Source organism: Terribacillus saccharophilus, from assembly GCF_002272745.1.
Classification (GTDB): domain Bacteria; phylum Bacillota; class Bacilli; order Bacillales; family Amphibacillaceae; genus Terribacillus; species Terribacillus saccharophilus_B.
Genome location: NZ_NPBD01000001.1, coordinates 286940 through 344610 on the forward strand (window position 1 = coordinate 286940; position 57671 = coordinate 344610).

Here is a 57671-nt window from a genome sequence, read left to right on the forward strand (position 1 = left end):
TGTATGGAAAGAAGCAGACGACCTTGTATGTGAAATAGCCGATGATGGCGATGGGATGGATACGTGTACAGATCTGCCCAATACGAACCGCAATCGACAACTGTTTTCCGGTATAGGAGTTAAAAATGTGCATGAACGAATTCAGCTTCTTTATGGGACAGATTATGGTGTGTCCATCACGAGTGAGACAGGTCAGGGTACGAAAGTGAGCTTAAGACTGCCTGCAGTAAAAGAAGATGAAAGAGATGTAATTTAATTCCATAGCTGACAGTCTACACTGTCGACTTTAGGGAGCAGTATAGGAATGAATTAAGAGAGAAAATACAAATAACGAAAAATAATCCTAATACACCATAATGAAAGCGTTATCAATATAGAAATTAAATCCTAGTATGACTCAATAAATTCCTAACAGAAGATAGCGGACGCATGCTAAGATTTAATCAGAAAGACAGCGCTTACAAAAAAGAGGGGGTAAACATGATGAAGAAGTTTTTAGCACTTTTATTTGTTAGTTTGCTCGTTCTGTCTGCGTGTTCTTCGGGTTCCGGCTCGGAAGCAGATGCAGATACGAACGATATCAAAGTTTGGGCATGGGATCCAAACTTCAATATAAAAGCAGCGGAGCTTGCGAAAACAGCTTATCAAGAAGAAAACAGTGAGCTGAATATTGAAATCATCGAGTATGCACAGGATGATATCATCCAAAAACTGAACACAAGTCTCAGCTCCGGAACAACGAAAGGTCTTCCAAACGTCGTTCTAATCGAGGACTATCGTGCACAAAGCTTCTTGCAGTCCTATCCAGATATGTTTTACGCGGTTGACGATGCAATCTCAATTGATGACTTTGCAAAGTACAAACAGCCACCAACTAGCTTTGAAGGCAAACAGTATGGAGTTCCTTTCGATTCTGGTGTAGCTGGTTTGTATGTACGAACTGACTACTTAGAAGAAGCAGGCTACAGCATCGATGATCTAAAGGATGCTGATTGGGAGAAAGTGATTGAAATTGGTACAGCAGTGAAGGATGCTACAGGCAAGCAAATGATCACGCAGGATCCAAAAGATCTAGGTCTATTGCGTATGATGATCCAGACAAGTGGTGCGTGGTATTTGGAGGAAGATGGTGTAACTCCGAATATAGCTAATAATGATGCGCTGAAAGAAGCATTCCGTCTGTATAAGGAAATGATTGATGTAGACTTGGTGAAACCGCATGCAGACTGGAGCCAGTACATTGCCACAATCAATAATGGAGATATTTCCATGCTGCCAAGCGGTAACTGGATCACACCATCCGTTAAAGCGGAAGCATCCCAATCAGGTAAATGGGCAGTAGCACCGTTTCCTAAGCTTCCTGGCATGGAATCAGTGAATGCATCAAACTTGGGCGGTAGCTCCTGGTATGTACTGAACATCCCTGGTAAAGAAAAAGCAGCTGAATTCTTAGGCCAGACATTCGGTGCCGACGGTGATTTCCATCAGCAGTTCGTTGAAGAAGTAGGCGGTGTCGGAACCTATCAGCCTGCAGCAGAAGGCGAAGCTTACCAAGCAGAAGATGAATTCTTTGGCGGTCAGAAGATAATGTCTGATTTCGCAGCTTGGACAGAAGAAATTCCACAGGTCAATTACGGTCTTCATACGTATGTGATCGAGGATATCCTTGCGAATGAAATCCAGAAATATTTGCAGGGCGAAGATTTAGATACGGTTATGGAAAACGCACAATCGCTGGCAGAACAGCAAGCGAAGTAAACCAAGTGCCCTGGGATGCCGCGAACACACGCTGCCTCCCGGGGCTTCTTTCGAAAGGAGCCCAAATTTATGAACATACCTGAAAAACTCGGACCGGAAAAACTTGCAAAAAAACCAGCACCACGTCCAGCTCGTTCTCTCCGACTAAAAAATACATTGATCGGCTGGTCATTCGTTGCCGTAGCCTCACTGCTAATTGGAATCTTCTATTTCTTCCCGATGGTGCAGGCATTGATAATGTCGTTCCAATCTGGCACTGGCGTGAATCTGTCATTCGTCGGATTCGAGAACTATATCCGTCTATTCCAGGACCCTGTGTTTCTGACAACGGTAAAGAATACGGTCATCTATTTGATCATCCAAGTACCAGTCATGATTCTACTGGCATTATTCCTATCAGTTGTGCTGAACAATAAGACACTGAAATGGAAAGGTTTTTTCCGTACTGCCATTTTCTTACCGTGTGTGACATCTCTTGTTGCCTACTCAGTTGTGTTCAAGTACTTATTTGCACCAGATGGCATCGTGAATATGACGCTGATGAAAATCAATCTTGTCTCTGAGCCTGTCCAGTGGCTGACAGATCCGTTTTGGGCGAAAATCACTATCATTCTGGCAATCACATGGAGATGGACTGGCTACAATATGATCTTTTATCTATCTGCTCTTCAAAACGTGGATCAATCCATTTATGAAGCAGCAAAAATTGATGGAGCTTCCGCTATTCAGCAGTTCTTCAAAATAACGATTCCGATGCTAAAGCCAATCATTTTATTTACATCCATCACATCGACTATCGGAACACTGCAATTGTTCGATGAGGTCATGAACATAACAGCCGGCGGACCAGGGAATTCGACTATGACCATTTCTCAATATATCTATAACTTGTCCTTTAAATATACGCCTGACTTTGGTTACGCTGCTACTGTATCCTATGCCATCGTAATCCTGATCGTTATATTCTCGATCATCCAATTCAAAGCGGGAGGCGAAAAGAAATGAAATCATCCAACAAAGTAATCGGTTATCTGTTCCTTAGCATCTGTGCAATCATTTCTATCTTCCCGTTTTACTGGATGGTTGTCAGCATGACAAACACATCTTCTGACGTAACAAGGGGGAAATTGCTGCCGGGTGGACATTTTATTGAGAACCTTAAGAACCTGCTCCAAACAGTTGATTTGGTACCCGCATTAACGAACTCTGCCATTATTGCAGTTTCTACAACAGTCCTTAGTTTGCTGATAGCATCTTTGGCCGGGTATGGATTTGAGATTTACCGCAGCAAGGCGAAAGATATCGTATTCAATATCTTGCTGCTGTCCATGATGATTCCATTTGCTGCCTTGATGGTGCCTTTGTTCCGTATGTTCGGTAGCTTTACACCGATACTGCCGTTTATCGGAATTGATACTCTATCGGCTGTTGTCCTGCCGACTATCACCACGGCATTTCTGATTTTCTTCTTCCGTCAAAGTACAAAGATGTTTCCAAAGGAAATTTTGGAAGCAGGTCGGATTGATGGTTTGAAGGAGCTTGGCATCTTTTTCCGAATATATGTACCGACGATGAAGACAACATATGCAGCTGCAGCCATTATTACATTCATGGCCAGCTGGAATAACTATCTCTGGCCGTTAGTTGTCTTACAATCGCCTGAAAACCAAACGATACCATTGCTCATTTCGAATCTTGGTTCCAGCTACTCACCGGATTACGGCATGATCATGATGGCGATCGTGATTGCTACATTGCCGACAGCGATCATATTCTTCTTTATGCAGAAACATTTCGTTGCAGGAATGATGGGTTCAGTGAAGTAACTAACAGATAAAAAGGGAGGAAGAGAAAATGACAATCAATACGAACGTAACTCCAAGCTTGGATTGGCTTTCGGATACGAGTGTGTTTGCGGTGAATCGTGTGCCGGCTCATTCCGATCATGTGTATTTTGAAACATTGGAACAGGCCAAGGCGAAGAAGGATATGACTTGGCGGCAGAGTTTGAATGGTAAGTGGAAGTTCCATTACGCTCAGAATCCTAGTGCTCGACCTGCGGATTTCTACAATGCAGCATACGACTGCAGCCGCTGGGATTCCATAACTGTCCCAGCCCATATGCAGCTTGAGGGGTACGGGACGCCGCAATATGTGAACACAATGTATCCATGGGATGGTATTCATGATATCCGGCCACCTCAAGTACCGATGGAGGATAATGCTGTCGGCAGCTATGTGAGACATTTTACCGTACCGAAGCATATGGAGAACATGCCACTGTATATCTCGTTCCAAGGTGTGGAGTCTGCATTCTACGTTTGGCTGAATGGTCAATTTGTCGGCTATAGCGAGGATAGTTTTACACCGGCTGCGTTCGACCTGACAGCTTATCTCCAGCCTGGTGAGAACAAATTGGCAGTAGAAGTGTACCAGCGCAGCACAGGCAGCTGGCTAGAAGACCAGGATTTCTGGCGCTTCTCTGGTATTTTCCGTGATGTCTATCTCTATACAACACCAGAGCTTCACGTTTTTGATCTGTCTGTGCAAGCGAGGTTGGATGATTCGTATTCGAAAGGTTCTTTGAAAGCAGCGATGCTATTCCAAGAGACGATCCCAGCGGGTGCGAAGATAACAGGAAATCTATATGACAAACATGGCAGCTTGGTGCAGGAAGCAGAAGGATTGTTCCAAGACCAGACGGCTGTCGTTGCGTTTAATGTTGAAACACCGCAACTATGGAGTGCGGAAGATCCAAATTTATATTCTCTTTACCTGCAAGTTTTCAATGAGGAAGGACAGCTTGTCGAAGTCATTCCGCAGACCGTCGGCTTCCGCCGTTTCGAGATGATTGACAAAGTAATGTGCTTGAACGGTAAGCGCGTTGTTTTCAAAGGTGTCAATCGACATGAATTCAATGCACGATCAGGAAGGGTCGTTACCGAAGAGGATATGCTGTGGGATATCAAAACGATGAAGCAGCACAATATCAATGCTGTTCGGACTTCTCATTATCCAAACCAGACTAGATGGTATGAGTTATGTGATGAGTATGGTCTATACGTTATTGATGAAATGAACTTGGAATCGCACGGTTCCTGGCAGAAGCTTGGACAGGTGGAGCCTTCCTGGAACGTTCCAGGCAATTTGCCTGAGTGGCAGGATATCGTAATGGACCGTGCTGTATCCATGCTGGAACGGGATAAAAATCATCCGTCAATTCTGATCTGGTCCTGCGGTAACGAATCATATGCTGGTGAAGTCATCGTCAATGTGGCGAACTACTTCAGAGAAAAGGACCCGAGCAGACTAGTCCATTATGAGGGCGTGTTCCACGCGCGAGAGTACGATGAAGCAAGCGACATGGAAAGCCGGATGTATGCCAAAGTGGAAGACATTATAGAGTATCTGGAAAACAATCCGGAGAAACCATTTATCAGCTGTGAATATTCTCATGCTATGAACAACTCGTTAGGCGGGATGTACAAATATACTGATTTGGAAAATGTCTATCCGATGTACCAAGGCGGCTTTATCTGGGATTACATGGATCAGGCAATATTGAAAAAGAATCGCTACGGACAGGAATTCCTTGCTTATGGCGGTGACTTCCATGACCGACCGTCAGATTATATTTTCTGTACAAATGGCATCGTCTTTGCCGACCGTAAACTTTCTCCAAAAATGCAGGAAGTGAAATATCTATATCAGAATATCAAGCTGGATATAGATGATAGGAAAATAGTGGTGCGCAATGAAAATCTCTTTGCTGATACAAGTGCTTATGAATTAGTCGTAACAGTACGAAGAGAAGGTGAAAACTGTTACGAACAAAGCGTCGAACAAGGTGTTCCAGCTGGTCAACAAGCAGAATACAAGATAGATATTCCAGCAAGTGTTATAGCAGAGCCTGGGACATATACAATCGATGCCAGCATGAGACTGAGTGAAGCAGCATTATGGGCAGATGCAGGGTACGAGATTGCATTCGGGCAATATATTTGGGAAAGTAAAACAGAAACCCCTAAAGCTACCGGTAAACTCCGCGTCGTCGAAGGTGATGTGAACATCGGCGTACATGGTGATGATTTCAACGTTCAATTCTCTAAAGCTGCTGGCAGTTTGACGTCGCTTCGTTATGACGGAGAGGAACTGATTGAGACACCGCCTCATCCGACATTCTGGCGTGCAAGCACGGATAATGATAATGGGTATCAGCAGGGTTATACAGCTGGGGTCTGGCTCGCAGCCAGTGTAGCGAGGAAGTGTACGGATGTAGCTTTAGATATCGGGACAGAGCAAGTGGATGTGACATTCACCTATACTTTTTCAATAGCAGAAAAGCTGCAAGTACAGACTATCTATTCTGTGTTCCAGGATGGTGCTATCCGTGTGAAAGCAGTGTACCAAGGGGCAGAAGGTCTACCAGATCTGCCGACATTTGCCCTCACTTTCCGTACGTCTGCAGCATATAGCAATCTGGACTGGTTTGCCCAGGGTCCGGAAGAGAACTATGCAGATAGAAATCACGGAGCAAGGCTCAGCCGCTTTCAGAATACTGTTCAATCGAATGGTACTGCATATGTCCGACCACAGGAATCGGGAACAAGGACGGGAGTTCGCTGGCTGAAGCTTACGAATGAAAAAGGCAGCGGCATAGAGCTGGATGCTGTTGATATGCCGATAACATGCAATGCATCTCCGCATACCGCTTTGGAAATCGAGCAAGCAAACCATGCTTATGAATTGCCGCCAGTACACTATACTGTGCTGACTATTTCTGGAAAACAGATGGGCGTAGGTGGCGATGATAGCTGGGGAGCGCCGGTACATCCGGAGCATACACTAACTTCTGATGGAGATCACAGCTTCACTTTTACCATCAAAAGAGCATAAAGAAAACCCCCTCTGCTCAGGCAGAGGGGGTTTTGGTATTATGCAAAGCTCGCTTCTTCATATTGCAGCAATGTTTTCGTCATAACTGGTGCTTGATCTTTGTCTTGTTTTTCTTTGCGCATAGCACGGTGCTCTGCGACATGTGATTCACGAGAAATCCATGCTACGAAATCAGCTTTTTTATCCCACTTCGTAACGATAGCATAAGCGACTGTATCACTTTTTTTTGTATCTTTATTCCAGCATTCAGCTGAATGTAAGCCAGCTACATCAGTCAGCTCCTCCATCGTATGCTTTACTTTATTTATAATTTTATCTTGGGCGTCGACTGCACCTTCGAAAATAACTTGATTGACAAACATAGGAATGCCTCCTCATTAAAACTTGTTCTCCTTTAAAGCTACCAGAAAGCAGAGTGACAGTCAATGAGAATGATTATCAGTAATCGGGAGGGGATCTGTCTGCATGGAATCGACTTTATATAGAAGCTGAAGCATTGGGTCAAAAAGCTGACTGAGGTATCAACCGTATTGCCTAATGAAATGAAAAAGGGCTGTCGAATTATCTCGACAGCCCACATTATCAATATACTTTATCGCCATTGAAGATGCTATTTTTTACAACAACATAATCAACGTTACGAATTGCTTCTAATTTCGTACCGCCAGCATAAGAGATGGAAGACTGAAGATCCTGTTCCATTTCTGTCAAAGTATCCTGAAGAGATCCTTTGTGCTCAACGAACATTTTCTTGCCTTCGACGTTACGTTTTTCACCTTTTTGGAACTCAGATGCAGAACCGAAATATTCTTTGAAAAGCTTCCCGTCTTTTTCTACCGTCTCACCAGGTGATTCCTCATGACCAGCGAACAAGGAACCGATCATGACCATAGACGCTCCAAAGCGTACTGATTTGGCAATGTCACCGTTAGTCCGGATACCACCATCAGCGATGATTGGTTTGCTTGCTGCTTTCGCACACCAGCGTAATGCTGCCAGCTGCCAGCCACCAGTTCCAAAACCTGTTTTGATTTTTGTAATACAAACTTTACCTGGTCCGATTCCTACTTTTGTTGCGTCCGCACCAGCGTTCTCAAGCTCTCGAACGGCTTCGGGTGTACCGACGTTTCCAGCAATAACAAAGCTCTCAGGCAAATGCTTCTTGATATGTTGAATCATACGGATAACAGCATTGGAATGACCGTGTGCGATATCAATAGTAATAAATTCAGGTATCAAAGCTTTGCTTGCAAGTCCTTCAACGAAACCATATTCTTCTTCTTTAACGCCAACACTAATGGAGGCAATCAGATTCTGTTCCTGCATTTTTATGATGAATGCTTCTCTTGTCTCAGGTTCAAAGCGATGCATCACATAGAAGTAATTATTTTCAGCCAAATAAGTGGCAATATTTTCGTCAATGATCGTCTGCATATTTGCCGGTACGACTGGCAGACGGAATGTATGGTTTCCAAGTGTAGCAGTCGTATCACATTCTGAACGGCTGTCTACTACGCATTTTGCGGGAATTAATTGAATATCTTCGTAATCAAATACATTTTCCATGTTTATACCCCTCTAAAGACGAATTATTTTTGGTAGTTACTTTTATTTCGTTCGCCCTTTGGTACTATACAATAATTCAGAAAACAAAGCAAAGGTTTTTATTCAAAAAATAAAAATATAAATAATTGGGGTAGAATAAGAGGGGAGGGATAATAAAGTGAAATTACGAATGAAAATGATATATCGTACTCCCAAAGGAACGGAAGCGGAATTCTTATCGGATTATCTGCCACCGGGAGCCACGCTTTTGCTGATGGAAGATATGCAGCAGAGCGGAAGAGTGCCTCAGATAGAACTTTTAGATCAATATGAGACAGAATGGACTATAAAAGAATTACGTAGCTATATGAAAGAACTGGAAACAGAGCCGCATAATGTCCGCATGTATGTGGATGGCGGTTTTGATAAGGAAACGGGTAGAGGTGGCCTTGGCTGTGTTATTCATTACGAACAAAATCAAAAGAAGTACCGTTTGCGTCGCAATCAAGAGATGGAACAACTTATCTCAAATAACGAAGCAGAATATGCAGCACTGCATTTTGCTATAGGCGTTTTGTCGGAACTCGGAGTGAAAGCCCAGGAAATCGAGATATACACAGATTCCCGCACCGTCGTCAATCAAATGTCGGATGAGTGGCCTATTTATGAAAAAGAACTGAAATATTGGGCAGACAAAGTGGATGATGTAGTGAAGGAAATTGGTTTAACGGTGCAATATGCCCATGTGGATAGAAAGCAAAACAAGGAAGCGGATCAGCTCGCAAGCCAGGCTTTGAAAAGTATTCAAATAGACAGCACAATACAAAAATAACCGCCCAAGCAAAAGCTTGAGCGGTCATTTTTATTTGGAAGTCTGTTGATCAAGAGCTTCAATCAAACTAGTCTTGGTTGAACCAGATGCTGCTTCCACTAATGTCTGGAAACGTTCTGTCAGCAATTCTTTGTTTTTATACTCCTGAGGATGGTTCTGATTGTAATAGAAACGGAAGATAGCTTCCTCAGAGAAATGCTGTTTTCCGATCTTAATCATAAATCCTACAGGAAGCTTATCATAAGCATATGCTGCTTTTGTCTCGACTAGCGGCGTTTCCGCTACAGCTGTTTCGTTTTCAGTTGCCAGCTGTTGAATTGCCTGCTTGATGAATTTCTTACGAGCGCGCTTCTTCTTAGAACGCATGTTCATCTCAGCAAGAACTTTATCCAGACTTTCGGTTTTCGTAAGTACTGTCACGACTAAAAACTCCTCTATTATTGTCTGCAACCTCTATCATATGATATTTTCGCAGATTTTAGAAGTCTAGCAGTAGAATTGCTAACATTCTGACAAGTTATCAATAATAGTAAGTGTCGGAATACGTTGGATCTGTGTCTGGAATAAGGGATACACCAATGATCATGAAAATGATGAAGAAAATGAAATAAATGATGATAACTGCGGCCATTACGATGAATGTGGCAATGGCAAAGTTCCTTCTTGGATTGGCACGATCAGCTGCCCAGATGATCAGCATGATGATGTTGACAATCGGAATACCTGTCAATACTAATGTCCATACCCATTGCATAATTCTCATTTGACCATTGCTTTGATGGTCTCTTTGTTGTGGTTCCATAAAAAAATCGCTCCTGACTAAGGTAAAATAATGACAGAAATAACTATAATGGATAGTTTCTGTTAATTCAACCAGTGTCAGTAAGTACTTAAAAGCTGGTTTAGAGCCGTTTTAAGGACTTTTCTCCTGATTTGCTGCTCGCTCCAGCCTTTGTTTCGTTTCCAGCATTTCTTGTCGTGACATCGGATCAAAAAGTCCTTCCGCAAGGGCTCTATCAATATATTGGATAGCTTTGTCCAATTGGGAATCCATTTTGTCCACACTCCTTCTCCATAGGTTTTCTCTACTACCTTGTTTTGTTAACACTTCCAGTATAATGGCACATAATTACATCCTTTATACTAGGTAAATTGCTGCCTGTTTTTCCGGAACAATTATCTTTCTATAGGTTGTCCGCCAACTCCTCTTTCGATATGCTTAATTTATTGAAAGGGTGAGGTGAAATGCATGCTATATGACATCATCATTCTCGGAGCTGGATCAATGGGAATGAGTGCAGGGTATCATCTGGCAAAGGAGAGCCAGAAAGTATTAATGCTGGATAGCTATCATCCTCCTCATGTCCATGGGAGCCACCATGGGGAAACGAGGATTATTCGTCATGCATATGGCGAAGGCGAGGCTTATGTGCCATTTGCTCTCCGTGCTAGAGAATTATGGAAGGATTTAGAGCAGAAGCTCGAAAAGGACATTTTTATTGAAACAGGAGTATTGAACTGCGGTCCAGAATCGAGTCCATTTATACAAAATGTTCTTAAGAGCGGGAAAAGATATGATCTTCACGTGGAAGAACTTAGTTCAGATTTAATGAAAAAACGTTGGTCAGGTTTGACTTTACCTGCTGATTATATTGGGGCTTATGAAAAAGATGCTGGTTATTTGCGAACGGATCCAATCTTGAACGGGTACGCAGAGCTTGCTACTGCATATGGAGCCGTTCTTGCAGGAGGCCAGCGAGTGGAAGAGGTACAAATAAAAGAAGGCAATATTGAAGTGAAGACTAATAATGAAATACATAGAGGAAAGAAGCTGATTGTTACAGCAGGAGCATGGGGAGGAGATTTATTGTCGCAGCTCGGGCTGCAGCTGCCGATTACAGTAACACGGAAGACATTCGCTTGGCTGCATGCCGATGCTCCTTTTAATGAAGACAAATTCCCTTGTTTTAGCTTTGATACGGACATGGGGACTTATTATGGATTTCCTAATATAAACGGGACTGGATTGAAAATTGGACGCCATGACACCGGCTTAGCGATACATCCAGATCAGAAGGGAGCCTCCTTCCATGACGGCGACGTAGAAGAGCTGCTAAGCTTCTTATCTCGATTTATGGGCGGCGGAACATTTCGCCTGAGTGAAGGAAAAACATGTATGTACAGCATGACTCCCGACGAAGATTTTATCATTGATTATCATCCGGATCATCCAGAAGTTATGTTCGCACTGGGTTTTTCCGGTCATGGATTCAAATTCGCTAGTGCAGTAGGTGAAGTTCTGAGTGAGATGGCAATGGAGAAAGAACTAACGGTGGATATGGGGCCTTTCCGTTTAAGTAGATTCGTATAGATGTGGGATAGAAAGAGTTATTCTTACTATTAGAGCGTCACATTTTGTTAAAGAATGGACATAAATCAAAGCAAGGTTTCTTTATAGCATGTTATAATAAAGGAATATATTTTATTATTTGTAAGGAGATGCTGTATCATGCCACCAAGCGTGCGTTTGATTCTGATCTTGGCGGTGGCCTTGCTTACTGTTGGTCTCTTGTTATATGGGGCTGTAAAGAGTAAGCAGATGAGGGTGCCTTTCTTGATTTTGGGGTTATTATTAGCATTCATTTATATCGTGTCATTTATCGTATTATTTGTTTTATGACAGAGCATGCACAATTATCGTGCATGCTTTTTATTTTCTACAGGAAATCGTACCATTCATTTCTATTAGCGGTGAATTTGAAATATTATTGTAATGTTTTGTCACACTTTCGTATAGTATACTATTTCCGGAGCTTACTTTATTTTCTAATTCATGACAGATTAATAATACTAGAGCGATGAAAAACCAATAAATAGATTCACAGGGGGAACAGATTTGAGAAAAAAATGGTTGCATATCGGTTTGGCTGCAGTGATCGGAACTGCTGCACTAGTCTTGCCGGTATCTAGTAATGTTGCTTATGCCTATGAAGATTTAGATGAACAAAGAGATGAAGTCGAACGGAAAAAATCGGAGAATGAAGAGCAGCAATCAGAAAAGACAGAGAAGCAGGATGACCTGCAAGCTGCTGCTGAGAAACTCCGCACTGAGTTAGAGAAAATCGATGGCAAAATCGGTGAAACAAATACAAAGCTAGCAGATACAGAGTCAGAGATTTCCAGTTTGGAAACAGATATCGATACATTAAAAAAAGAAATTGCTGACCTGGAGGTTCGGATTGAAGAGCGTCACGGTTTGCTGAAGGATCGGATGCATTCTTTGCAGAAAAGCGGCGGTCAGGTGAAATACTTGGATGTTATTATGGAATCCAAGAGTTTTTCAGATTTCCTTAACCGTGTTGATGCAGTAGGCACTATCATGGGAGCCGATCAGGACTTAATGGAAGCCCAGCAACAGGATCTGGAAGATGTTGAATCTAAGAAATCAGAACGTCAAACAAAGCTTGTTCGTGTTGAGAAACAGGCGGATGTATTAGAAGAGACAAAGCAAACCTTGACGGACCAACAGGAAGAGAAGGACAAGCTTATTGCAGATGTAATGAAAGAATACGATCTGACTTCTGAGGAGCTTGTAAGTCTTAGTGAGGAATCTGCATTGCTGGCTGCCCAGGAAGATGCTATTGCTGCAGAGGTTGCTTACCGTGATAAGCAGAAAGCAGAGGAAGAAGCACGTAAGGAAGAAGAGCGCCAACGTGCTGAGCAAGCGAAACAGGAAGAAGCTGCTAGAGTAGCAGCGGCTGAGCAAGAAGCAGCTGCCAAAGCGGAAGAAGAAAAAGCTTCTGCATCTGCTGCTAGCAAGCCGACAGTAAAACAAGAGCCAAAGCAGCAAACAGCTGAAGCGGAGTCAACGTCTTCTAAGTCTGCATCAGCTCCGCCGAAACAGCAGGCAAATCCTGCACCAAAACAGAAGCAGCAAACAACCAAAGCTCCTGCGTCCAGTGGTGATTTCATCACTCCAGCACCAGGAAGCATTACTTCTGGTTTTGGACCAAGATGGGGTACATTCCATTACGGAATCGATATTGCTAAACGCGGATCGAATGTGCCGATTTGGGCAGCAGCTTCTGGTACGGTGTCACAAGCCTACTATTCTTCGAGCTACGGAAATGTAATCTTTGTGAGCCATTCTATTGATGGGAAAACATACACGACGGTATATGCTCACTTGACGTCTATGCAAGTAAGTGCTGGTCAGCGTGTGTCCCAAGGACAGCAGATCGGAACAATGGGGAATACAGGCATGTCTCAAGGACAGCATCTACACTTCGAGTTGCACACAGGTCCATGGAACGGCAGTAAATCAAATGCAGTGAACCCAATACCATATTTGAACTAAAAGAAACTCCAACACTCTTAACGGGTGTTGGAGTTTCTTTTTATTTCGTGTAAAGTGAGAGGAATAAATGGAAAAAGGAGGATCTTGATGCACGAAGCAGCACTTAATAGTTTAGTAGATATGCTTGCAAATGAAAAGGAAGTTAAAGCAGTATTTGTGAAGGGATCTTTTGGGAGAGGAGAACAAGATCCATACTCTGATATAGACCTATATTGTCTCGTAGAAGAGCATGACTTGGATAACTTCCTGGCAAAAAGATTGGCTTTGCTTTCCAAATACAAAAATATTCTTTATAGCGAAGAGCTATTTATTATCGCGCCACAGGTAATTATTGTTTATAATGACTTCCTTCATGTGGATTTGTTTACCGTAACGGAAAAGACGTTCAAACAAAGTGACCATTTTAGAGTTCTTTATGATCCAGATCAATTGCTGGATCAATTCAAAGGAATGCAAAAGCTTACGATGTCAGATGAAGAATACGGAAACCAGATAGTAGATCTGACATGGTTCCTATTCCAGTATCGAAAAGCTGCTCTGAGAGGAAATGGTGCATGGGCAGCAGCTATGCTTCAGCAAGTTACTGATCCGCTGTCCAGGATGCTTTTGCATCATTATGCACCTGATCGTGCACAACTTGGTCTTAAACGAGCAGAGCAACTGCTGCCTTTCCCTATATTCAGTGAGTTTAAAATAATCCTGGAAAATGTCACTCCAGCAGGTCATCAGAAAGCGGCTGGAGCTATCCTTCAGCTGATCGCAAAAGAACAATCCTTTATAAAAAATCATTTAAAAGGAACTGAAAAGAAGATAATTGATCCTCTTTTTCAAAAGTTAGTTGCAGAAGGATTTAGTGTAAATACATAAAAGAAAAAGCCATATCCACTAGGATATGGCTTTTAATCTATACTAGCTTGAACCACCGACCACCGGACATCGCTATTTGTCTGTGAATTAAGCTTCTGCATCAGATCCGTTGCTTCCGTTTCACTAAGGAACAGCATTTCTGAAGTTGAACTGGAATGTTTTAGGTAGGTTTTCGTTCCGTTCGCTTCTCGGACAATTCTGTAGAGCATCGAACCACTTCCTAACCTAGTATATTTATGTTTCTAAATTTCTAAATATATTGTCTCATAGGAAATAGCGAATGTATATGAATTAAATCGAATATACCGTTAAAATTTTGTGGCAATTTAGTATAATCTGTATTTTATTAACTGACATCTAACGAAAATTAGGTAAAAAGTAGTTACTTTAAGAACTCATTAAATGGAAGGCGCATTTCTATATTCGAAAATTACATTTTTAAACCAAACCTCAATTTGTTTATGGATTGTAAATTATTTACATTTAGCGGAGCGATGTAATTGATAAACGTTGTTCTGATAGAGAGCAAGCCTTTCATAACATTTTTCTATCTTTTACAACAATTAAACATATCTTCACAATACTTTAAACACTAGCTTCACAATCAGCTTGTACAGTTAACAATATAGGAACAAATGAAAGGAGTAATGCTGTGAAAGATATTTATTTTTCGTTAATGCTTTCCTGGAATGAACCTTTGAAAAAGATAATGCATGGTTCAGCTGACAGCTATTCGGTTGGCTATAGGGAAGTAAAGGAGGGTGTCACATGAAAATAATGGTTACCAATGACGATGGTATTTTCTCTCCTGGTGTAGAGGCAATGGTCGAGACACTGCAGCATTTTGGTGAAGTGTATGTTGTCTGTCCGGATCAGGAGTTCAACGCTGTCAGTCAATCTATTACCTTGCGTCAGCCGGTTCGAGTCAAAGAGATGTACCATTTTCCAGGGGTTGCTGGAGCATGGAGCCTGAACGGGACACCAGCTGATTGTGTGAAGCTTGGTGTGGAAGTGCTGCTGACAGAAAAACCGGATTTCCTTTTTTCGGGAATTAATATAGGTCCTAATTTAGGGCGCGACATATATTATTCAGGTACGATGGCAGCGGCGATAGAAGCTTCCCTCTATGATATACCGTCCGCTTCTGTCAGCTTGAACAGTAGTTCGCCGCGCCATGTAAACTATTCTAAGGTCAAGACACTATTTTATCAGGTTGCCGAAGTACTGCTTCAGCATAGATCGAAGTCCGTCGGCTTACTGAATGTGAACCTGCCAAATATCGATAAGCGGGAATACAAAGGGATACAAGTCATCCCGATGGACATGAGTGTATCGCGGTATCGCTTCGTTGGTCTGCATGATCCACATGGGGAAGTATATTATTGGCTTAAGGATCAACTGCTAGAGCTGGCGGATGTCCATCCGGCAAGCGATTATCTTTTGCTGAAAGAAGGATACATAACCGTCTCACCGATTGAATTGCGTACGCACTATAAACGAAAACAAGAGCAAGTAGAACGCTGGTTCAAATCTATGGAGACAAATACATCAGAGTAAAGGGAGAGATTGGGATGAAAAGAAAATGGATGGCAGGTATCGTAGGTACTGCATTGTTTGCACTTACAGCATGCGGACAAGAGGACACTGAAACCAGTGCAAGTGCTTCAGACGGAGAAATCGCCGGTACGCTCAGCTTCTATACATCCCAGCCGGATGCTGATGCTCAGAAATTGGTAGAAGGCTTTGAAAAGCGCTACCCGGAAGTGGAATTGGAAACCTACCGTTCTGGTACTGAAGAAGTAATATCCAAGCTGAATGCGGAGAAAATGGCGGGAGATGTGCAAGCAGACGTCCTGCTCGTGGCGGACAGTGTGACATTTGAGGATCTGAAAGAACAGGATATGCTGCAGGCCTATGAGTCAGGAGAATTGGATGCCGTCCCGGATGAATTCGAAGATACAGATCATTATTATACAGGTACGAAAATCATGGCGACAGGAATCGTTGCCAATACCGATTCAGGTGATGTACCGACTAGCTGGAGTACATTGACAGAAGCTGATGCAAAGGCTCAGACAGTCATGCCTAGTCCGCTGTACTCTGGTGCTGCAGCATATAATCTTGGTGTATTGACCAGACAGGATGATTTTGGCTGGGAATTCTATGAAAAGCTCAAGAATCAGGAAACCGCAGTCGTAAAAGGTAATGGTGATGTACTGAAATCTGTTGCTTCAGGTGACAAGCAGTATGGTGTAATTGTCGACTATCTTGCTGCTAGGGCAAAAGCGGATGGGTCTCCAGTTGAGCTCGTTTATCCAGAAGAAGGTGTTCCAGTCATCACTGAGCCGATAGGAATCACGAAAGATACCGATAATACTGCAGCAGCAGAAGCATTCGTAGATTATGTTTTATCTGAAGAAGGGCAAAAGCTTGCAACAGAGCTTGGATATACTCCAATCCGGGATGGGATAGATGCGCCAGAAGGGCTGAAAACTTACGACGAAATGAAGGTTTTACAGGCCGATACAGAAGCATTGTATACATCTCGTAATAAAGACAAACAGCAATTCGAGGACCTGTTCGGTAAATAAGCAAAAGGAGGGCAACCCATGCAACTAATCATGAAATCAAGGCAGCTGGATAAAGGCAGGCATTCCGCCCTCCGCAAGCTTCCTATTTTAGTCGGGATACTAATCCTTTTCTTCTTTTTCCTATTGCCGATTGTCAGGCTGATTTTAATGAGTTTCACCTCTGGAGAGAGCGTCTCTTTCGGCGCTTATTCAGAGGTGCTCAAGGAGTCTGTTACGTGGAAAACACTTTGGAATACAATTTATATTGTCCTCGGCAGTACTGTCTTGTCCATGATTATTGGCATAACGATGGCTGCCATTATGGCATACACGGATGTTCGGGGTAAGGCTGTAATGCAGCTGTTCATTTATTTGCCTTTTATCATCCCATCGTATATTACGACACTCGCTTGGGTGCAGTTTTTCAGCAGTTCAGGGCCGCTTGGGGGGTTGCCTGATTGGCTCATCCCTAATTTATATAGTATCGGCGGTATTATATTCGTACTCGGTATTTCGCATTACCCGCTTGTCTATTTAATGACAGTCCAAGTCTTCCGCAGGATTCCTCGGGATGCAGAACTTGCTGCTTTTGTTTCAGGAGCATCACGGTTCACCTGCTGGAGAAAAGTGATTATACCGTTGGCGTTGCCGGGTATATGCAGCGGGGCTCTGCTTGCGTTCTTATCCAATCTGGATAATTTCGGTGTGCCAGCTTTTCTAGGGATACCGGCAAATATCCGTGTACTGAGTACATACATTTATGAACAAGTCATTGGATATGGGCCGAGTGCCTTCAGTCGGGCAGCAGTTCTTTCTGTGTTGCTTGGTATTGTTGCTGTAGCCGCTACGCTGATACAAGTATGGCTTTTAAGAAGAAGCAAAGTTACAGAAACGACTGTCGCAGATAATGAGCCGCGCATCCAGCTGCCATCAAGCCAGCGGAGAATACTGCAGACAGTTCTTTGGATTTTCCTGTTTGGTACAAGTCTTGTGCCTTTCTTGGCAATGGGTACAGTCAGTCTCGTTCAGGCATATGGCATCGATTTGACTTGGGAGAATTTGTCCCTTGGAAATTATCGATATATTATATTTGAGGATGAAAAAGTGATTCGATCCTTAGGCAACAGCCTATTACTAGGGCTCATCACTGCGATAGTTTGTCTTGTGTTCGGAACTATATTTGCTTACTACCGTTCTCACAAGCAAGGAATATTTCCGAAAGTATTGGAAGCGATTATTACAATGCCTTATGCACTTCCAGGAACAGTACTGGCTCTTTGCATCATTTTGATGTGGATGCAGCCATTACCTGGCTGGTATCCAGGTATATATGGCACACCAGCTATTCTTTTAATTGCTTATATCACGCGGTTCTTTGTTCTGCAATTCCGGGGCAGTTATACTGCATTCTCGCAGTTGGACGTTCGGATGGAGGAGGCTGCACGGACGAATGGTGCTAATCTTTTTACAAGATGGAGACAAATTCTGCTGCCGCTTATTCTGCCGGGAGTCCTAAGTGGTGCGTTACTTGTTTTCCTAACTTCACTGACAGAGCTGACTGTGTCCAGTATGCTTTGGTCCAGCGGTGCTGAGACAGTCGGTGTAATCATTTTCAGTTTCGAACAAGCTGGTTATAGCACGTACTCGACAGCTTTCTCATCACTGATCGTCCTGGCAATTCTTCTCGGAGGCATTGCATATCTCATTGTGCAGCGGAAATGGAGACAAAGGGGGAGAAAAGCATGATCACATTGCAGGGATTGGAAAAACATTATGAGAAAACTGCTGCATTGAGTCAGGTAGATTTGACGATTCAAAAAGGGGAATTCCTTGCTATTCTTGGTCCGTCTGGCTGCGGAAAAACAACATTGCTGCGTTTGATGGCTGGTTTCATGAAACCTACGGCTGGAACAATACGATTTGGTGATACGGAAGTAGCCAATTCTAAACATAGCAGCAAGCCGGAAAATCGAAATATAGGCATGGTCTTTCAATCTTTCGCCCTTTGGCCTCACATGACGGTAGAGGAACATATCCGCTTTGCATTGAAAAATCATCGTTTTTCACAGAAACGAACGGCTGAAGAACAAGCAGCAAGAGTAACAGAGGTATTGCAGCTTGTCGGAATGGAAGCTTTTCGAGAGAGATATCCTGCAGCACTATCAGGCGGACAGCAGCAGCGTGTAGCATTAGCTAGGGCAATAGCTCCGGAACCGGATATTCTGCTCATGGATGAACCTCTAAGTGCTTTAGATGCAGAGTTGCGTATCAGTATGCGAAAGGAAATCAAACAGATACACAAGAAGCTTGGTGCTACTATCATTTATGTCACACATGATCAAGGAGAGGCGCTGGCAATGGCTGATCGAGTGCTGGTCATGCAGCATGGTCAGATTGAACAAGCAGATACTCCAGAAACAATCTATCAGAGTCCGGAAACTCCTTTTGTGGCTACATTTGTAGGTAAGGCAAATTTAGTAGAAGGCACGTGGAATGGCAATCATTTTACGCCTTCAGGCAGTCTGTTAAGCTGGCTGGACAATGGTGTATCAGAACAGCTGAAACAAAAGCAGCTCTTTCCTGTAAGACCAGAGGAATGGCAGCTGTTACCGTCAGAGGCAGATGGGTTGAAAGGAGAAGTCATCATAAGCCAGTTCCAAGGAACAGAAAGGCATTATGTAATTCGCACGGAAGGAAAGGATTATCAAGCATCTCTTCCAATTGCAGCTCCAGCATGGCGTGAAGGGGAGTTAGTAAGTTTGCAGGTAAGAGGAAGAAAGACACAATATACAACTGAAGAAGTACTTTTAGAACTAAGATAATAGTGAAACAGGACTCCCGTGGAAAGGGAGTCTTTTTTTCTTGAAGGAAAATGGACGCAAAGGCAGAAATAATGGATAGAGGTGATGCAGTTGAAACGGGATATGTCTCTTATTAGAAGTCTCTTATTGGATATTGAAGCAGAATTCACAGAGGGAGGTTTCGCACTGGAAGTAACAGAGGAAGATGAGTATTCCGAGGAAGAAATGAATTATCACCTGCAGCTGATGAAAGAAGCAAAGTTAATCAAGCTGGACATCGTTCTTGATGAGGAAGAGGAAGAAGAGGAACTGCTCATTTATGGCCTGACATGGGAAGGGCATGAACTGCTGGACAGTATCAGGGAAGAGGAAGTATGGCAGCAGTTGCTCGTGAAGCTGAAGCGGGAGAAGGGCAGTATGCCGTTTTCTGTATTACGTAAACAGGCAGCGAAAGCAGCAGAAGCATTTTATGCTTCTGAATAAAGCTAACCGGACTGTGATTGAGTGCAGCAGATACGGAAAAGCTTAATGTCACATTACTCAAACAAGTAGGAGCCAAAAGACTAAGTGAAAACTAGCAACTCTTTTGGCACAATGTTGAATTCGAAATAGCTATCTTTGTAATAAGACTGGAAAAGAACACAATGTTTATGATTTTTTTGTAAAAAAGAAGTTTTAAATTACAGCCAACTTGGCAAAACAGAAGTATCAAGAATATGGGAGGGTTGGGTATGCTCTGCATCTTTTCCGCTGCGAGGGACAAGTTCCGGGAAGACTACCAAAAACAGCAACAGACGGCTAAGCAAGGCGCTAAGACTGATACTGCCGCTAAGAAATAAGAAAGAACTGCGCACTTATAAAAAGCGGATGCTAAGTAAAGACTATTAGTAAAAAGCAAAAGAGGTGCAGGCAGGTGCGCAGTCGGTCTACATTCATCAAAGGGTTTATGCTAGGGATTGTCATTGCTCTGGCAGTATGGTTCGTCGTGACTTATATAGCTTCCAAATTTATCTGATATAGAAAAACACAGCTTTTAAAGCTGTGTTTTCTTTTGCTTGTGGGCGTTGTTTTCATATTCTGTTTCCGGATGACCGTATTCGCCATTCATTGCTTGCTCATCTTGATCTAAACCAATTGCTTCTGCTGATTCATCACGCTGATTCGATTTATCCTGTTTCTGCTGCATCTATCCCACCTCCTGCCGATAGTGTGGCACTTCTGGCGGTAATTATGTAAGGACAGTCAAGCTGTCCCTCTATTTCAACGCTGTTGAGTGGAATAGTAATAATTGTTGTAAGGATAAGGTGTCGGGTATGGATAAGGAACAGGATAAGGCACCGGATAAGGAGCGTTATATCCATATTTATAACCATAGCCAGGACCGCTTATTAAAGCACTGCCAAGAAGACCTCCGGCAAGCCCGCCGATGAATGGTATAAAAGCGAATCCGAAGCGCTGATCCTCTTGGTTCGTTCTATAATCTGTCGTATAAGTTGTTTGTCCATATGGATGCGAATAGTGTGTGTAGCTCATAAACATTCCTCCTGTCCCTTTACTGTATGCACAGCAGTCTAGGGAAGGGTGGGCAAGTATCTTGGCGAAAGAGAAAAGATTTCCAAGCTAGAAACTCATTGGCAGGACTAGTTTACAGACAGGAACATAAACTAGTAGAGACATCTTCATGTTTGTTAAACAAGGTGACTGGGTAATAAGCGTTATGGACTGATTATGCACATACATAACGAAGAAAAGGACTTGATTATGCAGAAACTTCTTACGCTTTTTTTATTGGCTTTCTTTTTTGTCAGTAACCTATGTCTGGTTTTATACCTGCCATTAAAGGATCTAAAACAGAATGTCTATCCTGCAAGAGTTTATGCGGATGAAAGAACCCAGCCTATGCTATCAGATAAGGATACACATTCGGTAGACGGACCAGCCGCCATAGTTTTAACCGATAGAGATGATCGGAAAACGGACTTGGCAGAAGCAACGATTGAGCAAAAACAATATACAGCAAAAGAAATCGAGCTGCTCCAGAGATTGGTTCAAGCTGAAACGAGTGGAGAAGACTATCCAGGCAAGGTGGCAGTGGCTACTGTTGTACTTAACCGTATCGAAAGTGATGAGTTCCCTGATACTATCCATGATGTAATTATGCAGAAGGGTCAGTTTCAGCCGGTAAGCTCGGGAGTTATTTGGCGAAGTGAACCGACCGATGAAACTGTACAAGCAGTGGCGGATGCATTGGTACAAAAAGACAATATGCAAGATATCGTCTGGTTTATGAATCCGGAAACAGCTACTACAAACTGGATAGCGGAAACACAGGAGCATGTGGAGCAGATTGGCAATCATGTATTTTACCGTTAATACGGACAAATTCATTAATTAATATTTAACTGTGCGTGATCTCGCGTCGTTAAGTTGGTAATAAGCACTAATAGAAAATTTGAAACTGAAGATTATCAAAATACTGTGGTGGCACTAAAAGTATGTTTTATCTCTCCTATGACCGGTAAAACATTAGGGGAGCATACTTGAAGGAGTTGTTAGCATTGGGAAAATTAGATAATCGTATAGCAGTCGTAACTGGTGGAGCTACTGGTATTGGACGAGCGACTGCTTCTTTATTTGCAGAAGAAGGAGCTACTGTGCTAGTAGCGGATATAAAGAAAGACGAGATGACAGATTTGGTAGAATCCATTCAATCAGCTGGAGGAAAAGCAGAAGCCTATGAGATAGATGTTTCTGACGAAGATAGTGTGAGACTATTTGCTGATCAGGTGAAGGATTCATATGGAAAACTAGATGTACTCTTTAATAACGCTGGAATCGATCAGGAAGGCGGCAAAGTACATGAATATCCAATTGAATTGTTCGACAGCATCCAAAAGACAGATCTGAGGGGAACCTTCTTGATGAGCAAATTCCTTATCCCGCTTATGTTGGAAAATGGGAAAGGCTCTATCGTGAATAATGCTTCTATGAGCGGCAGTTTCGCGGATCTTGATAGATCTGGTTATAATGCAGCCAAAGGTGGCATCATCAACTTTACAAAAGCAACTGCCATTGATTATGGCAGACAAGGAATCCGGGCAAACTCTGTTTCGCCAGGTACAATAGAAACGCCCTTAATTGATGAATTGTCAGGATCGAAAGAAGAAGAGCAAGGAAGAGCGTTCCGTGAATCAAATAAATGGCTTGCTCCGATGGGCAGACTTGGTGCGCCAGATGAAATTGCCAAGGCTGTTTTGTTCCTTGTGTCAGATGATAGCTCCTATATCACTGGACAGGACTTGATCGTTGATGGAGGACTAACAGCTTACACATGGCCCGGTAAAATGGTGATGGATGACAGCTGGAAAGAGACGACGCAATAAGAGTGGGGCGATTAGAAACTGCTCCCATTTGAGAAGTGGTAAAGAAAGAATTATATACAAACAGTCGATCACCGATATTGAATTCGGAGATTGGCTGTTTTTTTGTTGGATTCAAAAGTTGATTTCAAATCGTCTTCTTTGGCAGAGTAGCTACGATGGTGGTTTCAGTAGGCTCTGTGTGCCTTTATTTTGCTTATACGGTCACTGAAATCCTAATAAAATGTATCGAAATGCAACATAATGTTCTTGATATAGTTTAAAGATGCCTCTATAAGAATCGAAATCTTTTAATAAAACGGGTGGTTATTTAAAAGAAAAAATATTTAATTGATATTTGAAAGGGCTTTCATTTATACTTTTACTAAACCAGTTTACAAAACCGATTTAGTAAAAGTGACTCCAATATTTATAATGAATTTGCAAGTAGTTAAATTAGAAAAAGGGGGAATGTTTGTGCATACACACTTTTGACATTAGGCGATGCCATGATTACTTTAAACCCTGAAGAAACTGGACCGTTACGTTATGTAAGCAATTTTGAACAAGGTCGGGGGAGCTGAACTTAATTTTGCGATCGCCTGTGCCAGACTTGGGTTGAAATCAAAGTGGATCAGCCGTTTAGGGAATGATATATTTGGCCGTGTTATCTACAACTTTGCAAGAGGAGAAGGACTGGTTATGGACGATGACCAGTTTGTGGAGGGACATCCAACTTCACTCAACTTTAAGGAAATTCGTGAAGACGGTTCTGGTAAAAACGTATTATTACCGCTATCAATCATCAACAATACCTGGTATGAGGAAGACGCTTATGACGTCAAGCCTGTGGACGCTGTGGGAGCTGGAGATGGATTCGACGCTGGTTATATATACAGCCTGCTCAAAGGAGAATCTAACTATAACAGACTAAAATTCGCAAATGCAGTTGGCGCTCTTGTGACCACAGTATCAGGTGACAATGAAGGACTACCTTATTTAGAAGAAGTGATGCCTTTTATAAATAAAGAAAGTCTTATAAAGAGATAGCTAATGATAACTACTGAAAAAGAGAGAAATTACTTAGTAAGAGTTTGCGAAATCTATCATTCTGCTCGACACAGCTATTATAGATAGTTTTACTGTAAGTTAAAACATGGAAATGCTTCGTGAAAATCGTTCGAATTAAGAGTGAGTGGGAGGCAAGTAACATGTCAACAGTAGTGATTGAAGCGGAAAAAGTAAAGGAGCTTGCAAGCAGGAAATTGAAAGAAGCTGGCCTGAACAGTATTCATGCTGAAAAAGTGGCTGAAGTTTTGGTTCATGCTGATCTTCGAAATGTTAATTCTCATGGTGTGTTGCGCACAGAACATTACGTGAACCGTCTGAAAGCAGGAGGGATTAATCCTGACGCCCAAATCTCATTTAAAGCGACAGGACCTGTAACAGGGATAGTAAATGGTGACGATGGATTTGGACATGTGATTGGCGATGTGGCCATTGATCATGCTATAGACATGGCAAGACAGAGTGGAGTAGGCATGGTTACAGCTATTAACAGCAGCCATTGCGGAGCATTAAGTTACTTTGTTCAAAAAGCGGCCGAAGCTAACCTGATCGGGATTGCCATGACCCATACTGACAAAGTGGTGGTTCCGTTTGGGGGCAGTTCTCCCTTCTTCGGAACAAATCCGATTGCTTATGGTGTTCCAGCCAAAAAAAATAAGCCTTTTATCTTGGATATGGCCACCTCCAATGTAGCTTTGGGGAAAGTCATCCAAGCTCGTGAGGAAGGAAAAGATATTCCGTCTGGCTGGGGTGTGGATGAAAATGGCGCACCAGTGACAGACCCGAACAAAGTCGTTTCCCTCTCCCCGTTTGGAGGTCCAAAAGGGTATGGACTTGCTGTCATTGTTGATATTTTTTCAGGTTTATTAGCAGGAGCGGCTTTCGGTCCTCATATTTCCAAAATGTATGATGACTTAGATCAAAAACGTAAACTGGGTCATTATTTCTGTGTCATCAATCCATCATTCTTTACCGATACCAATACATTTCTCGAACAAATGGACAGGATGATGGATGAGCTTAAACAGGTTCCGCCCGCACCAGGTATTGAGCGTGTATTTGTTCCGGGAGAAATAGAACAAATTCATGAAGAAAATAATACGGAGAACGGAATTAGAATCGCCTCAAGCGTTTATGAATACCTGACAGGGGAGATCAAAAATGAAAGCATTACAAGTTAAAGGTCCTCGTGAATTAGCTGTCATTGAGGCTGAGCTTCCTAAAATAAAGAGCACTCAGGATGTATTGGTAAAGGTTAAAAGAGTTGGGATTTGCGGATCTGATATGCACATTTATCATGGGACGAACCCGCTTGCAACCCTTCCGCGCGTTGTTGGGCATGAAGTTACGGGTGAAGTTGTGGATATTGGAATCGACGTAAAAAATGTCGGAGTAGGAGACCATGTCGTAGTTGAACCAATTCGATATTGCGGAAAGTGTTATGCGTGCCGCAAAGGCCGACAAAATGTATGCGCTTTATTGTCTGTATTCGGTGTACATGAAGATGGTGGAATGAGAGAATGGCTCGTTCTTCCAGAAAAGCAGCTGCATGTGGTGGACTCTGAACTTCCTTGGGAAGAAGCTGTAATGGCTGAGCCGTACACGATCGGTGCACAGGCGGTATGGAGGGGAAGTGTCGCCCAAGGGGACACTGTTTTGATACAAGGAGCAGGACCAATAGGGATTTGTATCTTGAAGCTGGCAAAGCTTCAGGGAGCAGCAGTTCTGATTACGGATTTAAGTGAATCCCGTCTTGATTTTGCGAGAGAGAATGGTGCCGATGTTACAGTAAACGCAGCAAAAGAAGATGTGAGGCAGCGAGTTTCCGAATGGACAAATGGAGAGGGTGCAAATGTAGTGATAGATGCGGTCTGCCTCCCATCCACCTTTGAACTGTCCTTAGAAGTGGTATCAGAAGCGGGACATGTGGTTGTTCTTGGCTTTGACGAGAGATCCTCTTCTATTTCCCAGCTGCCGATTACGAAAAAGGAAATAACTATAACTGGTTCGAGGCTGCAAACTTACCAGTTTCCCAAAGTAGTGGATTTATTGAATAGCGGAAAGCTCAGGGAGAACGGTTTGATTACACACACTTTCACTCTCGATCAAGTACAGGAAGCTTTTGATTTCATTGAAAACAATCCTGATAAGGTAAGAAAAGCAGTTATCATATTCGACTAAGGAGAAATAATATGATTGCTAAACATTCAATCTTAGCCCGTATTTCAGAATTGAAAGTGGTAGCTGTCATTCGTGGCAATACGGCAAAAGATGCTATTGAACTATCAAAAGCTGCCGCTGGTGGGGGGATAAAAGCAATTGAACTGACATATACAACCCCTAATATCGATCAAGTGTTCAGGGAGTTAGCGGGAACAAAAACGCTTCTTGGAGCCGGTTCTGTTCTAGATCCTGAGACAGCGAGGTACGCCATTCTTTCTGGCGCCCAGTTTATTGTAAGTCCGTCTTTGAACCCTGATACCGCTACAGTATGCAACAGATATGGAATTCCTTATCTACCAGGGTGCACGACGATCAAGGAGATGATTCAGGCGCTGGAAACAGGGTGTGATGTTATCAAGCTATTTCCTTCCAGCCAATTCTCGCCATCGTTTATCTGTTCCATTAATGGAACACTTTCAAATGTGAAGGTGATGCCTACAGGCGGTGTAAACTTGGATAACATAACAGAATGGTTGAAGGCAGGGGAAGTTGCAGTGGGCATTAGCAGCGACTTAAATAGAGCCTATCAAGATGGCGGGTATAATTCGGTTGAACTATGTAGTGAGTATCACAATAAAGCAAATAAAGCTGCTGGAGGTGTAGCATGAACATCACATTTCGTTGGTATGGAAGAGACAATGACACTGTCCAACTCGAACACGTCAAACAAATTCCAGGTGCTAAAGGTATTGTCTGGGCCCTTCACCAAAAACCAGTAGGGGAAATATGGGAAAAAGATGAGATTAAAGAAGAAGTCGAATACATTCAATCATTCGGTTTTCACGCAGAGGTTGTAGAGAGTGTAAATGTCCATGAATCTATCAAATTAGGCAATGAGGAAAGACTGTACTATATTGAGAACTACAAGCAGACGATCCGTAATCTATCGGAATTAGGGGTTAAAGTGATTTGTTATAACTTCATGCCGATATTTGATTGGACACGAACGAATATGTTCCATCCGTTAGAAGACGGTTCCACTGCCCTATTTTACGAAAAAGCTAAAGTTGCAGATCAAGATCCCCAGGATTTGATCCGTACTGTGATGGAAGCTTCGGATCTTACTCTTCCAGGTTGGGAGCCGGAAAAAATGGCAAAGATTACTGAGCTCTTTGAAGCCTATAAAAGCATCGATGAAACCAAGCTATGGGATAATCTAGCGTTTTTCCTGAAAGAAATTTTACCTGTTGCGGAAGCTTCCGGCATCAAAATGGCTATCCATCCGGATGATCCACCATGGTCGATTTTTGGTCTTCCACGAATCATTACTGGGGAACAAAGCTATGAAAAATTGATATCTATATCCGATTCTCCTGCCAACGGCTTTACTATTTGTACAGGGTCCATGGGAGCAAATCCGGAGAATGATATGGTCCAGGTAGCAAGAAAATATGCGTCACGTGCACCATTCTCCCACATTAGAAATGTGAAAATCTATGATAATGGAGATTTTGTGGAGACTTCCCATTATACGCAGGATGGTTCCATCAATATCAATGGCGTTGTAGCAGAGTTAAATAAACAAAACTACGATGGATATGTAAGACCAGACCATGGCCGACATATATGGGGCGAGAAATGCAGACCAGGTTATGGGCTTTACGATCGTGCGCTTGGAATTATGTATTTGCTTGGATTATGGGATGCATATGATGCAAGGAAGTCAGGTGAAAGCACTTGATACCAATTCATGAAAATTTAAAAGGGAAAGTGGCAGTTATTACAGGCGGGAGCGGTGTCCTCTGCTCCCAAATGGCCATCGAGCTTGCTCGACAAGGCGCGAATATAGCTATTTTGAACAGAGATGCTAAAAAAGGTCGGGATGTGATTGAAAGGATTCAGACATCAGGGGGTACTGGTATCTCCGTGAAAGCTGATGTTCTAGACAAAAGTTCTATGGAGAAGGCACGCGAAGAGATTTTAGAAACTTTTGGGCAAGTGGACTTCCTAATCAATGGAGCTGGCGGAAATCATCCTGATGCTGTTACAAACACGGAAACATATCAAGATGAGGCTACAGGGAAATCATTCTTCCATTTAGATGAAAATGGATTTTCTAAAGTGTTTGCGACCAACTTTACCGGCTCCTTCATTTCCAGTCAGGTATTTGGAAAGGATTTATTGCAGGCAAAGGCACCGTCCATTTTGAATATTTCTTCCATGAGTGCCTATGTACCAATGACAAAGGTTCCAGCATATAGTGCGGCTAAATCTTCCATCAATAATTTCACGATGTGGATGGCGGTTCATTTTGCAGAGACCGGTCTAAGAGTAAATGCCATTGCTCCAGGCTTCTTCTTAACGACACAAAACCGGAACCTTCTTGTAAATGATGATGGGAGCTATACGGTTCGCTCCAACAAAATCATAAACGGAACTCCTATGAAGCGATTCGGGAAACCAGAAGATCTGCTTGGGACAATGCTCTGGTTGCTTGACGCCAGCTATTCCGGTTTTGTTACAGGTATTACTGTACCTGTTGATGGAGGCTTCATGGCTTACTCAGGCGTATGAATAAATTGATATTTTTGAAAAGTTAATCATTCATCATTTTAACGTGCTTGCTTCTGCGCTATAATAACCAAGAAGTAAATCTTACTACTAAAACACTTTATAATTGTAGAACCGAACAAATCAGACGAGGTTGACAGAATGAGACCAATAACAATCACAGACGTGGCGAAGCAAGCTAATGTATCTAAAAGCACTGTATCGCAATACCTGAACAAGCGGTACGAGTATATGAGTGAGAAAACACGAAAAAAAATCGAATCCGCTATAGAAGAATTGAATTATCAGCCTAATATTGTAGCACGAAGTCTTAAACAAAAATCAACTTTCACAGTTGGAGTTATCGTAGCGAATATCCTCCATACATTCTCCACACATGTGATCCGGGCAGTTGAGAATTTCTTTCAAGAAAAAGGGTTTCAAATCATTGTATGTAACGCGGATGACGAACCTGAAAAAGAAAAGAAGTATATCGAAATGCTCAGAGCAAAACAGGTGGATGGGATTATAATCTTTCCAACAGGAGGTAATCTGGATCTTTATGACCGCATGCTCAATGATAATTTTCCGATTGTATTCATGGACAGAACCATCAAGGACATGAATATTGCAACAGTCATGCTTGATAACCATCTGGCATCTAAGCTGGCTGTAGACCATTTTGTTGATAAAGGCTACGAACAAATAGCTATACTTACTACTTCTGTTATCAGAAACATTAGTCCAAGGGTGGAAAGAATCGAAGGATACAGAAATGCTATCGTAGCCCGTGGACTGCAAGTAAAATCAGAGTATATAAAAACAGCTGATGTTGATCAAATTGTTCTTGCATTAAAGGAACTCTTCCAACTGAAAACTCCACCGCAAGCTTTGCTAGCTGGTAATGATATCGTGCTTATTGAAATACTGAAATATATAAAAGAACAGGGATTGAGAATTCCCGAGGATGTAGCGGTTATTGGAATTGATGAAGTTCCATTCGCCAATTTCTTCACTCCTCCCATCACTACAGTATCTCAACCGGCAATCGAAATGGCAGGCAAAGCAGTCGACTTATTGCTGCAGCAAATGAATAAAGACCTGGAAGTAAAGGACAAAAGCGTCTGCCGCCTAAAGCCAAGTCTTCTAGAACGGAACTCTTGTCTTTCCTTAAAGAAATAAGGGCTGCTGCGCCCCTTTTAACTCCGCAAGTAAATCGGTTTACTATCCATACCCCTAAGTGGGGTTATGGACGTAAAGTAAAATCGTTAATCCAAAAATGTAAGCGCTTTACTTGATAAAAAAACAAAGAACGTTACAACCCCAGGGAGGTAAATCCATGAAATCATTGTTTACTAAAGGGAAACTAGCCGTCATGATTTTGTTGTTTTTTGCCGGGATCATTAATTACCTTGACCGTTCTGCTTTGTCCATTGCAGCACCGTTCATTACTGAGGATCTGGAACTTACCGCTACTCAAATGGGGATTATTTTCAGCAGTTTCTCCGTCGGTTATGCGATCTTTAACTTTTTGGGGGGGGTAGCTGCCGATAGATACGGTGCTAAACTCACTTTATTTGTAGCTATGATTGTCTGGTCTATATTTAGTGGGGCCATTGCACTTGCTGTCGGATTCACCAGCTTAATCATTATCCGCATCTTGTTCGGAATGGGGGAAGGCCCTCTTTCCGCCACTATTAATAAAATGGTGAATAATTGGTTTCCATCTGACCAGCGGGCCTCTGCTATCGGACTAGCCAACAGCGGAACTCCGTTAGGTGGCGCTATAGCCGGTCCGATAGTGGGCTTCATTGCCATATCATACAGCTGGAAATTATCCTTTGTCTTAATAATGATTATCGGTTTTATATGGACGATTATATGGTGGAAAGTTGTTAAAGAAAAGCCAGCTGAGACTGCCACAGAGAAAAAGGATATTACTACAGAAGCAGCTCCACGAGAGAAGAAACCATTAACCTTCTATTTAAAACAAAAAACGGTCTTGTTCACTGCATTTGCTTTCTTTGCATATAACTATATTTTGTTCTTCTTTTTAACCTGGTTCCCTAGTTATTTAATAGATGCAAGGGGAGTCAGCGTTCAGGAAATGAGTATAGTCACAGTCATTCCCTGGGTTCTGGGTTTTATCGGCCTTGCTGCCGGAGGCTTTGTTTCTGACTTTGTATTGAGAAAGTTTGCTAGAAAAGGCGTCCTGTTCTCCCGTAAAGTAGTATTAGTTACATGTTTACTCGCCTCTGCAATATGTATCGGACTAGCTGGTCTTGTTACTACAACGTTTAGTGCTGTGGCGTTAGTTGCGTGTTCAGTATTCTTCCTATACCTAACTGGTTCTATTTATTGGGCAATCGTTCAAGACGTTGTTGACCAAAGTAATGTTGGTTCTGTCGGGGGCTTTATGCATTTCCTTGCCAACACAGCGGGTATTATCGGGCCAACTCTTACTGGTTTCCTTGTTGATAGATCAGGCACTTACACTGCAGCATTCCTGCTGGCTGGCGGATTAGCAATATTCGCTTCCCTTGCTGTTATTCGATTTGTTCGTCCGATTAAAGGGAGCATTGTTACAGGTAAAGATAAAACGATTGCCGGAAACTAAACTCCATAAAATGTAAGATGGAAAGGTTTTCTTTATAGTTAGTAAACATAAAGAAACCTTTTTCCTTTTTAATGTTTTGTCAGGATCAACTTAAGTTAAGGGGCAAGGGCCATGATAAAACAACATTGTATTGGGGATATAGTGAATGACCCAAATAAACGTAAAACATTTCCAGTAAAAATCCTTCAGATTGGGAAAGGCAACTTTCTGAGAGGCTTTAGACCTCACCTGAAAGAGGCAACATAAAAGTAATGGTTGAGTTACCATAATGAAAAAGCTGGGAGACGAACCTCCAGCTTCTTCATATTCATACATATGGCGAAAATAATAAATCTTCGGGATTAAATGTATCCTCCGCATGACGCTTATGCTGATTTAGTAGATGAAAATAAGTCGAAAGATCTCTCAAAAGTCCTAAACATAAAAGGACTTCACAGACTGGAAATGGTAAAAAGTCTGTCTCCCTCTATTTTTATTTGAGCAAGCTTATTGACATGAGTCATGCTTGAGTATATGATTGACGTATCAATTATTGATGCATCAATTATTTGAAAGGGGTTATGTCGATGACTGCTTGTTCCGTCCGTTTACAAATTTTTCTGCAGCTGCAGGCAGTAAACAAGGAGCTTTGCTCGAAGTTTGAATCTTGCTTAGGGGCCAGCACTTCCCGTGTGGAGATTCTGCATTATCTGCTGCAGCATGAAGAAGTGTCCCAGTCAGCGTTGCAAAAGGAAGTCAATATAGATGCTGCCGCTGTTACCAGACATCTGAAGCAGCTTGAGGCTGCTGGTACGATCGTACGCTATAAGAAAGCCGATGATCAGCGCGCTACATGGGTGAAGCTGGAGGAAGAAGCGAAGCGTCATATCGAGCAATCCTATCAGGAAAAAAGCCAATTTGTGAAAGAGACGTTTGCAGGCTTTTCAGAGGAAGAGCTAGAGCAATTTTTAAAAATGCTGAGCAAAGTAAGTGTAAATGTCTCACATGTTACAAAGAATCAGTTTGGAGGAGAAACTAAATGAACGAAACACCACTATATAATAAAGAAGCTTTCCTGCAAATCGTTCAGGATCGACGTTCCATCCGTACCTATGATGAAAACGTGAAAATCAGTAAGGAAGAAATGAGCGAAATGCTGTCCGTAGCAACTAAAGCGCCATCTTCCGTTAACTTGCAGCCTTGGCGATTTGTTGTTATTGAAAGTCCGGAAGCAAAAGCAAAGCTTGCACCGCTTGCTAGATTCAATCAGCAGCAAGTGAAAACTTCTTCTGCAGTAATCGCGGTTTTTGCTGATATGAATAATCTTGACTATTTGGAAGAAATCTATGGAAAAGCGGTGGAGAATGGTCTAATGCCGCAGGAAGTCAAAGATCAGCAAGTTGTTTCTATCCGTAAATTGCTTTCCGGAATTTCAGAACAAGGGAACAGAGAATCAATCTTGATCGATGGCGGTTTAGTTTCCATGCAGCTGATGCTAACTGCGAAGACATATGGTTACGATACTAATCCGATTGGCGGGTTTGAGAAAGATCAAATCGCAGAAGCATTCGATTTGGATAAGGATCGTTATATTCCAGTCATGCTGCTTTCTATCGGGAAAGCAGCAGATGCAGGCTACAAATCCTACCGGATGCCGGTAGAACAAATTACAGAATGGAAATAAGGAGAGAGAAACTATGATTATCATCCACGCTAGAATGTCAGTTAAACCAGAGAAAAAAGAAGAATTCCTTCAAGAAATTGAAGCAGTTATGGAAGGAAGCCGTGCTGAAGCAGGTAATAACAGCTACGACCTATTCCAAGATCCAAAAGATGCTAACAGCTTTGTTATGGTGGAGAATTGGAAGGACATGGAGGCTGTCCAAGCACATAACACGAGCAGCCACTTCCAAAAATTCAGCGCAGCTGCCAAAGAAATGCTAAGTGCACCACTGGCAGCGGATGTTTATCAAGGTGAGAAATTGAATTAATTGAAAAGGATGACCATCATGGTCATCCTTTTTCTTTTGTGTGTAATTTTAATGGAAGTATTCTTTCGTAGAATTCAATTGGTCCTGCTTCGGAGATGATAAATTCACGGAAGCTTTGTTCATTTACATCATGGAGAGCAGACAGTACGAGAGAACGGCCATAACCAGAATTTCTGCAGTCCTTCCTTACTCCCATCGGTCCGAATACTACTCTGCCTGCATTTTGTTTCTGATAGCAGCAGAAACCAATTAACCGGCTATTCTCCCGCCCACGATCAAGACAACTCCATTATTTTCAATGAGCATCTTCTGGACTTGTTCTGTCCAGCGCAAGCCAAAATGCTCTTTTACAAAATCAAGGATCTCCTTTTTCTCAAATACGGAAGCAGCTTCTGCATGTTTTGGAAGATATGAAGGCAAAGTTGGTAAAGGTAACGTGACGAGCAAGTCATGTGTTGTACTAACAAGCTGCAGAATATCCTGCCACGATTCTTTATCTGAAAGAGAAGAAAGGATACCTTCCAACACATGAGCTTCTGTCGTAACCACTTGATTGAACTTTTTGGCACGTGATACTCCGAATTCAATAGCCTTATATAAATTGTCAGATAGAAGATGTCCTTTATAAAGCGTAACTTTTAATCCCTTATCTAGTTTATTCATGGAATCTATTAGCGCAGCCTCTGCATTAGTTTGAAGCAGATAGTGGTTTACCACTTTCTGAATAATGCCTTCTTCCTTCAAGTAGAAACCAAAAAAAGCTGAGCATGTAATGGGTGAAACTGTTTGCTAGGCTTGTTCGAGTATTCGTATTAAGTGTTTGGAATCTTTCATGTACAGTCTCCTTTGTATCAACTGACTACGAATTTGAACAGTACGGCAACTGTATTATGGTCTTTGCATACGGAACGTACTATGAAGCAATTCTGCATATTCTTTCTCGTCTATTGTACGCTTAATGGGTACACCAGTGGAAGAGACAGTGAAGGAAGCAGCTGTTAAAGTGACATGTCCGTCTGCTGTCCTTTTTGTAAGCAATGGTGACTTATTAAAAGGAGAAGCAGAATGTGTCTCAATAATCTGCTGCATTTGCTCCAGTTCGGTCATGTCAGTTATCCGGTTATTTTCTGAGAAACCATATCCAATGCGCCAATCGTCGTCTCGTCCGGCTAGTTTTAATTCCAGCATATAACCTTTTTCAGCAGGCTTAATACGGAATTGGCCATTAGCAGTTGTCATAACTTCTCCTGACAAAGGTAGTGGAGCAAGTGGTATATTAGCGCCAAATCCGGCATCAACAATAAATTCCTCCCCATGATGCTTCAAAAGGATAGTAACATGGGTATTACCAGTAACACTCCAGTTATTTGCCTGCTGATCGTAAATACAGGCAGATACTAAGCTAACATCGAGTCCATATTCTTCTAAGAAATAATAAAGAAGCGTATTTAGTTCATAACAAACACCGCCTTCGTTGCGGATTAGGATTTTTTCCTGCAGACCTTCTTTTGATAGAAGACTTTTATTTTTATCGATAATCCGTAAGTTCTCAAATGGTATTGCCTGAGCGAATTGTTGTAATAGAATTGGCAGAGTTTCGAAAGTCACTTCGACATTCATATTAATCCGCTGCTTAAATAGGGCTTTAAAAGATTGCATTGTAATTCCTCCTGACTTAGTTAGTATAAATACTTTGTCTTATAATTGCTTGCATCGTGCTTTTGTATCCTTTATAATTGCCAGATGAATATGGCAGATAGTTTTCTAGGGTTCCGCAGCTCCAAGCTGGTCTGGTCCGAGAGAAAACGCACAGCAATGCTGTGACACGGAAGGATAAAAGCCTGGGAGATTTCTATCTCCCAGGCTTTTTTGATTGGAGGAAATGAGTATGACAAAACAGTGGCTTAGCGTCATTCTGGCAGGAATAATTGAAGTTTTATGGGTTATCGGGCTAAAGCACGCAAATAACACACTTGAATGGGCTGGTACGATTATCTGTATCTTACTTAGCTTTTATTTGATGCTGCAGGCAAGCAAGCATATGCCTGTCGGAACCGTATATGCGGTATTCGTCGGTATCGGATCAACGGGTACCGTTATTGTGGATATGTTATTTTTCGGCGAACCTTTCAAACTGGCAAAGGTCGCATTAATTGCCGTTCTTTTATTGGGTGTAATTGGTCTTAAACTCGTAACTGGAGACAAACAGACGGAGGAGGGTGCTTGATGGCTTGGATTGTGCTTATTATCGCAGGTATGTTTGAAGTGCTTGGTGTGACAATGATAAACAAACTTAATGAAAAGCCTAGCTTCAAGAACATCAGCATATTCATTCTGGGATTCGCGGGAAGCTTTGGCTGCTTATCCTATAGCATGTCGTACCTGCCAATGGGGACTGCTTATGCTATTTGGACTGGTATAGGAACTGCCGGAGGAGCTATCGTCGGGATGCTTTTCTTCCAGGAATCGAAGGATTGGAAGAGACTTGTCTGTATTGCGATGATATTGGCTTCAGCTGTAGGATTGAAATTGATCGCTTAAAAGGAGGAGCATGTGGAGACGCGTGCTCTTTTTCTATTTAATTGTAACTGATATGCACATGCTTGAGTTTTGTTACATAAGTGTAAAAACTCTTTTTTACTACAATTCGTCCCAATTTTGCAAAAAACCTCAAATTACCAGTTTATAAGACTTTTATAATGGTACTAAATTATTTATTTTCATAAACCGGGATATAAGCCTGGGACTTACCGCTTAATTTCTGGAAATCGTTTCATACTCCGTTGACTTTAAATTTTCCTTTCTTTAGGATTTATGTGAGAAGGTATTGGGTATACATTTATTGGAATCACTACAACCTTCTGTAAAATTAAATGAGGAGCTGATCAAATGGCCGGACAAATTCGTATGACCCCGGAGCAGTTACAAAGCCACGCAAAAAAATATGGTACTAGTTCTTCGCAGCTCGACCAAATTCTTTCAGATCTATCTACTTTGCAAGAACAACTTCGTTCAGAGTGGGAAGGTAGAGCCTTCGATCGCTTCGATGATCAATTCGTACAGCTAAGACCGAAAGTTCAAGAATTCTCTCAGCTTATGCTGGACATCCAACAACAGCTTGAAAAAACAGCTCAAGCAGTACAAGAGCAGGACGAAGCACTATCACAAAACTTCGGATTCAGATAAGCACCCATCTGGCTGCTGTTTGACCGTCGCATGACACGACAGGGTGGGCTGCATGACGCATGCGTTATGTGGCCCAATTACTGTAAAAAGACAGGTATTTGTGTGCCATGCACTTTTGCCTTAATCCTTACTTGAAACCACATATTATGCAAACTGGAGACACCAGGAGTTGAGAATACATTGAAAAAGTTCGATAAAAGATGGATTTTATTCTTAGTGCTGATTGTACTGTTAGCGTCTGGTTTATCTTACTTAACCTTACACCAGGAAACGACGAAGACAGCAGTACAGCCACAGACACAGAATATGTCAGTAGCACTTGTCAATGAAGATCAAGGATCCACGTTCAATGACACCGAGCTTGCTTTCGGGGATGCCTTTGTCAGTTCGGTTAGTGAGAATGAGAACCACGAGTGGTTCGTCGTAAGTCGGGGAGTTGCGGAAAGCGGCTTGAAGAATAATACATACGATATGATGATCGTAATTCCTAACGACTTTTCGGAGAAATCGCTGAATATAACAGCAGAGGCACCTGAACAAGTAGTGCTGCAGTATAAGATTAATGCATCTAAAAATCCGCGTTTGAAAGAAGAAGCGGAGAAAACAGCAAGTGATATCTTAAATGATTTTAACAGAAGAGTTATTGATGTGTACTTTGCGAGCATCATCGGAAATCTGCAGAATGCGCAGGATAGCATCGGTCAGATGGTCAACCGTCAAGCGGCATATACGAATTCTTATAACTCAAATGTGTTCCAGCCATTATCCGGCTACACCGATCAATTCGGTATGGTAAGAGAAAATACAGAAGTGTCAAAGGATAGCTTTACAAGTTTCGGTGAGCTGTTGGCTTCTTATGAAGATCAGCTGGTTGACGAAACTCAGCTTGGGGAAGACTTCGTGAGTAATCTGGACGAAGTGATGAATTTAAAGGAAACGAATAATACGGATCTAGTAAACTTCCAGGATCAGATCAATCAATTCAGTCAAGGATTGACAGCCGGTGAAGTGGACCAGCGACTGGATCAGCTAGTTGCTACGAATGAGGCAATTAACCGTCAATTCGCAGCAAGTCAGCAGAATGCTGTTGATACGGTCATGAACCGTCCAGTAACATCTTTAAATACGACTAATATCTATTCAGGTTCTGTCTCCTTACAGCAGCAGCTGCAGGATTCCTCTGAAAGAGTTGCTGCCCTTCAGCAGGATATTGATGCTTATCTAACGGAAAGCAATGAGCAATTCAGGGCTAAGGTCGGGGATAGAATTAGAAAAACAATTGAAGAAGAACTTGATGAAGATCAGTATTTGAATATCAATATGCTGTTCGAAGACCCTAATCAAGTTGCTCGAAACAGAATCAACCGCGCTATAGGTAAGCTGCCTTCTTTGAACACGGATGATTTTCGGGATGTGGGTTTACCGGATAGCACAGTAAAAGAGATTACCAATGTCATTCGGATGACTGAAAAATATCAGAATGAAATTAAGAGTGTCAATATTGATAAGGACCCTTCTCCAACATTGAAAGATGAATTTGAGAGATTGAATAAAAAGCTTAAAGAAGGAATCCTTGTTTCAGATTCTGTAGAGATTCCGGAAAATGACACCGAAGAAAGTAGTTTTAAACTTCAAGTACCCAAGAACTTCACTGCAAAAAGTATCACATTGACTTTATCAGATGGCAGAACAATTTCATCCGATGGCGGCGAAATTAAAGTTCCGCATACGGATGGAAGGTTCAACGTTGAAGCAACATTACAGTTGAATGAGGGTTCATTTGATGTATATAAACCAGTCGAATGGTCTTGGAAGTTGATATCAGAGAAGCATAAAGTAGAGGAAAAGAAGCCAGAGGAAAATGTAGCATTTCAGACTGGTTCCAGCAATTTACTTGGCAGTATCCAAATAAAGAATGATCCTGTTCCAGATAAAGAGAATACTCAAAAAGAAACTAATAATGAAGAAAATGAGGACAAGGACATTACTGAAGGTAATGATTCTGGAACAGAAGATGAGGATCAAACTGATTCAACACCAGCAGAAGGAGAAGAGTCCTCTGACAATCCATCCAATGAACAAGGGCAAAATCAAGATGGAACAGAGGACAATGATAATCCTGAAGAGAATCAGAACGAGGATAATAATCCAAATCCAAATCCAGGCGAAGATAAAGGTGACGACGAAGGAGATAATGAAGAGGATCAAGAGAAGCCAGAACCACTTATTATCAAAACAAATGAAATACAGCATAAGATAATGACTCCAATTGAAGAAATGGACGATACAACTCAAGTATTAATTAATACTGTTGATAACACAATTTCTTCTTACCAAGAACTGGGCTCGCAATACGAAAGCTATTTTGGCTTCGGGCTACATGGACTACCTGATAATTTCGGTTCTGAAAGCTTAATCAATCTAGCTAGCAGGGACTCACTTTATTATTTATTCAACAAAAAAGACATCAAGGATTTACTCACCGACTACATGACAGGCCAAATTACTGGCAGCGTCACAGAACAGCTTCAAACACCAGCAGAAGCTTTCCGTCAGCAAGTCGGCGACTACCAATCACGGGTACAGCAAGCTATCGCAGATGCTGATACATTAACTGGCCAAGTTGCTGCAACAACAGAGCAAGCAACTGTCTTAAATGACAATGTAAGTCAGACATTGGAAGATGTGACTGCGTGGCGTGATCAAGTGCTGGCACTTCTAGATGGGCAGACGGAGATTCAAACGAATGCACAGGGTGAACAGGAAGCTGTCCTGACATTGGGCAGTGAATTCCAGCCGCTTCTGATGTCGAGCCAGTCATTAGCTGAGCAAGCACAAAGCAATACGAATACAGCTGATCAAGTTTATGAGACATTTGACACCATTGATACACAAGCGAGAGAGATTGAACAAAGTGGTACTGGACTAGTGAGCGATGCGGAAACGCTTGCTTCCAATCTGACTGACAAGCTGTCAGATGATCAGAACTTCACTGAGAACTTCACTGAAGTTTTGGCAAACAGCCGAGTCGGTGATAGGCAGAACGAAAATTTATATGATTTCCTTTCCAATCCTGTCCAAACAAGCAATGAAGGTACGATTGCAGCTCAAAGTGAGACAATTTTCACGCCTTATTATCTAGTGCTGATTAGTTTCATTGTCGTTCTCTTCACGGCTTATGTCATCTCAACTTTGCATATGAGACGAAAACAGGATGACCAATTTGCATCTGATACGTCACTGATGGTACAGCATGCACCAATTACAATCATTACAGCTGGTATTGGGCTGCTGGAAGGTATAGTCATTGGAATTGTATCCAGCTACTATTTGCCAATTGACGATTTGAATAAGCTTCAATTGACAGCTGTTATGGCACTGCTTATTACGGCGATGCTGATGATAGCAACATACTTGTTAAGACAAATGAAAATGATCGGGATGTTTATCTTGCTTGCGATATTCAGTCTGTATCTATTCTTTACAGATGCGATCGGTACTGCAAGCACAGCATTCCCGACAATTGAGAAGTTTTCTCCTCTGCAGTACATGGAAACATTTATGCTTCGTATTGTAGAAGGCTCGGTTAACTACGTTGTTGCGATTTTTGCACTGGTTATCGCAGCAGCTATTGGTGCCCTTGCCAACCTATTGGTCATTAGCCAATCGGATAAAGGAGTAGATAATGCCGATGACAACCAAACAGAAGCTGGTTGATTTGGCGTTCATATTTACCATTATTCTGCTGATACTTCTACCTATAGAAGTATCAGCAGAAACTCATTCTGATGAAAATGAACGCGGAAGTCTCCAGATGCAAATCGACCGTATACAAAAGGAAAAAGATGTTGGGGCAGATACCCGGGAAACAGAGAAGGAAAAAGTTTTCCCGGGACTGTTCAATGACGAAACAACGGATGATATACAGCAAAAAGCTGAAGTGAAAAGGGAAGATGTAGAAGCATTGCAAGATAGTGTATTTACACTCGATATCAACCAGCAGGCACCATTAGAGGAAGTGCAGGATACCTTGTTTACCGCAGACTATACCTCGGAAGCGGCCAGCGGTCAAAAGGCAGAAGATCAAACGGAGACGGATTCCGGAAACGGAGTACTTTACTTCTTAATCGGGATAGCGCTCGCGTTATGTATCGGCTTATATATGATGATGCGAAAATTATTAGACTAGGAGAAAGACGATGACCAACACGAAACATATTAACGTCACGATGGACCTACAATCTGTCAGTGGAGAGGGATCAGTCTATGACTTACGTATTCCCACTCAATTGACGGTGAAGCAGCTGCTTCATCATGTGATGGATACATTGCATATTGAATCAAATAACATCCATTCCACGATCAAGATCGTGACCAAGCATCTTGTCCTGGCGGATGATGACTATCTAAGAGACTATCCAGTCACAGATGGCGATGTACTAGTAGTCTTGTAATATAAAGAGCCATCTGTGCTAATTGTGAAGGAGCCAGCCAAACATGAATGAGAGAAAAATAGAATTGGATAATGCTACATATACTCTGCAGCAGGATAAACAAGCAATCCGGATAACAATGCCCAAATCCCAAACCACGGTAAAAGGTAACCGGCAACTGTATTTAATGCATCAACCTTCCGATCAGTTTGTGCCAATGGAGGTACAAGAAGAGGAAGATACTTTAGCATTCATCTACAACACCAATCCCAATCATAAAAAGTGGTCTGACATCCAAAAGCTGCGTCAGGATGATAAACTGCGTATTCTGAGCAATATTGGCAAACTTGAACGCTACCTTTCCAGCCGGATCACGTTTTTCCTTCATCCTGACAATCTCGTCTTTGATGAGAATTTGATGCCACAAGTGATCCACCGCGGTGTCCGTAATATCGTACCCCCATTCGATATGCAGTCAGAGACATTCCTTAAACAATATAAATGCTTGAGCATCGCCATGTTCTCTAAGAAGTATTCCTTCGATCAGCTTTATCATGGTTCCCTTGAGAATGCAAATGAATCAGATTTTGAGAAGAAGATCCAAAAGCTTGAGACGATCAAAGCCTTAAGACAATTCCTGCAAGAGAGCTATGCAAAAGAACAGAAAAAAACAGATAAGACGATGAGCTTCTTACCCACGAAACGTTTTAGATTATATAAACGTCTATCCATCATCATGATTATCCTAAGTGTTTTGCTGGCTGCACCCCTTATTTACTTAGCGCTGATTAAGGACCCTTTCCAAGATAAGCAATTGGAAGCGCATGGCGAGTTCCTGGCGAATAATTACAATGACGTTATTTCAACTTTGGCAGAAGAAGATCCGGAAAAGATGCCGAGCCAAACAAAATATACACTGGCGTACTCCTATATTCAGGTAGAAGCTTTATCTGACGAAGAAAAAGAATCAATTTTAAAGAATGTGACACTGAAAAGTGACCAGGATTATCTGCTTTATTGGATTTACAATGGCCGTGGTGAATTGGATACATCCTTGGATAAGGCCAAATATATCGACGATCCGCAGCTGATTATCTACGGATTGATCAAGAAAATCGAACAAGTGAAGAACAATCCGGATCTATCTGGAACGGATCGAGACAGACAAGTTGAAGATCTCCAAAATCAGCTGGATAAAATGCTTGAAGAATATAATTTAGATCCTCTTGGTGAGGAATCAGAGACAGAAGCAGCCCCTGATCAGGAAGCTGCATCAGAGGAACAGCAGAACGCACAAGAAGAAAATAATGATGAGAATAAAGAAGAGAAATGATGTCTGTCTGCGATGGATGGAGTGCATAGAGAGGAAGTAGAATAGATGGCACATAAAACACTGCTCGTAGCATATAAAGATAAACTGCATAAATGCCATTTGCCCGAACAATCCAGTCAGACCGTAATCATCAGCGATAGACGCAGGGATCAGGTGACGATAGCCGGACTGGCAACTGAACTAGAACTGGAATGGGACGGACAAAGACTATCATATCAGCAAGAAGAGATTCGCGCTGCTAAACAAATAGGGGAATTGCAGCTCTATTTGATTGATGCAAAAAAGTACAACGCATTTGATATTGCAGGTCAGCAATCTGTCACATTCGGTGCTGGGGATTACAATGATATTAATAAACAGCATTGGAAAGCAGATTTCGTACTCCTGCGTGAAGCAGAAGCGTCTGGTTTCCGCATAGATTTACAAAGCAGAAACGTCTACCATAACTACCGGCTGCTCCAAAATGATGTGCAGGTGGAAGAGGGAGATGTTTTATTCGCAGATGGCGTCTTGCTGACAGTGTATGGCGACACTATTGAAATTCAGACAAATGGAGATCTCGAATCCTCCTTGATGGAATTGGTCGGTCAAGAGAAACCCTACGGCGGGGAGTATCCAGACTATCATCGTTCTCCGCGCATCATTTATCGGGAACCGGAGGAAAAGCGAACGATTGCTAAGCCAGCCAATAAGCCAAGTAAGCCAAGTGAGCAGTTGGCGAGGACTATTGTACCGCCGCTTGTCATGATAGCGGCTTTAATCGCTATTTCACTGATTCAGCCACGGGGGATTTTTATTATCGTAATGGTAATCGCTACTGTAGTTACGGTCATCTTCTCTATCACGTCTTATGTGAAAAATGTACGCAAATACAAGGCGGATATGAAACACAGGGAAGAAACTTATAAGCGCTATTTGAAGCGAAAAACGAAGGAACTTTATCATGCAAGTGAAGAGCAGCGACATGCACTGCATTTCCACTATCCCGATGTAGAGAAAATATCTGAAATGGCTGCTGTAACCGAAGCCCGTATTTATGAGAAAACAGCCTATCACCATGATTTTTTGAGCTTTCGTACAGGATTAGGGAGAGTAGATACAAGCTTCGAAATTTCTTACAACGAGGAAGAATTTACGCAGGAACAAGATGATTTGGTAGATGAAGCAAGACATTTACTTGACCAGTTCAAAGAATTGCAGGATGTGCCAGTCATTACTTCTCTGACGAAGGGACCGGTTGGTTATATTGGGCAGAGAAAGCTTGTACTGGAACAACTTCAGCTGTTAGTGATACAACTTTCTTTATTCCACAGCTATCATGATCTTCAATTCGTTACAATTTTTCCAGAAGAAGAAAAGAAAGAATGGGATTGGATGCGATGGCTGCCGCATGCAAGTGTGCGAGACATCAACGTTCGCGGCTTTATCTACCATGATCGTTCCCGTGATCAGGTCCTGCACAGCTTGTATCAAGTACTGAAAGAGCGGAAGCTGCAAGTTGATGAAAAAAGTAATTCAAATGAGAAGCTCTATTTCTCACCACATTATGTTGTGCTAATCACCGATGAGAAACTAATATTGGATCATACGATCATGGAATTTTTCAATGAAGATCCAAGTCAATACGGTGTCTCACTTGTCTTCGTTCAAGATGTGATGCGGGCATTGCCGGAGCATGTGAAGACAGTCATCGATATACGTGATAGCAATGACGGAAAAATTATCCTGGAAGAAGCGGAGCTCGTCAATAAAGCATTCAAGCCAGATCATTTTCCAAAGGATTTCAATAAAGAAGCTGTCTCACGGGCTTTGGCACCGTTAAACCATCTGCAAAACTTGAAGAATTCTATCCCGGAACAAGTAACCTTCCTGGAGATGTATGGCGTAGAAAAGGTAGAAGAACTAGCGATTCAAGCACGCTGGCGCAAAAATGAAACATACAAGACACTTGCTGTACCGCTTGGGCTGAGAGGAAAAGAAGATATTGTCCAGCTGAATCTTCATGAGAAAGCACACGGTCCGCACGGTTTGGTAGCGGGTACGACAGGATCTGGTAAATCGGAGATCATCCAGTCTTATATCCTTTCGCTTGCCGTAAACTTCCATCCTTATGAAGTCGCATTCCTTCTGATTGATTACAAAGGAGGAGGTATGGCGAATCTGTTCCGTAAACTTCCGCATTTGATGGGAACGATCACCAACCTGGATCGCGCACAATCGATGCGTGCTTTGGCTTCCATTAAAGCAGAATTGCAGAAAAGGCAGCGTCTCTTCGGAGAGTACAATGTGAATCATATTAACCAATATCAGAAGTTATTTAAACAAGGAAAAGCAGCTGAACCGATGCCGCATTTATTCCTTATTTCGGATGAGTTCGCCGAATTGAAATCCGAACAGCCTGATTTCATGAAGGAACTCGTTTCTACTGCACGTATCGGACGTTCCTTAGGGATCCACTTGATTCTTGCGACACAGAAGCCGAGCGGTGTAGTTGATGATCAAATTTGGTCCAACTCCAAGTTCAAGTTGGCATTGAAGGTACAAAATGCAAGCGATTCGAATGAAATTATCAAAACACCTGATGCAGCGGAAATTACACTGCCAGGTCGTTCTTATTTGCAGGTCGGTAACAATGAAATCTATGAACTGTTCCAAAGTGCATGGAGCGGAGCAGACTATATTCCAGATAAAAATGATGAAGACCATGTGGATCTTACAATCTATAGCATCAATGACCTCGGTCAATACGATATTCTGACGGAAGATTTAAGCGGATTGGAGCAAAAAGAGTCTATCGAAAAAATTCCATCAGAGCTCGATGCCGTCATTGATCATATTGCTGATTACACGGAGAAGCAGCAGATAGAGCCGTTGGCACGCCCATGGCTGCCGCCTCTGCCAGAGAAAATTTTCGGACCGGAACTTCACCCGGTGGCATTCCGCGACGCATGGAAAGAACCGAAAAAACCTTTGGAGCCGATGATTGGTTTACTCGATCAGCCGGAAATGCAGCAGCAAGTTCCTCTTACACTGAACTTATCGAAAGATGGTCATATCGCTGTATTTGCAAGTCCAGGATACGGCAAGTCGACATTCCTGCAGACGGTTGTAATGGATTTGGTTAGACAGCATAACCCGGAACATTTGCATGTGTACTTGCTTGACTTTGGTACGAATGGATTGTTGCCACTGAAGAATCTGCCACATGTAGCGGATACGTTCCTCGTCGATCAAGTCGAGAAAGTAGGCAAATTAATTCGGATGCTAAATGGGGTCATGAAGCAGCGTAAACAAAAGCTTAGCCAGTACAGTGTGGCGAACATAGGCTTATTCGAAAAGGCAAGCGGGGAAACTGTACCCAATATCTGTCTGGTGATCGATAACTATGAATCTGTCAGGGACAGTGATTTTGGTGACGATTTCGAGAAAGTCATCACACAGATTGCCCGGGAAGGTGCCAGCATTGGTATTCACTTGATTATCAGTGCCGGCCGCCAAAGTGCAATGCGGATGCCTTTGCTGTCCAATATCAAGACACAAATTGCTTTGTACCTGATCGAGTCCAACGAAGCAAGATCGATTGTTGGACGCACCGATATAGAAATTGAAGAAATCGCAGGTCGAGGTCTTGTGAAAATGGAGGAGCCAGCATTATTCCAGACCATGCTGCCTGAACACGGAGAAGAAGCATTGGAAATCCTTGATCGGATTCAAGATTTATCCAAAGACATGAACGAAGTGTGGGATGGTGATTATCCTGATGCTATTCCGATGATGCCAGAAGGTGTCGTGGACTTCTTAGAATTCAAGGAACAGCGCCGCACTAAACGGATATTGGAAGAAAAGAAAGTGCCGCTTGGACTTGATTTTGAAGAGGTACTGCCTGTTGCCTATAATCCAGCGCAATATGATCACATGACAGTCATCAGCGACCGGAAAGATGGATTGGATCGTATGATCAGATCTGTCGCTAAGAACGTTACTTTATTAAAAGATGTTTATCAAACGATGCTTATTGATACAGCAGACCAGGATATGGCTTATGTAGGGAAAGACATGCACACTTATGTGTCTGAATCAATTGGTATCTCAACTATCAAAAACGAGTTTATAAATGAGATCAAGCAACGTAATTCAGATGGAATGTCGGAACCAAAATGGCTCGTTCAGATTGCAGACCTGCAGGACTTCACTGAACGTGCCGGACTTACTCTAGAAGAAGCCACTCTCATGATGGAACGCGGCAGCAAAGCAGGCATTCATTTCATCATTTGCAGCGACTACAACTATCTTGGCATGAGCTATGAACAAGTACCAAAGTACCTTCGCAATCAAGCCATATTCGGTCTCGTAGGTATGCGCTTGGGCGATCAGGATATCTTCAAACAGCCTTTTATCCGCCAGGAGAAATATCCTGAACCGTACGAGTGCTATGTAGCCTTGGATCACCAGCATGTGAAAGTGAAAATACCGGAGTAGGAGGATATTTCTTTGAGTAAGAATCTGAGCATTTTGCAATCACGAAAACGATCTTTGCTGAATGGAATCAGTGAGGCAAGAAGCCAAGCAAATATCTGGGGCGATAAAATCAGTCGCCTCCAGGAGGCTTCTAACAGTCTTCAGGCAGATATCACTGTACTCGAAGCAGACAAAAGTAAAATTGACTCCTTTGAAATAGACAAAAAGCGCTGGAAGGGGAAAGAAGAAACCCGCTTTTCAGACGCTTATGCGGAATACAAAGAACAAGTCCAGCACTTTCTTAAAAAAACAAAACAAGCGAAAGAAACAATTGATGATGAAATAGTCCGCTTCGAAGCGAATCGTGCCAGTTGTCTAGCCAGTGCAATCTTACATCAAGTAAATGTAAGTAGGGGGCGATCCTTTGAAAGAATTAAAACAACAAGATTTTGCAGCATTCAGAAGTTCTTTAGAATCTGACCGACAAAGTATTGAAAGCTTACGCGTTATGATAATCGTATCGATTATTTTAACAGCTATTTTGTTCTCGTTAACTTATATAGTCGTTTTTGATTATTCCACCTTTCCAAATAAAGAGATTATTAGGGAGTATCATCTATGGATTACAGTTGGGATTACTTTCTTCTCTTTAATCTTCAGCTTCTCATCAATATCCAAAAAGTACCAGAGATTACAATACTTACTAACGGTAATCATATCACAAAATTTGTTTGGATGGATTTTCTTCATGGCAGCTCTTTTATCAATCGGCAGACTGCCAGAGGTAGATGAGTCAAAAGTAATTAGCCTTGCAGGTATGTTAATAACCGCAGGAATCCTTGTCTTAGTGTTAACTTTACTCCGGTTATTAATACTATTACATAGAGGTGCATTCAGGATTGATTCAAACAAAGTAGAGTCAAGATCAAAATGGGAGTCTCTTATCAATAGTAAAAAGCCAATTATTATGGTTGGAAGTGTTGGACTAGCATTGATAATTATTTCTATTTTGAATTCGATTGATATAAATTATATCCAAGAGATTTTCATATTTGTAATATCTTCTTTGATATTCTTGGCAATGCAATTCGTACTTCCAGAACAACTTGTTATCCTATATTGTAAAATTAAATTTAAAAGCTTTAATTATAGTAAGAGTGGGACATTATTTCCATATAATTCGAGTTTTAAAAGTAGGAAAAAGAAAAAAGGTCTCAATCCTTAATCAATGTACATAAGAGTGTAAGTTTAACATCTTAAATTTTGGAAGGGAGAATTTTTTCATGAACATTGAAACAAAGCAACTCTATTTTTCCGATGTATTAGTATATAAGGATACCATGCTGCGTGAGGATTGGCAGGAAGGTGTAGTTGTCATGGAAAACTTCATGTTGAACGAAGATATCTATCGGAATGGCCCAGTTTTTTTTCAGTTAAAACAGTAGAAAATGAACCTAAGTATGGAAAGTTCGAATATTTTCTACCAATTAATGAATGGGCGGAACTAGAGGCACATCCAAATTTTCGATTTGAGCCGGAGTTTGAAGTGGGAGAGGCATTGGTTTTGCGTCAGGCTTCAGAAGAAATAGATTTTCAAACAGCATACTCCAAAATCAAGGACTATGCAGATTCGGAAAATATAGAGTTGGAAGACACATATTATTGTTTTTTGCTAGAAGTATATGAGGACATTATTATAGATGTCTATGTACCTATAAAGCGGGGCGATACCAAATGATAACAAACCACAAGTTTGCATATAGGAACGTAGCCTCTAAATATTACGAGTTCAGACCTCAAGATATTGATAAAGCGATGGATGATTTTAGGCAGATTCTAGAAGGAAGAGGTCTGCATTTGTCTGGAAATATGTTCTTTTCCATATTAAGTGATCCTCAAAGTGAGATTATGATTGCAGAGATTTTCTTATCAGTAGAGGAAGATTCAATAAAAGGTCTAGTTTCTCCAGAGGAAGAGATTAGATTTCGCAGTTATTTCACTCTAAGCCCAATGGTAATGACGAGAATAATGAAGGATTTTGATCTTGAATCTCAAAAAAAATATTGGGAACTAGTAAGTTATTTACAAGTGAATCATTTAGAGCAAGCTACTCCAGTTTTTATAGAGTTTAAGAACAGTCTATCTGGAATTGATTATGTGGAAATGAGTATTGGGTATAGTATAAATGGAGATAATTATAATTTCAGTTAAATAGACATTTACATAAAAAGGAGCATGTCCGGCATGCTCCTTTCACAATGGATTAATCAATTCCTCACTATTATTCCTCGGCGAATTCACCAGCGTAGAAACAGGGTAAGCAGTCAGTTCCTCAGAATAAGGCTTTAGCAATGACTGCAATTTATCTGGATCTTGCTGTTCACGATCGAGCCATATGTCCTGAGAAGCAGCTGAGAGTATAACCGGCATTCGGTTATGAATCTGTTGCATGAAGCTGTTTGCTTCGGTTGTGATGATGGTGCAGGTGAAGATGTTGCTGCCATCTTCATCCTGCCATTTCTCCCACAGACCTGCGAAAGTGAGAGGAGTTTTATCTTTGCGCTGGATGCGCATAGGCTGTTTTTTGCCGTCTTCAGTTTTCCATTCGTAGAAGCTGTCAGCGGGAATAAGGCAGCGTTGTTTCTGGAAGGCTTTCTTAAAGCTGCGTTTTTCCAGAAGTGTTTCAGATCTGGCGTTGATCATTTTGCTGCCTATCTTCTTATCTGATGCCCATGGCGGGATGAGTCCCCAGCGCAAGGTTCCCAGCCGTCGTTTAGTACCGTCATGTATGACTGCTGCAATTTGCTGCGTTGGTGCGATATTATAGCTTGGTTCGAGTGTTTCCATTTCTGAGACAGCATCATAGGTGCGCAGGAGCTCTTCCCAGGGAGTGAGTAATGTAAATCTTCCGCACATCTTCATCTCTCCTTTTTCCTCCATTATAACCCTTCAAACTGTTACTGAAACGATTTGGAAACAATGATACATAGAATAATGGCACCTAGCATGACAATGGCAAAGATCCAATCGATCCAATTAGTGTGATAAGTACGGTAAAATGTTCGATCTCTTTCTCCTGTAAAACCCTTTGATTCCATGGCGATGGCTGTCCGCTCTGCTTTACGGATTGCACTTGCCAGCAGGGGAATAGTGTATTGTTTGTACCTGCTAAATCTGCTTGTATTCGTTTTGGCTCCGCGAATAAGATGAGCAGAACGGATTGTCGTTAACTCATCTTTTAGTAAGGGCAAAAAGCGATAGCCAGCTAAAATGCCGTATGCTAGTTTTGGCGAAACGCGGCATTGCTGGATCAGACTTAAGATGAATGCCACTTTATCTGTCGTCAGAACGAATAGCAAGGATAGCGTGCTATAGCTGAATACACGGATAGCTAACGCAAGTGCATCCTGCACTGTTTCTTTCGGCAATTCCCAGAAGAGGAACTGCTGTGTGACAGATGGATTCTCCGGTGTCTTTGCAAACAGCAAAGTAGAAACGAGCATACCGATTGCGAACATGGTGAATGGGAGCAGATATAGAAGGTACTTTCTTATCGGAACTCTCCCAAATAGTAATGTAATAGCAATTGTCCAGCCGATGTACAAAAGAAGTGCTAATGGATCAAAAAGGAAAGCTATCACGATTGCTGCTATCGTCACTGTTCCGGCTTTAATGCTAGGATTGATGTTATGCATATAGGCTAGCCTCGTCTTTCTGCTTGCTGTAGGCTTCTTTTGCAGGAAGGGAGAGTCCATATACAGACAAATCCGTTTTCTTCCATATTGCAGCAGGTTTATCATCCTGGACGACTCTTCCTTGATCAACAATCAAAACGCGTGAAGCGAAACGGTCGACAAGGTCCATGTCATGCGTGATCATAATAACTGTGCATCCGCGCTGATGATGTTTCCAAATAAGATCCATCAATACTTCAGTAGTATGGCTGTCTTGGCCAAATGTCGGCTCATCAAGCACGAGAAGCTGAGGCTCTTGGACAAGCATTGTCGCTACACTCAGTCGTCTTTTTTGTCCTTGGCTCAAAGTGAAAGGATGCTTTTCGGCCTGTGCTGCTAATTGGATTTCCTCCAAAGCCTTCTGGATTTCTTCCTCGTTTGCTGTCTGACCAAAGGCAAGTTCTCCCCAAACAGAGTCGGTAAGAAACTGATGCTCAGGATTTTGAAATACATAGCCAATCTGCTGGTATAGTTCATTCGTATTCCAGCGACGAAGTTTTTTATCGAGAAATTCAATATCCCCAGCAGTTGGTTTCAGCAATCCAGTTATCATTCGGGAAAGAAGTGTTTTTCCGCTGCCATTTTTACCTGTAATAGCTAGAAATTCTCCCTGTCTAATAGCCAGGGTAGGGATATCCAGCAAGACTTTTTCTTTAATCCGAAAAACAGCATTATCCACGCAGACTATACGTTCCCCAGTCTGCACAGCCTCCTGGGGTTTTGTCTGAAACTGCAAGCCGTGAGGGAGAAGGTCAATTGTTAGCGGCCAAGGCTTTGGAAGCTGAGCTTGCTTAGCAAGCAGAGCTGCTTCTGGCAGCCAAATGCCGCGCTGCTGCAGCTCCTCGTCATAGAGATTGACTGCCTCACACAAGTCTCCGTCAAAGTATAGCGAGCCATCTCGATCTAGCAGCAACGTCCGGTTAATAATTGGCAGCCAGTAGTCAATGTTGTGCTCAATAATCAGAAGCGTTATATCCTGCTGTTCTTTCAAGTGACGTATTGTTTCAACAAGGTCTTTGCTAGCAGCTGGATCCAGGTTGGCTGTCGGTTCATCTAAAATGAGCAGTCGAGGCTCAAGTGCCAAAACTGCTGCCAGTGCTAGCTTCTGTTTCTGCCCTCCGGAAAGGGTGTGGATCTGATCTTTTCTTCGATGCTGCAAACCGACTAAGGAGAGGACTCGATTGATTTCTGACTCCATCAAATCTGGAGACATTTTTTTATTTTCTAGGCCGAAGGCAATCTCATCTTCTACGGTTAGCATGCAGAATTGTGTTTCTGGATCCTGAAATACAGTTCCAACCTCTAAATTGATTTTTCCGCTTTTGAATTCCTCAATATGGGATCCAGCAAAGGAGATACTACCGCTCATTTTCCCATCCAGTTCTTTTGGATACAATCCGTTCAAACAGTACGTGAGTGTGCTCTTTCCAGATCCGCTTGGTCCAAGTAGAAGTATGCTGTCTCCTTCCTGGACCGTAAAACTCAAATCTTCTAAGGTAGGGGTGCTCTCTTCCTCAAATGTTACAATCAGCTGGTCAACTTCCAGAAGGGGCTGTTTCATCCTGCTTTTCGCTGGCGATACATTTTACCGAGCGGGAAGCTCGTCAATGTTCCTGTTTTAGCCAGCGCTTCACTGATTGCTTTACCGATCAAGCCGCTTATGACAGCTCCACTGATGATCCGGACAATAAGCATAAGTACAACGTAAGAAGGGTCAAGAGCTACAAAGCCACCGCGGAAATAACCCCAGATGAAACTTGTAATGGCAGCCCCAACACCAGCACCCATTAATACGAGGACATGATAAGAGCGATAGCGTGTGATGGCAAATGCTGCTTCAGCACCAAGTCCCTGCACGATAGCAGAAAGGATGATGATCGGCCCGACACTGCTGCCAATCAGCACTTCGACAACGCCTGCAATCGTTTCCGAGACAAGTGCAACACCAGGTTTTTGAATGATATAGGCAGCTACGATGGAGACTAGGAACCATACCCCGAAGATAATATCAGTTCCGATCGGTCCGATTAGTCCCATCATGACGACGTTGACTGGCAGGAATAAGAGATAAACAATCCCGAACACAACAGCGAGTGCTGCCATGACGACAATATCTTTCATGCGCCAGCTTTTCATTTAATCACAACCTTAGCAGACGGACTATTAGCTGACATTGTCACCGTCATAACAGTATGGGATGATCCGGACGCCTCAGTTTCAGTGAAAACATGCTCCAAACCATCGAAGACGTCAAAAGCATTGCCATCAAGACGAGTGGAGTAATGGGACTTAGAAACAGTGATTCCACGAGAGCGCATATTCTCAATCTGAGTATAGATGGTGTCCATGTAATTTCCGCCGCCTAAAGGATAAAGCGAGAATTTGGATGCTGTCTCAAGCTTAATATCTTTTACATTCGGAAGGTTCAGCTTTGTTTCGTCCTCGGCCATATAGACATCCCCAGAAGAATCACCAGGGCAGCCGATGGAGTATGTACCATTGAACACAACATGGTCGCCATCTTTAGCTGCCGCTAGGAATATAGCAGAGGTGACATCAAATACGTGTGGAATTCTCCCGCGCACTAATGTTGTGACATCGTCTGTCTCAATCCATACTTTTGATGTATCCACAGTTCTCAGTGCCTCTAATATAATTTCTTTGAACTTGTCTGCCATCGGATAAACCGAAAAACTGCAGCCGGCAATACGACTAGTTCCGCAATAATTTTGTATTTCCATAATGATTCCTCCTAATTTTTTGCATATAAAAAGCGACTGCACCATAGGGTGCAGTCGCAGAATATACACAAAGAATAGGACAATTCTGGCTGCACTTCCCCACGCTGGTATTATCCAGATCGAGTTCAAAGGGTCAGAATCATTTGATTCCTCTCAGCCGTTACCAGCTCCCCCAGTGCGTCGCAAACTTATGCAATTGATACGTCTATAGTAAAAAAGATAGCTGAGTTTGTAAAGGGTTTCTTGCTGAAACATTCTGATTATATATCTAAAAGGCCATACTACATCGAATAATAAACGTAAAAAGTGCTGTTCGAAAGTATTTTTTTATCTGATTTATCACACTTTAAACCTAACACACTTTAGAGTGAAAGTTGGGTTTGAATGGACTTAAAGGTCATACAATCAATCAAAAAACACGCAATTCCGTTAACAGATGAAGCGGATTTAAGTATCATCAATGAAAAAACAGGCAGTGCAAAATATGTTTTGTTGGGAGAAGCATCGCATGGTACGTCCGAATTCTATACGCTACGTGCTGAGATAACCAAAAAGCTGATTACGGAGAAGGGTTTTACCTTTGTAGCAGTGGAAGGGGACTGGCCGGCATGTCAGGCTGTAAACCGGTATATTAAAGGATACGATACGGAGAGTACATCAGCTAGGGATGCCCTCAGCAGTTTTAATCGATGGCCAACATGGATGTGGGCGAACGAAGAAATTATCGATTTGATAGAATGGATGAAAGAATACAATGAAAAGCACAATGTGCAGCCGAAAGTTGGCTTTTACGGAATAGACATGTACAGTCTTTGGGAATCGATGGAGGAAGTGATTGCTTACTTAACGAAGATTGATTCTCCTGACGTGGAGATAGCAAAAAAAGCATTTACTTGTTTTGAGCCATTCAACAGGGACAACCAAGAATATGCTGTTTCTGCTGGTTTGTATTCTGAAGGCTGTATTGACGAAGTAGCCAAGCTTTTGGCAACGATTCAAAAAAAGAAAGATCAGTATCCATGTGAAGAAGAGCTCCGTCTGAACCTGGAGGTAAATGCACTTGTAGCATATAATGCAGAGCATTATTATCGTTCTATGGTTGTCCGTGATGAGGAATCATGGAACATAAGAGATACCCATATGGTGCATGCGCTGAATGAAGTAATGAAGTTTTATGGATCAAAAGGTAAGGCGATCGTTTGGGAGCATAATACACACGTTGGAGACGCCCGGGCTACAGATATGGGGCATAACGGGATGGTCAATGTAGGAGAGCTAATACGGCAGCAAAATGCTCCTGAGGATGTGTATGTAATAGGCTTCGGTACGCACAGAGGAACTGTAATAGCAGCAGATGAATGGGGAGTCAATCATGATGTGAAGATTGTTCCAAAAGCGGTTAGGGGATCCTGGGAAGATCTCATGCATCGAGCTGGAGCATTCGATAAAATGCTCTTTTTCGATAAAGAAAATGAACATTTATTCCAACAGAAAATCGGACATCGAGCTATCGGAGTAGTGTATCGGCCGGAGTTTGAACAGTTCGGTAATTATGTTCCCTCTCATATGGCCCAGCGGTATGATGGGTTTATCTATATTGATGAAACAAATGCTTTAAGTCCTTTGGCAGTCGAGAGGGTTTTGCTTTAAGGTAATATATTTCCGAGGAGTCGTTATAATTTCGACTCCTCTTTGAATATATTCAAATTTCCTGTCTGAACTGCTTTATTATAATAAGAGGAAGAACTCTAAATCAATGTACTCCAAGGTAATCTAAAGCATCCTTTACTGTAGACATCGTTGGTGAGGATAACAAGCTAAGATCCATTTCAACTGCTTCTATCGCAAGCTCTGGTCTTATACCAGTAAAGATAGACTTTATACCGAGCAAAGAGAGAACGTGATTAATCTTGAAGAGATAATCTGTTACAACTTTGTCCAATTGTAAGATACCTGAGAAATCAATAATTAAACATTGCACATCCTGCTGCTTTGCCTTGTGAGGAACCAGTTGTAAAAGCTGTCTTGCACGCTCTTCGTCAATTGAACCAACTAATGGTAAAATGGCTATTCCGTTTAAAAGGGGCACGAGAGTAGCTGAAAGTTCATTGATTTGGTTCATCATTTCCCTGTTTTTTCTCTGAGCTTCTTTCTTGTCAGAGATGTCTCTTACATATGTTTGAATAGCCTTCGTATCCTCAATGAAAACAGGATGACAATATAATTCCACATCTGCAGTTGTACCGTCCAGTTTGAAGATCGATTCCTCTATTACTTCAGCAGGCTTAGTATAGGCTGACTGAATTCTTTTTCGAATCGCTGATTTGGAACTCTCATGAAAAATATCCAATGGACTTGCTCCGATAAGATCTTCTCTTTTTCCATTAAAGAATACTTCAGCAGCATGGTTAACATAAATTACCTTTAAATCTGTATGTACAATTAAGGGATCCAATGAATATTCAATAACTTCGCGGTAATTAATTTTCGATATGTCTTCACTCATCTTATCCCTCCTAGTGAAAGTATAGAGAAGTTTGGATAGGTTAACAAGTCAAGTATCATTTGCTTCGAGTTTACAAAGGATGATTATAGATAATATCATTTTTTCTTATAGAAAAAAGATTGCAGAGAATCAAGAAGCTTCTCTGCAATCTTCTTTTATTTCTTTTTAATTGTAATAGTCCAGGCAGCTTCGCCTAATTGCTCATATGCGGTCACTTCATGACCTGCTTCCGCCGCCCAGCGGGGGATGGATTCTGTCCCTTGTGTACAATCAAATTGTACTTCCAGCTCATCACCTGTCTGGATTTCTTTTATTGCTTCTTTTGCTTCTACTAGTGGAAATGGACAAACCATACCCATTACTTCCAATGTTTTTTTCATTTCTATACACTCCTTCTAAGCAGTTGCTGCTTGTGCAGTTTGTCTAGTCTTCTTACGCGGACGTACAAATACAAAGTATGACGCAGTCCATGTGCCTAACATCATGAACCCTAAAGAGATCCATCCTTGCCATGTCATCATGGCGGTCATCACCAAACCGTTTCCAATGGAGCAGCCGCCGGCTAAACCAGCTCCGAATCCCATCATTAATCCGCCGCTAAAACTATTAATAGTCGTTTTGAGGTCAGGAAGTCGGAATCTAAACTCACCACTCATTTTTGCAGCAAATAGTGAACCTAAGAAAATACCGAGTACGAGGAATACACCCCAATTGATGAAGCTTAGTTCTCCTGTAACCAAGTATTGCAGAATATTAGCAGAAGGCGTTGTAATTCCTAATCCAGAAATCCGACCCGTAGCGACACTTAAAGGCCACGCAAGGATAGCGATGAGTCCGATAAGAATTGCAGTGACGAATGGATGCCAGCGTTTTTCGAAAAGAATATGTGCAAGGCCGGATTTTTTCGGTTTTAAACCGGGGATTTTAACCGTAGGTTTTCTTAAAGTACGGTATACAACAAATCCGACGATGGCAACAAGAACAGCAATTAAGATCCAGTTATTCATGCCGAATGTTGCAGCAATAGAGTTAGATTCAAGCTGTACCTCTTTTACAGCTGTGTCCAAAGGCAGCAAAACCCCTGATTTCATCATTGCAGCTACAAGCATATAGCCAGCCAATGCAATCCAGCTGCCAATTAATCCTTCTCCTGCGCGATACCAAGTACCTGTTGCGCACCCGCCAGCAAATATTATGCCGATACCAAAGATAAAGGAACCAATGATTACAGCTACAATCGGCAGTGATCCTGCATTAAATTCAAATACTCCTAAACTAATTAATGTATATACCCCAACACTTTGAATTGCTATAGCAATTAACAATGCATAAAACATGCGATTATCTTTCGCTAAATACATATCGCGAAAGCCACCTGTTAAACAAAAACGACCGCGCTGCATCACAAATCCAAGCAGCGCCCCGCATAGTAAACCTGTTAAAATCATTTGAAGCATGTAAGCACCTCTCTTATTCCGAGTATTCTTATAGGTTTTATAATAATGTTTAGCTACTTCGGAATCAACCCCTAATTTTTTTATTCTGAATTTATTAGTAAGAGAAATGATACCAACAAGGACAAGTAGAACCGATCAGCTTTACAGCATCTGCCGCCTGTTTGATATGATGAGCAACGAGCGTATCCAGGATTGGTTAGTTTAAATTGGGTATTTTTGTAAGGTTATAATTATGATAAAGTTTGTTTATGAAGGGGGAGTAAGGTGAAGCAAATCATTTTTCTATTGTTATTGGTCTTTATAGCAGGTTGTGAGACAGAGCTTGAGCCAAGTAAGTATGCAGATGAATTGAAGTCTGCAAAGGACGTACTGATCGAAATAGAAGATGACAGCTTAAAAACGGAAGATGGTTTTAAATTTCATATAAAAAACAATAGCGAATATCCCATTGCTATAGGTCGTGAATATGT

General features: G+C 42.0%; 61 protein-coding genes, 1 pseudogene and 2 riboswitches (2 of these 64 running past the window's edge). Of the genes and pseudogenes, 43 read left to right on the forward strand and 19 right to left on the reverse strand.

Going from position 1 to position 57671, the window contains the following annotated elements; genetic code table 11:
* The 5 genes from CHH58_RS01425 to CHH58_RS01445 form a co-directional block, all read left to right on the forward strand.
* Window positions 1-256, forward strand: the 3' end of a protein-coding gene (locus CHH58_RS01425) for a sensor histidine kinase (RefSeq protein WP_095261896.1). It extends 1508 nt beyond the left edge of the window; only the last 256 of its 1764 coding nucleotides appear in the window; its start codon lies off the left edge, out of view; its stop codon occupies window positions 254-256.
* A 227-nt stretch (window positions 257-483) separates the two neighbouring features.
* Window positions 484-1758, forward strand: coding sequence for an ABC transporter substrate-binding protein (locus CHH58_RS01430; RefSeq protein WP_095261897.1), 1275 nt, complete (start codon window positions 484-486; stop codon window positions 1756-1758).
* Between the two features lie 69 nt (window positions 1759-1827).
* Entirely contained in the window at window positions 1828-2763 is a 936-nt protein-coding gene (locus tag CHH58_RS01435; protein ID WP_095233028.1) for a carbohydrate ABC transporter permease, read from the forward strand.
* Window positions 2760-3584 carry a carbohydrate ABC transporter permease gene (locus CHH58_RS01440; RefSeq protein WP_095261898.1) on the forward strand — a complete coding sequence of 275 codons (825 nt, stop codon included), beginning with the start codon at window positions 2760-2762 and terminating at the stop codon, window positions 3582-3584. Before CHH58_RS01435 ends, CHH58_RS01440 begins: the two co-directional genes overlap by 4 nt.
* A 28-nt stretch (window positions 3585-3612) precedes the next feature.
* Window positions 3613-6654, forward strand: coding sequence for a glycoside hydrolase family 2 TIM barrel-domain containing protein (locus tag CHH58_RS01445; RefSeq protein ID WP_095261899.1), 3042 nt, complete (start codon window positions 3613-3615; stop codon window positions 6652-6654).
* Between the two features lie 38 nt (window positions 6655-6692).
* Here CHH58_RS01445 and CHH58_RS01450 read toward each other — a convergent pair whose 3' ends face one another.
* Both CHH58_RS01450 and guaC read right to left on the reverse strand, forming a co-directional pair.
* Window positions 6693-7016 (reverse strand): antibiotic biosynthesis monooxygenase, encoded by a 324-nt coding sequence (locus tag CHH58_RS01450; protein ID WP_095234821.1) that lies wholly within the window; start codon window positions 7014-7016, stop codon window positions 6693-6695.
* 220 nt (window positions 7017-7236) lie between these two features.
* Window positions 7237-8220, reverse strand: coding sequence for a GMP reductase (guaC, locus tag CHH58_RS01455; RefSeq protein ID WP_095231114.1), 984 nt, complete (start codon window positions 8218-8220; stop codon window positions 7237-7239).
* A 157-nt stretch (window positions 8221-8377) separates the two neighbouring features.
* Between guaC and CHH58_RS01460 the strand changes: the two genes are divergently transcribed.
* Window positions 8378-9031 carry a reverse transcriptase-like protein gene (locus CHH58_RS01460; RefSeq protein ID WP_095261900.1) on the forward strand — a complete coding sequence of 218 codons (654 nt, stop codon included), beginning with the start codon at window positions 8378-8380 and terminating at the stop codon, window positions 9029-9031.
* A 30-nt stretch (window positions 9032-9061) separates the two neighbouring features.
* On the opposite strand, the gene CHH58_RS01465 is transcribed toward CHH58_RS01460, so the two are convergent.
* The 3 genes from CHH58_RS01465 to CHH58_RS18270 all read right to left on the reverse strand — a co-directional run bounded on the left by CHH58_RS01465 (window position 9062) and on the right by CHH58_RS18270 (window position 10085).
* Window positions 9062-9451 carry a hypothetical protein gene (locus CHH58_RS01465; RefSeq protein ID WP_095231112.1) on the reverse strand — a complete coding sequence of 130 codons (390 nt, stop codon included), beginning with the start codon at window positions 9449-9451 and terminating at the stop codon, window positions 9062-9064.
* A 100-nt stretch (window positions 9452-9551) separates the two neighbouring features.
* The gene (locus tag CHH58_RS01470; protein ID WP_095231111.1) at window positions 9552-9833 is read right to left on the reverse strand and encodes a hypothetical protein; all 282 of its coding nucleotides are present in this window, start codon (window positions 9831-9833) and stop codon (window positions 9552-9554) included.
* A 111-nt stretch (window positions 9834-9944) separates the two neighbouring features.
* A complete protein-coding gene (locus CHH58_RS18270; protein WP_170937479.1) occupies window positions 9945-10085 on the reverse strand; it encodes a hypothetical protein in 141 nt (46 codons plus the stop codon).
* Window positions 10086-10280: 195 nt separating this feature from the next.
* Here CHH58_RS18270 and solA point away from each other — a divergent pair, with 195 nt between their 5' ends.
* The 4 genes from solA (at window position 10281) to CHH58_RS01485 (ending at window position 14255) form a co-directional block, all read left to right on the forward strand.
* A complete protein-coding gene (gene solA / locus CHH58_RS01475) occupies window positions 10281-11402 on the forward strand; it encodes an N-methyl-L-tryptophan oxidase (protein ID WP_095261901.1) in 1122 nt (373 codons plus the stop codon).
* A gap of 138 nt (window positions 11403-11540) precedes the next feature.
* The gene (locus tag CHH58_RS18275; protein ID WP_170937480.1) at window positions 11541-11711 is read left to right on the forward strand and encodes a hypothetical protein; all 171 of its coding nucleotides are present in this window, start codon (window positions 11541-11543) and stop codon (window positions 11709-11711) included.
* Window positions 11712-11927: 216 nt separating this feature from the next.
* Window positions 11928-13388, forward strand: coding sequence for a murein hydrolase activator EnvC family protein (locus tag CHH58_RS01480; RefSeq protein WP_095261902.1), 1461 nt, complete (start codon window positions 11928-11930; stop codon window positions 13386-13388).
* 87 nt (window positions 13389-13475) lie between these two features.
* Window positions 13476-14255 (forward strand): nucleotidyltransferase domain-containing protein, encoded by a 780-nt coding sequence (locus CHH58_RS01485; protein WP_095261903.1) that lies wholly within the window; start codon window positions 13476-13478, stop codon window positions 14253-14255.
* A 32-nt stretch (window positions 14256-14287) separates the two neighbouring features.
* On the opposite strand, the gene CHH58_RS18280 is transcribed toward CHH58_RS01485, so the two are convergent.
* The gene (locus tag CHH58_RS18280) at window positions 14288-14464 is read right to left on the reverse strand and encodes a hypothetical protein (protein ID WP_170937481.1); all 177 of its coding nucleotides are present in this window, start codon (window positions 14462-14464) and stop codon (window positions 14288-14290) included.
* Window positions 14465-15023: 559 nt separating this feature from the next.
* Between CHH58_RS18280 and surE the strand changes: the two genes are divergently transcribed.
* The 5 genes from surE (at window position 15024) to CHH58_RS01510 (ending at window position 20109) form a co-directional block, all read left to right on the forward strand.
* Window positions 15024-15812 carry a 5'/3'-nucleotidase SurE gene (surE, locus tag CHH58_RS01490; RefSeq protein WP_095231107.1) on the forward strand — a complete coding sequence of 263 codons (789 nt, stop codon included), beginning with the start codon at window positions 15024-15026 and terminating at the stop codon, window positions 15810-15812.
* A gap of 14 nt (window positions 15813-15826) precedes the next feature.
* On the forward strand, window positions 15827-16846 hold the full coding sequence (locus CHH58_RS01495; RefSeq protein WP_095261904.1) for an ABC transporter substrate-binding protein: 1020 nt from the start codon (window positions 15827-15829) through the stop codon (window positions 16844-16846).
* Between the two features lie 18 nt (window positions 16847-16864).
* On the forward strand, window positions 16865-18571 hold the full coding sequence (locus CHH58_RS01500; RefSeq protein WP_095261905.1) for an ABC transporter permease: 1707 nt from the start codon (window positions 16865-16867) through the stop codon (window positions 18569-18571).
* Window positions 18568-19647, forward strand: a complete 1080-nt coding sequence (locus tag CHH58_RS01505; protein ID WP_095261906.1) for an ABC transporter ATP-binding protein — start codon at window positions 18568-18570, stop codon at window positions 19645-19647. Before CHH58_RS01500 ends, CHH58_RS01505 begins: the two co-directional genes overlap by 4 nt.
* Window positions 19648-19731: 84 nt before the next feature.
* Window positions 19732-20109, forward strand: coding sequence for a DUF2513 domain-containing protein (locus CHH58_RS01510; protein WP_095233017.1), 378 nt, complete (start codon window positions 19732-19734; stop codon window positions 20107-20109).
* Between the two features lie 550 nt (window positions 20110-20659).
* Here CHH58_RS01510 and CHH58_RS01515 read toward each other — a convergent pair.
* Both CHH58_RS01515 and CHH58_RS18135 read right to left on the reverse strand, forming a co-directional pair.
* On the reverse strand, window positions 20660-20812 hold the full coding sequence (locus CHH58_RS01515; RefSeq protein ID WP_095231102.1) for a DUF4021 domain-containing protein: 153 nt from the start codon (window positions 20810-20812) through the stop codon (window positions 20660-20662).
* A 74-nt stretch (window positions 20813-20886) separates the two neighbouring features.
* On the reverse strand, window positions 20887-21159 hold the full coding sequence (locus tag CHH58_RS18135) for a hypothetical protein (protein ID WP_141230035.1): 273 nt from the start codon (window positions 21157-21159) through the stop codon (window positions 20887-20889).
* A gap of 366 nt (window positions 21160-21525) precedes the next feature.
* On the opposite strand from CHH58_RS18135, the gene CHH58_RS01525 reads away from it, so the two are divergent.
* The 13 genes and pseudogenes from CHH58_RS01525 (at window position 21526) to CHH58_RS01585 (ending at window position 33353) form a co-directional block, all read left to right on the forward strand.
* Window positions 21526-21999, forward strand: a complete 474-nt coding sequence (locus CHH58_RS01525; RefSeq protein ID WP_170937482.1) for a cell wall hydrolase — start codon at window positions 21526-21528, stop codon at window positions 21997-21999.
* Window positions 22000-22184: 185 nt separating this feature from the next.
* On the forward strand, window positions 22185-23009 hold the full coding sequence (locus CHH58_RS01530) for an SDR family oxidoreductase (protein ID WP_095231100.1): 825 nt from the start codon (window positions 22185-22187) through the stop codon (window positions 23007-23009).
* A 485-nt stretch (window positions 23010-23494) separates the two neighbouring features.
* Window positions 23495-24035, forward strand: a pseudogene (locus CHH58_RS01535) (PfkB family carbohydrate kinase).
* Between the two features lie 161 nt (window positions 24036-24196).
* Window positions 24197-25234, forward strand: a complete 1038-nt coding sequence (gene allD / locus CHH58_RS01540; RefSeq protein ID WP_095235273.1) for an ureidoglycolate dehydrogenase — start codon at window positions 24197-24199, stop codon at window positions 25232-25234.
* Entirely contained in the window at window positions 25215-26234 is a 1020-nt protein-coding gene (locus CHH58_RS01545; RefSeq protein ID WP_095233013.1) for a zinc-binding alcohol dehydrogenase family protein, read from the forward strand. The genes allD and CHH58_RS01545 overlap by 20 nt, the downstream gene beginning before the upstream one ends.
* A gap of 11 nt (window positions 26235-26245) precedes the next feature.
* Complete coding sequence (locus tag CHH58_RS01550; protein ID WP_095261907.1) at window positions 26246-26884, forward strand: bifunctional 2-keto-4-hydroxyglutarate aldolase/2-keto-3-deoxy-6-phosphogluconate aldolase; 639 nt, start codon at window positions 26246-26248, stop codon at window positions 26882-26884.
* Window positions 26881-27957: a mannonate dehydratase gene (gene uxuA / locus CHH58_RS01555; protein WP_095261908.1), complete on the forward strand. Its 1077-nt coding sequence runs from the start codon at window positions 26881-26883 to the stop codon at window positions 27955-27957. Before CHH58_RS01550 ends, uxuA begins: the two co-directional genes overlap by 4 nt.
* Entirely contained in the window at window positions 27954-28790 is an 837-nt protein-coding gene (locus CHH58_RS01560; RefSeq protein ID WP_095233010.1) for an SDR family oxidoreductase, read from the forward strand. Before uxuA ends, CHH58_RS01560 begins: the two co-directional genes overlap by 4 nt.
* 138 nt (window positions 28791-28928) lie before the next feature.
* Window positions 28929-29948 carry a LacI family DNA-binding transcriptional regulator gene (locus CHH58_RS01565; protein ID WP_095261909.1) on the forward strand — a complete coding sequence of 340 codons (1020 nt, stop codon included), beginning with the start codon at window positions 28929-28931 and terminating at the stop codon, window positions 29946-29948.
* A gap of 166 nt (window positions 29949-30114) precedes the next feature.
* A complete protein-coding gene (locus CHH58_RS01570; RefSeq protein ID WP_095231129.1) occupies window positions 30115-31383 on the forward strand; it encodes an MFS transporter in 1269 nt (422 codons plus the stop codon).
* A gap of 566 nt (window positions 31384-31949) precedes the next feature.
* Window positions 31950-32405, forward strand: a complete 456-nt coding sequence (locus CHH58_RS01575) for a MarR family winged helix-turn-helix transcriptional regulator (protein ID WP_095231093.1) — start codon at window positions 31950-31952, stop codon at window positions 32403-32405.
* Window positions 32402-33046: a nitroreductase family protein gene (locus tag CHH58_RS01580; RefSeq protein ID WP_095231092.1), complete on the forward strand. Its 645-nt coding sequence runs from the start codon at window positions 32402-32404 to the stop codon at window positions 33044-33046. Before CHH58_RS01575 ends, CHH58_RS01580 begins: the two co-directional genes overlap by 4 nt.
* Before the next feature lie 13 nt (window positions 33047-33059).
* Window positions 33060-33353: a putative quinol monooxygenase gene (locus tag CHH58_RS01585; RefSeq protein ID WP_095231091.1), complete on the forward strand. Its 294-nt coding sequence runs from the start codon at window positions 33060-33062 to the stop codon at window positions 33351-33353.
* A gap of 22 nt (window positions 33354-33375) precedes the next feature.
* Here CHH58_RS01585 and CHH58_RS18845 read toward each other — a convergent pair whose 3' ends face one another.
* The 3 genes from CHH58_RS18845 to CHH58_RS01600 all read right to left on the reverse strand — a co-directional run bounded on the left by CHH58_RS18845 (window position 33376) and on the right by CHH58_RS01600 (window position 35012).
* A complete protein-coding gene (locus CHH58_RS18845) occupies window positions 33376-33603 on the reverse strand; it encodes a GNAT family N-acetyltransferase (protein WP_095261910.1) in 228 nt (75 codons plus the stop codon).
* Entirely contained in the window at window positions 33603-34070 is a 468-nt protein-coding gene (locus CHH58_RS01595) for a hypothetical protein (RefSeq protein ID WP_095261911.1), read from the reverse strand. The genes CHH58_RS18845 and CHH58_RS01595 overlap by 1 nt, the downstream gene beginning before the upstream one ends.
* 171 nt (window positions 34071-34241) lie before the next feature.
* Entirely contained in the window at window positions 34242-35012 is a 771-nt protein-coding gene (locus CHH58_RS01600; protein ID WP_095261912.1) for an arylamine N-acetyltransferase family protein, read from the reverse strand.
* Between the two features lie 94 nt (window positions 35013-35106).
* Window positions 35107-35203: riboswitch (guanidine-I (ykkC/yxkD leader) on the forward strand.
* A 38-nt stretch (window positions 35204-35241) separates the two neighbouring features.
* Between CHH58_RS01600 and CHH58_RS01605 the strand changes: the two genes are divergently transcribed.
* From CHH58_RS01605 to CHH58_RS01660, 13 genes are all read left to right on the forward strand, one after another.
* Entirely contained in the window at window positions 35242-35580 is a 339-nt protein-coding gene (locus tag CHH58_RS01605; RefSeq protein ID WP_095233006.1) for a DMT family transporter, read from the forward strand.
* Complete coding sequence (locus CHH58_RS01610; RefSeq protein ID WP_038559616.1) at window positions 35580-35894, forward strand: DMT family transporter; 315 nt, start codon at window positions 35580-35582, stop codon at window positions 35892-35894. Before CHH58_RS01605 ends, CHH58_RS01610 begins: the two co-directional genes overlap by 1 nt.
* 348 nt (window positions 35895-36242) lie before the next feature.
* Window positions 36243-36539 (forward strand): WXG100 family type VII secretion target, encoded by a 297-nt coding sequence (locus tag CHH58_RS01615; RefSeq protein WP_095231087.1) that lies wholly within the window; start codon window positions 36243-36245, stop codon window positions 36537-36539.
* Window positions 36540-36719: 180 nt separating this feature from the next.
* The gene (gene esaA, locus CHH58_RS01620) at window positions 36720-40256 is read left to right on the forward strand and encodes a type VII secretion protein EsaA (protein WP_095261913.1); all 3537 of its coding nucleotides are present in this window, start codon (window positions 36720-36722) and stop codon (window positions 40254-40256) included.
* A complete protein-coding gene (essA, locus tag CHH58_RS01625) occupies window positions 40231-40728 on the forward strand; it encodes a type VII secretion protein EssA (protein ID WP_170937484.1) in 498 nt (165 codons plus the stop codon). Before esaA ends, essA begins: the two co-directional genes overlap by 26 nt.
* A 10-nt stretch (window positions 40729-40738) precedes the next feature.
* Entirely contained in the window at window positions 40739-40993 is a 255-nt protein-coding gene (locus tag CHH58_RS01630; protein WP_095261914.1) for an EsaB/YukD family protein, read from the forward strand.
* A 43-nt stretch (window positions 40994-41036) separates the two neighbouring features.
* Entirely contained in the window at window positions 41037-42305 is a 1269-nt protein-coding gene (gene essB / locus CHH58_RS01635; RefSeq protein ID WP_095261915.1) for a type VII secretion protein EssB, read from the forward strand.
* A 45-nt stretch (window positions 42306-42350) separates the two neighbouring features.
* A complete protein-coding gene (gene essC / locus CHH58_RS01640; protein WP_095261916.1) occupies window positions 42351-46784 on the forward strand; it encodes a type VII secretion protein EssC in 4434 nt (1477 codons plus the stop codon).
* A gap of 12 nt (window positions 46785-46796) precedes the next feature.
* Window positions 46797-47243, forward strand: coding sequence for a YwqH-like family protein (locus CHH58_RS01645; RefSeq protein ID WP_170937485.1), 447 nt, complete (start codon window positions 46797-46799; stop codon window positions 47241-47243).
* A complete protein-coding gene (locus CHH58_RS01650; protein WP_095261918.1) occupies window positions 47188-47988 on the forward strand; it encodes a hypothetical protein in 801 nt (266 codons plus the stop codon). The genes CHH58_RS01645 and CHH58_RS01650 overlap by 56 nt, the downstream gene beginning before the upstream one ends.
* A gap of 58 nt (window positions 47989-48046) precedes the next feature.
* On the forward strand, window positions 48047-48208 hold the full coding sequence (locus tag CHH58_RS18535) for a hypothetical protein (RefSeq protein WP_249275000.1): 162 nt from the start codon (window positions 48047-48049) through the stop codon (window positions 48206-48208).
* A 101-nt stretch (window positions 48209-48309) separates the two neighbouring features.
* Complete coding sequence (locus CHH58_RS18540; RefSeq protein ID WP_249275001.1) at window positions 48310-48501, forward strand: hypothetical protein; 192 nt, start codon at window positions 48310-48312, stop codon at window positions 48499-48501.
* Window positions 48498-48974 carry a DUF5085 family protein gene (locus CHH58_RS01660; protein ID WP_095231074.1) on the forward strand — a complete coding sequence of 159 codons (477 nt, stop codon included), beginning with the start codon at window positions 48498-48500 and terminating at the stop codon, window positions 48972-48974. Before CHH58_RS18540 ends, CHH58_RS01660 begins: the two co-directional genes overlap by 4 nt.
* Window positions 48975-49016: 42 nt before the next feature.
* On the opposite strand, the gene CHH58_RS01665 is transcribed toward CHH58_RS01660, so the two are convergent.
* The 5 genes from CHH58_RS01665 to CHH58_RS01685 are packed head-to-tail and all read right to left on the reverse strand — an operon-like array spanning window position 49017 to window position 53238.
* Window positions 49017-49679, reverse strand: a complete 663-nt coding sequence (locus CHH58_RS01665; protein ID WP_095233190.1) for an SOS response-associated peptidase — start codon at window positions 49677-49679, stop codon at window positions 49017-49019.
* Between the two features lie 41 nt (window positions 49680-49720).
* Complete coding sequence (locus CHH58_RS01670; RefSeq protein WP_095261919.1) at window positions 49721-50458, reverse strand: energy-coupling factor transporter transmembrane component T family protein; 738 nt, start codon at window positions 50456-50458, stop codon at window positions 49721-49723.
* Window positions 50451-52058: an ABC transporter ATP-binding protein gene (locus tag CHH58_RS01675; protein ID WP_095261920.1), complete on the reverse strand. Its 1608-nt coding sequence runs from the start codon at window positions 52056-52058 to the stop codon at window positions 50451-50453. Before CHH58_RS01675 ends, CHH58_RS01670 begins: the two co-directional genes overlap by 8 nt.
* On the reverse strand, window positions 52055-52633 hold the full coding sequence (locus CHH58_RS01680) for an ECF transporter S component (RefSeq protein WP_095261921.1): 579 nt from the start codon (window positions 52631-52633) through the stop codon (window positions 52055-52057). Before CHH58_RS01680 ends, CHH58_RS01675 begins: the two co-directional genes overlap by 4 nt.
* Window positions 52630-53238, reverse strand: coding sequence for a YkoF family thiamine/hydroxymethylpyrimidine-binding protein (locus CHH58_RS01685; protein ID WP_095261922.1), 609 nt, complete (start codon window positions 53236-53238; stop codon window positions 52630-52632). The genes CHH58_RS01680 and CHH58_RS01685 overlap by 4 nt, the downstream gene beginning before the upstream one ends.
* Window positions 53239-53317: 79 nt before the next feature.
* Window positions 53318-53422, reverse strand: a riboswitch (TPP riboswitch).
* A gap of 200 nt (window positions 53423-53622) precedes the next feature.
* On the opposite strand from CHH58_RS01685, the gene CHH58_RS01690 reads away from it, so the two are divergent.
* Window positions 53623-54888, forward strand: coding sequence for an erythromycin esterase family protein (locus tag CHH58_RS01690; protein WP_095261923.1), 1266 nt, complete (start codon window positions 53623-53625; stop codon window positions 54886-54888).
* A 103-nt stretch (window positions 54889-54991) separates the two neighbouring features.
* On the opposite strand, the gene CHH58_RS01695 is transcribed toward CHH58_RS01690, so the two are convergent.
* From CHH58_RS01695 to CHH58_RS01705, 3 genes are all read right to left on the reverse strand, one after another.
* Window positions 54992-55744, reverse strand: coding sequence for a PAS domain S-box protein (locus tag CHH58_RS01695; protein ID WP_095231068.1), 753 nt, complete (start codon window positions 55742-55744; stop codon window positions 54992-54994).
* A 155-nt stretch (window positions 55745-55899) separates the two neighbouring features.
* Window positions 55900-56124 (reverse strand): sulfurtransferase TusA family protein, encoded by a 225-nt coding sequence (locus CHH58_RS01700; protein ID WP_095217421.1) that lies wholly within the window; start codon window positions 56122-56124, stop codon window positions 55900-55902.
* Between the two features lie 15 nt (window positions 56125-56139).
* Window positions 56140-57201, reverse strand: coding sequence for a YeeE/YedE family protein (locus CHH58_RS01705; RefSeq protein WP_170937486.1), 1062 nt, complete (start codon window positions 57199-57201; stop codon window positions 56140-56142).
* Between the two features lie 264 nt (window positions 57202-57465).
* Here CHH58_RS01705 and CHH58_RS01710 point away from each other — a divergent pair, with 264 nt between their 5' ends.
* Window positions 57466-57671 carry the beginning of an immunoglobulin-like domain-containing protein gene (locus CHH58_RS01710; RefSeq protein ID WP_095261924.1) on the forward strand. It continues 232 nt past the right edge of the window, so the window shows 206 of its 438 coding nt (coding positions 1-206); its start codon is at window positions 57466-57468; its stop codon lies off the right edge, out of view.

What these genes read in the sequence shown, in the direction of transcription:
- CHH58_RS01430 (WP_095261897.1), top strand. Translation starts at nt 484, where the DNA reads ATGAAGAAGTTTTTAGCACTTTTATTTGTTAGTTTGCTCGTTCTGTCT.
- CHH58_RS01435 (WP_095233028.1), top strand. Translation starts at nt 1,828, where the DNA reads ATGAACATACCTGAAAAACTCGGACCGGAAAAACTTGCAAAAAAACCA.
- CHH58_RS01440 (WP_095261898.1), top strand. Translation starts at nt 2,760, where the DNA reads ATGAAATCATCCAACAAAGTAATCGGTTATCTGTTCCTTAGCATCTGT.
- CHH58_RS01445 (WP_095261899.1), top strand. Translation starts at nt 3,613, where the DNA reads ATGACAATCAATACGAACGTAACTCCAAGCTTGGATTGGCTTTCGGAT.
- CHH58_RS01450 (WP_095234821.1), bottom strand. Translation starts at nt 7,016, where the DNA reads ATGTTTGTCAATCAAGTTATTTTCGAAGGTGCAGTCGACGCCCAAGAT.
- guaC (WP_095231114.1), bottom strand. Translation starts at nt 8,220, where the DNA reads ATGGAAAATGTATTTGATTACGAAGATATTCAATTAATTCCCGCAAAA.
- CHH58_RS01470 (WP_095231111.1), bottom strand. Translation starts at nt 9,833, where the DNA reads ATGGAACCACAACAAAGAGACCATCAAAGCAATGGTCAAATGAGAATT.
- CHH58_RS18270 (WP_170937479.1), bottom strand. Translation starts at nt 10,085, where the DNA reads ATGGATTCCCAATTGGACAAAGCTATCCAATATATTGATAGAGCCCTT.
- solA (WP_095261901.1), top strand. Translation starts at nt 10,281, where the DNA reads ATGCTATATGACATCATCATTCTCGGAGCTGGATCAATGGGAATGAGT.
- CHH58_RS18275 (WP_170937480.1), top strand. Translation starts at nt 11,541, where the DNA reads ATGCCACCAAGCGTGCGTTTGATTCTGATCTTGGCGGTGGCCTTGCTT.
- CHH58_RS01485 (WP_095261903.1), top strand. Translation starts at nt 13,476, where the DNA reads ATGCACGAAGCAGCACTTAATAGTTTAGTAGATATGCTTGCAAATGAA.
- CHH58_RS18280 (WP_170937481.1), bottom strand. Translation starts at nt 14,464, where the DNA reads ATGCTCTACAGAATTGTCCGAGAAGCGAACGGAACGAAAACCTACCTA.
- surE (WP_095231107.1), top strand. Translation starts at nt 15,024, where the DNA reads ATGAAAATAATGGTTACCAATGACGATGGTATTTTCTCTCCTGGTGTA.
- CHH58_RS01495 (WP_095261904.1), top strand. Translation starts at nt 15,827, where the DNA reads ATGAAAAGAAAATGGATGGCAGGTATCGTAGGTACTGCATTGTTTGCA.
- CHH58_RS01500 (WP_095261905.1), top strand. Translation starts at nt 16,865, where the DNA reads ATGCAACTAATCATGAAATCAAGGCAGCTGGATAAAGGCAGGCATTCC.
- CHH58_RS01505 (WP_095261906.1), top strand. Translation starts at nt 18,568, where the DNA reads ATGATCACATTGCAGGGATTGGAAAAACATTATGAGAAAACTGCTGCA.
- CHH58_RS01510 (WP_095233017.1), top strand. Translation starts at nt 19,732, where the DNA reads ATGCAGTTGAAACGGGATATGTCTCTTATTAGAAGTCTCTTATTGGAT.
- CHH58_RS01515 (WP_095231102.1), bottom strand. Translation starts at nt 20,812, where the DNA reads ATGCAGCAGAAACAGGATAAATCGAATCAGCGTGATGAATCAGCAGAA.
- CHH58_RS18135 (WP_141230035.1), bottom strand. Translation starts at nt 21,159, where the DNA reads ATGAGCTACACACACTATTCGCATCCATATGGACAAACAACTTATACG.
- CHH58_RS01525 (WP_170937482.1), top strand. Translation starts at nt 21,526, where the DNA reads ATGCTATCAGATAAGGATACACATTCGGTAGACGGACCAGCCGCCATA.
- allD (WP_095235273.1), top strand. Translation starts at nt 24,197, where the DNA reads ATGTCAACAGTAGTGATTGAAGCGGAAAAAGTAAAGGAGCTTGCAAGC.
- CHH58_RS01545 (WP_095233013.1), top strand. Translation starts at nt 25,215, where the DNA reads ATGAAAGCATTACAAGTTAAAGGTCCTCGTGAATTAGCTGTCATTGAG.
- CHH58_RS01550 (WP_095261907.1), top strand. Translation starts at nt 26,246, where the DNA reads ATGATTGCTAAACATTCAATCTTAGCCCGTATTTCAGAATTGAAAGTG.
- uxuA (WP_095261908.1), top strand. Translation starts at nt 26,881, where the DNA reads ATGAACATCACATTTCGTTGGTATGGAAGAGACAATGACACTGTCCAA.
- CHH58_RS01565 (WP_095261909.1), top strand. Translation starts at nt 28,929, where the DNA reads ATGAGACCAATAACAATCACAGACGTGGCGAAGCAAGCTAATGTATCT.
- CHH58_RS01575 (WP_095231093.1), top strand. Translation starts at nt 31,950, where the DNA reads ATGACTGCTTGTTCCGTCCGTTTACAAATTTTTCTGCAGCTGCAGGCA.
- CHH58_RS01580 (WP_095231092.1), top strand. Translation starts at nt 32,402, where the DNA reads ATGAACGAAACACCACTATATAATAAAGAAGCTTTCCTGCAAATCGTT.
- CHH58_RS01585 (WP_095231091.1), top strand. Translation starts at nt 33,060, where the DNA reads ATGATTATCATCCACGCTAGAATGTCAGTTAAACCAGAGAAAAAAGAA.
- CHH58_RS01600 (WP_095261912.1), bottom strand. Translation starts at nt 35,012, where the DNA reads ATGCAATCTTTTAAAGCCCTATTTAAGCAGCGGATTAATATGAATGTC.
- CHH58_RS01605 (WP_095233006.1), top strand. Translation starts at nt 35,242, where the DNA reads ATGACAAAACAGTGGCTTAGCGTCATTCTGGCAGGAATAATTGAAGTT.
- CHH58_RS01610 (WP_038559616.1), top strand. Translation starts at nt 35,580, where the DNA reads ATGGCTTGGATTGTGCTTATTATCGCAGGTATGTTTGAAGTGCTTGGT.
- CHH58_RS01615 (WP_095231087.1), top strand. Translation starts at nt 36,243, where the DNA reads ATGGCCGGACAAATTCGTATGACCCCGGAGCAGTTACAAAGCCACGCA.
- essA (WP_170937484.1), top strand. Translation starts at nt 40,231, where the DNA reads ATGACAACCAAACAGAAGCTGGTTGATTTGGCGTTCATATTTACCATT.
- CHH58_RS01630 (WP_095261914.1), top strand. Translation starts at nt 40,739, where the DNA reads ATGACCAACACGAAACATATTAACGTCACGATGGACCTACAATCTGTC.
- essB (WP_095261915.1), top strand. Translation starts at nt 41,037, where the DNA reads ATGAATGAGAGAAAAATAGAATTGGATAATGCTACATATACTCTGCAG.
- essC (WP_095261916.1), top strand. Translation starts at nt 42,351, where the DNA reads ATGGCACATAAAACACTGCTCGTAGCATATAAAGATAAACTGCATAAA.
- CHH58_RS18535 (WP_249275000.1), top strand. Translation starts at nt 48,047, where the DNA reads ATGAACATTGAAACAAAGCAACTCTATTTTTCCGATGTATTAGTATAT.
- CHH58_RS01660 (WP_095231074.1), top strand. Translation starts at nt 48,498, where the DNA reads ATGATAACAAACCACAAGTTTGCATATAGGAACGTAGCCTCTAAATAT.
- CHH58_RS01665 (WP_095233190.1), bottom strand. Translation starts at nt 49,679, where the DNA reads ATGTGCGGAAGATTTACATTACTCACTCCCTGGGAAGAGCTCCTGCGC.
- CHH58_RS01670 (WP_095261919.1), bottom strand. Translation starts at nt 50,458, where the DNA reads ATGCATAACATCAATCCTAGCATTAAAGCCGGAACAGTGACGATAGCA.
- CHH58_RS01675 (WP_095261920.1), bottom strand. Translation starts at nt 52,058, where the DNA reads ATGAAACAGCCCCTTCTGGAAGTTGACCAGCTGATTGTAACATTTGAG.
- CHH58_RS01680 (WP_095261921.1), bottom strand. Translation starts at nt 52,633, where the DNA reads ATGAAAAGCTGGCGCATGAAAGATATTGTCGTCATGGCAGCACTCGCT.
- CHH58_RS01685 (WP_095261922.1), bottom strand. Translation starts at nt 53,238, where the DNA reads ATGGAAATACAAAATTATTGCGGAACTAGTCGTATTGCCGGCTGCAGT.
- CHH58_RS01690 (WP_095261923.1), top strand. Translation starts at nt 53,623, where the DNA reads ATGGACTTAAAGGTCATACAATCAATCAAAAAACACGCAATTCCGTTA.
- CHH58_RS01695 (WP_095231068.1), bottom strand. Translation starts at nt 55,744, where the DNA reads ATGAGTGAAGACATATCGAAAATTAATTACCGCGAAGTTATTGAATAT.
- CHH58_RS01700 (WP_095217421.1), bottom strand. Translation starts at nt 56,124, where the DNA reads ATGAAAAAAACATTGGAAGTAATGGGTATGGTTTGTCCATTTCCACTA.
- CHH58_RS01705 (WP_170937486.1), bottom strand. Translation starts at nt 57,201, where the DNA reads ATGCTTCAAATGATTTTAACAGGTTTACTATGCGGGGCGCTGCTTGGA.